This window comes from Castellaniella sp. (genome assembly GCF_034675905.1).
Classification (GTDB): domain Bacteria; phylum Pseudomonadota; class Gammaproteobacteria; order Burkholderiales; family Burkholderiaceae_B; genus Castellaniella.
The window spans coordinates 56387-112378 of sequence record NZ_JAUCCV010000001.1 but is presented as its reverse complement, the minus strand read 5'-3'; the positions used below and the strand labels follow the sequence as shown (position 1 = coordinate 112378).

General features: G+C 63.4%; 55 protein-coding genes (1 of these 55 running past the window's edge). 30 read left to right on the top strand and 25 right to left on the bottom strand.

Annotation, left to right across the window (positions count from 1 at the left end; translation table 11 throughout):
- Window positions 1-496, bottom strand: the beginning of a protein-coding gene (locus VDP79_RS00555; protein WP_323016286.1) for an electron transfer flavoprotein-ubiquinone oxidoreductase. Its footprint begins 1151 nt before the window's first position; only the first 496 of its 1647 coding nucleotides appear in the window; the start codon lies at window positions 494-496; its stop codon lies beyond the left edge, outside the window.
- Between the two features lie 108 nt (window positions 497-604).
- On the opposite strand from VDP79_RS00555, the gene VDP79_RS00550 reads away from it, so the two are divergent.
- From VDP79_RS00550 to VDP79_RS00535, 4 genes are read left to right on the top strand one after another with little or no spacing between them, the layout of a single operon-like run.
- Window positions 605-1042, top strand: coding sequence for a thioesterase family protein (locus VDP79_RS00550; RefSeq protein WP_323016285.1), 438 nt, complete (start codon window positions 605-607; stop codon window positions 1040-1042).
- A 36-nt stretch (window positions 1043-1078) separates the two neighbouring features.
- A complete protein-coding gene (locus VDP79_RS00545) occupies window positions 1079-1774 on the top strand; it encodes a CoA transferase subunit A (RefSeq protein ID WP_323016284.1) in 696 nt (231 codons plus the stop codon).
- 13 nt (window positions 1775-1787) lie between these two features.
- Entirely contained in the window at window positions 1788-2441 is a 654-nt protein-coding gene (locus tag VDP79_RS00540) for a CoA transferase subunit B (RefSeq protein ID WP_323016283.1), read from the top strand.
- A gap of 28 nt (window positions 2442-2469) precedes the next feature.
- Window positions 2470-4260, top strand: a complete 1791-nt coding sequence (locus VDP79_RS00535) for an aminopeptidase P family protein (RefSeq protein ID WP_323016340.1) — start codon at window positions 2470-2472, stop codon at window positions 4258-4260.
- A 49-nt stretch (window positions 4261-4309) separates the two neighbouring features.
- Here VDP79_RS00535 and VDP79_RS00530 read toward each other — a convergent pair whose 3' ends face one another.
- The gene (locus VDP79_RS00530) at window positions 4310-5746 is read right to left on the bottom strand and encodes a PLP-dependent aminotransferase family protein (RefSeq protein WP_323016282.1); all 1437 of its coding nucleotides are present in this window, start codon (window positions 5744-5746) and stop codon (window positions 4310-4312) included.
- A gap of 257 nt (window positions 5747-6003) precedes the next feature.
- On the opposite strand from VDP79_RS00530, the gene VDP79_RS00525 reads away from it, so the two are divergent.
- From VDP79_RS00525 to VDP79_RS00515, 3 genes are all read left to right on the top strand, one after another.
- Entirely contained in the window at window positions 6004-7290 is a 1287-nt protein-coding gene (locus VDP79_RS00525; RefSeq protein ID WP_323016339.1) for an aspartate aminotransferase family protein, read from the top strand.
- A gap of 173 nt (window positions 7291-7463) precedes the next feature.
- Window positions 7464-7961 (top strand): MarR family winged helix-turn-helix transcriptional regulator, encoded by a 498-nt coding sequence (locus VDP79_RS00520; protein WP_323016281.1) that lies wholly within the window; start codon window positions 7464-7466, stop codon window positions 7959-7961.
- Window positions 7958-8575, top strand: coding sequence for an MFS transporter (locus VDP79_RS00515; RefSeq protein WP_323016280.1), 618 nt, complete (start codon window positions 7958-7960; stop codon window positions 8573-8575). Before VDP79_RS00520 ends, VDP79_RS00515 begins: the two co-directional genes overlap by 4 nt.
- Before the next feature lie 10 nt (window positions 8576-8585).
- Here VDP79_RS00515 and VDP79_RS00510 read toward each other — a convergent pair whose 3' ends face one another.
- The 3 genes from VDP79_RS00510 to VDP79_RS00500 form a co-directional block, all read right to left on the bottom strand.
- Window positions 8586-8885 carry a type II toxin-antitoxin system RelE/ParE family toxin gene (locus VDP79_RS00510; protein ID WP_323016279.1) on the bottom strand — a complete coding sequence of 100 codons (300 nt, stop codon included), beginning with the start codon at window positions 8883-8885 and terminating at the stop codon, window positions 8586-8588.
- Window positions 8882-9106: an addiction module protein gene (locus VDP79_RS00505; protein ID WP_323016278.1), complete on the bottom strand. Its 225-nt coding sequence runs from the start codon at window positions 9104-9106 to the stop codon at window positions 8882-8884. The genes VDP79_RS00510 and VDP79_RS00505 overlap by 4 nt, the downstream gene beginning before the upstream one ends.
- A gap of 177 nt (window positions 9107-9283) precedes the next feature.
- Entirely contained in the window at window positions 9284-9886 is a 603-nt protein-coding gene (locus VDP79_RS00500; RefSeq protein ID WP_323016277.1) for a LysE/ArgO family amino acid transporter, read from the bottom strand.
- Between the two features lie 159 nt (window positions 9887-10045).
- Here VDP79_RS00500 and VDP79_RS00495 point away from each other — a divergent pair, with 159 nt between their 5' ends.
- The 4 genes from VDP79_RS00495 to ftsB all read left to right on the top strand — a co-directional run bounded on the left by VDP79_RS00495 (window position 10046) and on the right by ftsB (window position 14304).
- Window positions 10046-11707 carry a CTP synthase gene (locus VDP79_RS00495; RefSeq protein WP_323016276.1) on the top strand — a complete coding sequence of 554 codons (1662 nt, stop codon included), beginning with the start codon at window positions 10046-10048 and terminating at the stop codon, window positions 11705-11707.
- Window positions 11708-11711: 4 nt separating this feature from the next.
- Entirely contained in the window at window positions 11712-12563 is an 852-nt protein-coding gene (gene kdsA, locus VDP79_RS00490; RefSeq protein WP_323016275.1) for a 3-deoxy-8-phosphooctulonate synthase, read from the top strand.
- A 155-nt stretch (window positions 12564-12718) separates the two neighbouring features.
- The gene (gene eno, locus VDP79_RS00485) at window positions 12719-14005 is read left to right on the top strand and encodes a phosphopyruvate hydratase (RefSeq protein WP_323016274.1); all 1287 of its coding nucleotides are present in this window, start codon (window positions 12719-12721) and stop codon (window positions 14003-14005) included.
- An 11-nt stretch (window positions 14006-14016) separates the two neighbouring features.
- Entirely contained in the window at window positions 14017-14304 is a 288-nt protein-coding gene (gene ftsB, locus VDP79_RS00480; protein ID WP_323016273.1) for a cell division protein FtsB, read from the top strand.
- A gap of 4 nt (window positions 14305-14308) precedes the next feature.
- Here the strand turns inward: ftsB and VDP79_RS00475 are convergent, their stop codons facing one another.
- From VDP79_RS00475 to VDP79_RS00425, 11 genes are all read right to left on the bottom strand, one after another.
- The gene (locus tag VDP79_RS00475; RefSeq protein ID WP_323016272.1) at window positions 14309-15277 is read right to left on the bottom strand and encodes a hypothetical protein; all 969 of its coding nucleotides are present in this window, start codon (window positions 15275-15277) and stop codon (window positions 14309-14311) included.
- A 102-nt stretch (window positions 15278-15379) separates the two neighbouring features.
- Window positions 15380-16306 carry an Hsp33 family molecular chaperone HslO gene (locus VDP79_RS00470; RefSeq protein ID WP_323016271.1) on the bottom strand — a complete coding sequence of 309 codons (927 nt, stop codon included), beginning with the start codon at window positions 16304-16306 and terminating at the stop codon, window positions 15380-15382.
- A complete protein-coding gene (locus VDP79_RS00465) occupies window positions 16303-16824 on the bottom strand; it encodes an RDD family protein (protein ID WP_323016270.1) in 522 nt (173 codons plus the stop codon). The genes VDP79_RS00470 and VDP79_RS00465 overlap by 4 nt, the downstream gene beginning before the upstream one ends.
- 153 nt (window positions 16825-16977) lie before the next feature.
- Window positions 16978-17163, bottom strand: coding sequence for a hypothetical protein (locus tag VDP79_RS00460; protein ID WP_323016269.1), 186 nt, complete (start codon window positions 17161-17163; stop codon window positions 16978-16980).
- A gap of 117 nt (window positions 17164-17280) precedes the next feature.
- Entirely contained in the window at window positions 17281-18903 is a 1623-nt protein-coding gene (locus VDP79_RS00455) for a THUMP domain-containing protein (RefSeq protein WP_323016268.1), read from the bottom strand.
- A 5-nt stretch (window positions 18904-18908) separates the two neighbouring features.
- On the bottom strand, window positions 18909-19325 hold the full coding sequence (locus VDP79_RS00450; RefSeq protein ID WP_323016267.1) for a CopD family protein: 417 nt from the start codon (window positions 19323-19325) through the stop codon (window positions 18909-18911).
- Window position 19326: 1 nt separating this feature from the next.
- Window positions 19327-20595 carry a glutamate-5-semialdehyde dehydrogenase gene (locus tag VDP79_RS00445; protein WP_323016266.1) on the bottom strand — a complete coding sequence of 423 codons (1269 nt, stop codon included), beginning with the start codon at window positions 20593-20595 and terminating at the stop codon, window positions 19327-19329.
- Window positions 20596-20620: 25 nt separating this feature from the next.
- A complete protein-coding gene (holA, locus tag VDP79_RS00440; protein ID WP_323016265.1) occupies window positions 20621-21667 on the bottom strand; it encodes a DNA polymerase III subunit delta in 1047 nt (348 codons plus the stop codon).
- Between the two features lie 3 nt (window positions 21668-21670).
- Window positions 21671-22303, bottom strand: coding sequence for an LPS assembly lipoprotein LptE (gene lptE, locus VDP79_RS00435; protein ID WP_323016264.1), 633 nt, complete (start codon window positions 22301-22303; stop codon window positions 21671-21673).
- 5 nt (window positions 22304-22308) lie between these two features.
- Window positions 22309-24960, bottom strand: a complete 2652-nt coding sequence (gene leuS, locus VDP79_RS00430) for a leucine--tRNA ligase (RefSeq protein ID WP_323016263.1) — start codon at window positions 24958-24960, stop codon at window positions 22309-22311.
- A 43-nt stretch (window positions 24961-25003) separates the two neighbouring features.
- Complete coding sequence (locus tag VDP79_RS00425) at window positions 25004-25921, bottom strand: AraC family transcriptional regulator (RefSeq protein WP_323016262.1); 918 nt, start codon at window positions 25919-25921, stop codon at window positions 25004-25006.
- A gap of 153 nt (window positions 25922-26074) precedes the next feature.
- Here VDP79_RS00425 and VDP79_RS00420 point away from each other — a divergent pair, with 153 nt between their 5' ends.
- Window positions 26075-26830 carry an SDR family NAD(P)-dependent oxidoreductase gene (locus VDP79_RS00420; protein ID WP_323016261.1) on the top strand — a complete coding sequence of 252 codons (756 nt, stop codon included), beginning with the start codon at window positions 26075-26077 and terminating at the stop codon, window positions 26828-26830.
- A 75-nt stretch (window positions 26831-26905) separates the two neighbouring features.
- Here the strand turns inward: VDP79_RS00420 and rpmG are convergent, their stop codons facing one another.
- The 3 genes from rpmG to VDP79_RS00405 form a co-directional block, all read right to left on the bottom strand.
- A complete protein-coding gene (gene rpmG / locus VDP79_RS00415) occupies window positions 26906-27073 on the bottom strand; it encodes a 50S ribosomal protein L33 (protein ID WP_323016260.1) in 168 nt (55 codons plus the stop codon).
- A gap of 19 nt (window positions 27074-27092) precedes the next feature.
- On the bottom strand, window positions 27093-27329 hold the full coding sequence (gene rpmB, locus VDP79_RS00410; RefSeq protein ID WP_066453342.1) for a 50S ribosomal protein L28: 237 nt from the start codon (window positions 27327-27329) through the stop codon (window positions 27093-27095).
- Window positions 27330-27409: 80 nt separating this feature from the next.
- The gene (locus tag VDP79_RS00405; RefSeq protein ID WP_416233024.1) at window positions 27410-28591 is read right to left on the bottom strand and encodes a multidrug effflux MFS transporter; all 1182 of its coding nucleotides are present in this window, start codon (window positions 28589-28591) and stop codon (window positions 27410-27412) included.
- A 103-nt stretch (window positions 28592-28694) separates the two neighbouring features.
- Here VDP79_RS00405 and VDP79_RS00400 point away from each other — a divergent pair, with 103 nt between their 5' ends.
- The 4 genes from VDP79_RS00400 to VDP79_RS00385 all read left to right on the top strand — a co-directional run bounded on the left by VDP79_RS00400 (window position 28695) and on the right by VDP79_RS00385 (window position 33469).
- Window positions 28695-29954, top strand: coding sequence for a class I SAM-dependent methyltransferase (locus VDP79_RS00400; RefSeq protein ID WP_323016258.1), 1260 nt, complete (start codon window positions 28695-28697; stop codon window positions 29952-29954).
- Between the two features lie 319 nt (window positions 29955-30273).
- The gene (locus VDP79_RS00395; RefSeq protein ID WP_323016257.1) at window positions 30274-31329 is read left to right on the top strand and encodes an ABC transporter substrate-binding protein; all 1056 of its coding nucleotides are present in this window, start codon (window positions 30274-30276) and stop codon (window positions 31327-31329) included.
- Window positions 31330-31341: 12 nt separating this feature from the next.
- Window positions 31342-32196: a proline/glycine betaine ABC transporter permease gene (locus VDP79_RS00390; RefSeq protein WP_323016256.1), complete on the top strand. Its 855-nt coding sequence runs from the start codon at window positions 31342-31344 to the stop codon at window positions 32194-32196.
- Window position 32197: 1 nt separating this feature from the next.
- Window positions 32198-33469 carry a glycine betaine/L-proline ABC transporter ATP-binding protein gene (locus VDP79_RS00385; protein WP_323016255.1) on the top strand — a complete coding sequence of 424 codons (1272 nt, stop codon included), beginning with the start codon at window positions 32198-32200 and terminating at the stop codon, window positions 33467-33469.
- A gap of 22 nt (window positions 33470-33491) precedes the next feature.
- Here VDP79_RS00385 and VDP79_RS00380 read toward each other — a convergent pair whose 3' ends face one another.
- The 4 genes from VDP79_RS00380 to radC all read right to left on the bottom strand — a co-directional run bounded on the left by VDP79_RS00380 (window position 33492) and on the right by radC (window position 37844).
- The gene (locus tag VDP79_RS00380; protein ID WP_323016254.1) at window positions 33492-34877 is read right to left on the bottom strand and encodes an MATE family efflux transporter; all 1386 of its coding nucleotides are present in this window, start codon (window positions 34875-34877) and stop codon (window positions 33492-33494) included.
- 40 nt (window positions 34878-34917) lie between these two features.
- On the bottom strand, window positions 34918-36672 hold the full coding sequence (locus VDP79_RS00375) for a glycosyltransferase (protein ID WP_323016253.1): 1755 nt from the start codon (window positions 36670-36672) through the stop codon (window positions 34918-34920).
- Window positions 36673-36799: 127 nt separating this feature from the next.
- A complete protein-coding gene (locus VDP79_RS00370; RefSeq protein WP_323016252.1) occupies window positions 36800-37060 on the bottom strand; it encodes a type B 50S ribosomal protein L31 in 261 nt (86 codons plus the stop codon).
- A 106-nt stretch (window positions 37061-37166) separates the two neighbouring features.
- Window positions 37167-37844 (bottom strand): RadC family protein, encoded by a 678-nt coding sequence (radC, locus tag VDP79_RS00365; RefSeq protein ID WP_323016251.1) that lies wholly within the window; start codon window positions 37842-37844, stop codon window positions 37167-37169.
- 51 nt (window positions 37845-37895) lie between these two features.
- Between radC and VDP79_RS00360 the strand changes: the two genes are divergently transcribed.
- From VDP79_RS00360 to VDP79_RS00310, 11 genes are all read left to right on the top strand, one after another.
- Entirely contained in the window at window positions 37896-38366 is a 471-nt protein-coding gene (locus tag VDP79_RS00360) for an FKBP-type peptidyl-prolyl cis-trans isomerase (protein WP_416233021.1), read from the top strand.
- Entirely contained in the window at window positions 38366-39349 is a 984-nt protein-coding gene (ispH, locus tag VDP79_RS00355) for a 4-hydroxy-3-methylbut-2-enyl diphosphate reductase (protein WP_323016250.1), read from the top strand. Before VDP79_RS00360 ends, ispH begins: the two co-directional genes overlap by 1 nt.
- Before the next feature lie 54 nt (window positions 39350-39403).
- Entirely contained in the window at window positions 39404-40285 is an 882-nt protein-coding gene (locus VDP79_RS00350; RefSeq protein ID WP_323016249.1) for an NAD(P)-dependent oxidoreductase, read from the top strand.
- Entirely contained in the window at window positions 40282-41718 is a 1437-nt protein-coding gene (locus VDP79_RS00345) for a YdgA family protein (protein WP_323016248.1), read from the top strand. The genes VDP79_RS00350 and VDP79_RS00345 overlap by 4 nt, the downstream gene beginning before the upstream one ends.
- Before the next feature lie 11 nt (window positions 41719-41729).
- Entirely contained in the window at window positions 41730-42134 is a 405-nt protein-coding gene (locus VDP79_RS00340) for an HIT family protein (RefSeq protein WP_323016247.1), read from the top strand.
- Window positions 42135-42583: 449 nt separating this feature from the next.
- Window positions 42584-43945: a substrate-binding protein gene (locus VDP79_RS00335; protein WP_323016246.1), complete on the top strand. Its 1362-nt coding sequence runs from the start codon at window positions 42584-42586 to the stop codon at window positions 43943-43945.
- A 75-nt stretch (window positions 43946-44020) separates the two neighbouring features.
- Window positions 44021-44887, top strand: coding sequence for a branched-chain amino acid ABC transporter permease (locus VDP79_RS00330; protein ID WP_323016245.1), 867 nt, complete (start codon window positions 44021-44023; stop codon window positions 44885-44887).
- A 66-nt stretch (window positions 44888-44953) separates the two neighbouring features.
- Window positions 44954-46762 carry a branched-chain amino acid ABC transporter ATP-binding protein/permease gene (locus tag VDP79_RS00325; RefSeq protein WP_323016244.1) on the top strand — a complete coding sequence of 603 codons (1809 nt, stop codon included), beginning with the start codon at window positions 44954-44956 and terminating at the stop codon, window positions 46760-46762.
- Entirely contained in the window at window positions 46749-47453 is a 705-nt protein-coding gene (locus VDP79_RS00320; RefSeq protein WP_323016243.1) for an ABC transporter ATP-binding protein, read from the top strand. Before VDP79_RS00325 ends, VDP79_RS00320 begins: the two co-directional genes overlap by 14 nt.
- Window positions 47454-47566: 113 nt before the next feature.
- Entirely contained in the window at window positions 47567-48211 is a 645-nt protein-coding gene (ribA, locus tag VDP79_RS00315) for a GTP cyclohydrolase II (RefSeq protein WP_323016242.1), read from the top strand.
- A gap of 192 nt (window positions 48212-48403) precedes the next feature.
- On the top strand, window positions 48404-50503 hold the full coding sequence (locus VDP79_RS00310; protein ID WP_323016241.1) for a putative bifunctional diguanylate cyclase/phosphodiesterase: 2100 nt from the start codon (window positions 48404-48406) through the stop codon (window positions 50501-50503).
- On the opposite strand, the gene VDP79_RS00305 is transcribed toward VDP79_RS00310, so the two are convergent.
- Entirely contained in the window at window positions 50500-52080 is a 1581-nt protein-coding gene (locus VDP79_RS00305) for a glycosyltransferase family 39 protein (protein WP_323016240.1), read from the bottom strand. The genes VDP79_RS00310 and VDP79_RS00305 overlap by 4 nt on opposite strands.
- A 161-nt stretch (window positions 52081-52241) precedes the next feature.
- Between VDP79_RS00305 and lipA the strand changes: the two genes are divergently transcribed.
- On the top strand, window positions 52242-53228 hold the full coding sequence (gene lipA / locus VDP79_RS00300) for a lipoyl synthase (protein ID WP_323016239.1): 987 nt from the start codon (window positions 52242-52244) through the stop codon (window positions 53226-53228).
- A gap of 58 nt (window positions 53229-53286) precedes the next feature.
- Here the strand turns inward: lipA and VDP79_RS00295 are convergent, their stop codons facing one another.
- The gene (locus VDP79_RS00295) at window positions 53287-54201 is read right to left on the bottom strand and encodes a LysR family transcriptional regulator (RefSeq protein ID WP_323016238.1); all 915 of its coding nucleotides are present in this window, start codon (window positions 54199-54201) and stop codon (window positions 53287-53289) included.
- A 94-nt stretch (window positions 54202-54295) separates the two neighbouring features.
- Here VDP79_RS00295 and VDP79_RS00290 point away from each other — a divergent pair, with 94 nt between their 5' ends.
- The gene (locus VDP79_RS00290; RefSeq protein WP_416233020.1) at window positions 54296-55177 is read left to right on the top strand and encodes a pirin family protein; all 882 of its coding nucleotides are present in this window, start codon (window positions 54296-54298) and stop codon (window positions 55175-55177) included.
- Window positions 55178-55297: 120 nt separating this feature from the next.
- Window positions 55298-55879, top strand: a complete 582-nt coding sequence (locus tag VDP79_RS00285; protein WP_323016236.1) for an NAD(P)H-dependent oxidoreductase — start codon at window positions 55298-55300, stop codon at window positions 55877-55879.
- Window positions 55880-55992: the final 113 nt, after the last annotated feature.

The following is a 55992-nucleotide window of genomic DNA, read 5'->3' as shown; positions in this document are numbered from 1 at the left end:
CGTCACGGGCTACGCCCATGTCGCCGGTCAGCACGCCGCGCACGGCGCCCGCTTCGCTGTAGAGGATGTGGGCGGCGGCGAAGCCGGGGAACACGTCCACGCCCAGCGCTTCGGCCTGTTCGCCCAGCCAGCGGGTGACATGGCCCAGGCGTACGATGTGGTTGCCGTGGTTTTTGAAGCAGTCGGGCAGCAGCCAGGCGGGCGTGCTGCGGGAACCCGTTTCCGTCAGGAACAGGAAGCGGTCGTCCTGCACCTCGACGCCCATCGGGGCGCCTTTTTCCTTCCAGTCGGGGATCAGTTCGGTGATCGCCCTGGGGTCCATCACACAGCCTGACAGAATGTGGGCGCCGATTTCGGCCGCCTTTTCCAGGACACAGACGCTGACGTCCTGGCTGCGTTCGGCAGCCAGTTGCTTGAGCCGAATGGCGGCTGCCAAGCCTGCCGGCCCCCCCCCGACGATGACAACGTCGTATTCCATGGATTCACGTTCAGTCATATGGATGGCTCCCGTTTTCTGATGCTTTGATTGCCGGCCATTGTATTGCAGATCGGTATACTGCATTTTTGATTCCGGGGTGTTGCCGCTTCGGAAAAGGGAGGCGTGATGTCCACGGAAGTCATTGATATTCAAACTCCTTCAGGAACGTTTGAAATTCGGATCGAGGTTCGCTGGGGGGATATGGACGCCCTGCGCCACGTCAACAACGTTGCGTACTTCCGTTATTTTGAAGAGGCTCGCGTACGTTTGTTTTCGGCGCTGGAAATGGATGCCTCGCAAGGCCGTTATGGCGTGCTGGCTCACGCCTCGTGTGATTTTCTCAAACCGCTGCTGTATCCTGCCCATATCGTCGTCGGCATGGCATTGCGGCGGATCGGGCGCACCAGTGTCGAACTGGATTGCTGGATCGCCGCAGGGGATGATGCGCAGAACCTGTATGCCAAGGGCCGAAATGTGCTGGTCTGCACGGATGGCGCCACTGGCCGGCCGGTCCCCTGGACTGATGCCGACCGGCAGATGTTGAGCCGCTGCTTTTCAGCATGAGCCGTATTTTTCAGTTCGTCTCAAAGGAAACGTCGTATGGATAAAGTCTATGAAAGCGCTGCCGCCGCCTTGCGGGGGATCGTGGCTGACAATCAGATGATCGCCGTCGGCGGCTTCGGGCTGTGCGGGATTCCCGAAGCCCTGATCGCCGCGTTGCGGGACTCCGGAGTACACGGCCTGACCTGCGTCAGCAATAATGCCGGGGTCGATGATTTCGGCCTGGGGCAGTTGCTGGCCACGCGCCAGATCAAAAAAATGATCGCCTCGTATGTGGGCGAGAACAAGGAATTCGCCCGCCAGTTCATGGCGAACGAACTGGAACTGGAATTCACGCCGCAGGGTACCTTGGCTGAAAAGCTGCGGGCGGGCGGGGCCGGCATTCCGGCATTTTTCACACCCACCGGTGTCGGCACCGTGGTGGCCGATGGCAAGGAAACCCGCGAATTCAATGGCCGCACCTATCTGCTGGAACAGTCCCTGACACCGGACATCTCCTTGGTCAAGGCCTGGAAGGCTGATCGCAGCGGCAATCTGGTATTTCGCCGCACGGCGCGCAACTTCAATCCCAATGTCGCGATGGCGGGCAAGATCACCGTGGCCGAGGTCGAGGAAGTCGTTCCCACCGGGGCCTTTGATCCGGACGAAGTCCACCTGCCGGGCATCTATGTGCACCGCATCGTCCTCAATGCGCATCCTGAAAAGCGCATCGAACAACGCACCATCCGTCAATAAGGGGGCATCATCAATGGCTTGGGATCGTGAACAGATGGCGGCGCGCGCCGCCAAGGAATTACAAGACGGGTTCTATGTGAACCTGGGCATCGGCTTGCCGACCATGGTGGCCAATTACGTGCCGGCGGGCATGGAAGTCTGGCTGCAGTCGGAAAACGGCCTGCTGGGCATCGGCCCGTTTCCCACCGACGATCAGGTGGATGCGGACCTGATCAACGCGGGCAAGCAGACCGTCACCACGCTGCCGGGCTCGTCGATTTTCGCCTCGGCCGATTCGTTCGGCATGATCCGGGGCGGCAAGATCAATTTGGCCATTCTGGGCGCCATGCAGGTCTCCGAAAAGGGCGACCTGGCGAATTGGATGATTCCCGGCAAGATGATCAAAGGCATGGGCGGCGCCATGGATCTGGTGGCGGGCGTAGGCAAGGTCGTGGTCCTGATGGAACACGTCGCCAAAGCCAAGGACGGCGCCGAATCCCTGAAACTGCTGCCTGAATGCACCTTGCCGCTGACGGGCGTGGGCGTGGTCGGCCTGATCATCACCGATCTGGGCGTCATGGAAGTCACGGATGATGGGTTGCGCCTGACCGAATTGGCGCCGGGCGTCACGGTGGATGAGATCCGGGCCAAGACCACCGCCAAACTGGATACGTCCGCCGTCGCTTGAAGGAAACATCGTGACATTGCAGCATTCCCTGGCGACGCCCGCCGATCGCATCGCCGCCTTGCGCGGACAGTTGGCCCTGACAGGCCTGCAGGCCTGCCTGGCGCCCACGGCCGACCCGCACCTGTCGGAATATCTGCCGGCGCATTGGGCCGTCCGCGAATGGCTGTCAGGTTTTGACGGCTCAGCGGGCAGCCTGCTGGTGACGGCGGACTTCGCCGGGCTGTGGACCGACAGTCGCTATTGGGCGCAGGCGCAATCCCAGCTGCAAGGCTCGGGCATCACTTTGATGCGGGCGGGTGCGGCGGATGTGCCCGACATGCTGGATTGGGCCATCGGCCATCTGCATCAGGGGGATCGGCTGGCGGTGGATGGCCGGGTGCTGGATCGGGCCGCAGCCGGGCGCTGGCGCGCGGGGCTGGATGCTGCCGGCGTCAGCCTGGTGCTGGATCGGGATCCGATCGGCGCCGTCTGGGCGGATCGGCCTGCGCTGCCGTCGGCGGCAGTCTTTGAGCACCTGCCGCCGCATGCGTGCCGCAGCCGGGCCGACAATCTGGCGGCGGTGCGTCACGCCATGCAGGCGCACGGCGCCGACCATCATCTGCTGTCTTCGCTGGATGATATTGCCTGGCTGCTGAATCTGCGCGGCGCCGACGTCGATTACAACCCGGTCTTTTTGGCCCATGCGCTGCTGGATGCGCATCAGGTGCGCCTGTATGTGGCGCCGGGTAAAGTCCCGGCGGATCTGGCGGCCCGCCTGGCTGCCGATGGGATCGGATTGCGCGATTACACGGCCCTGGCTGACGACCTGGCGGCGCTGGCTCTCAATGCCACGCTATTGGTGGACCCGGTGAGGGTGACGGCGGGTACGCTGTCGCACGCCCCCCAAGTCCATGTGATCGAAGCCATCAATCCGTCGCAGCTGCTGAAATCCGTTAAGAACGCCGCCGAGGCTGACAATATCCGTCAGGCCATGGCCCAGGATGGCGCCGCCCTGTGCGAATTTTTCGCCTGGTTCGAATCCGCCCAATCCGCGGGCGATCGCGTCACCGAGATCGATGTGGACACCCGCCTGTCGGCGGCCCGCGCCCGGCGGCCGGGTTTCGTCAGCCTCAGCTTCTCGACCATTGCGGGTTTCAATGCCAACGGCGCCATGCCGCACTACCGGGCAACTGAATCGTCGCATGCCGAGATCCAGGGCGACGGTCTGCTGCTGATCGATTCCGGCGGCCAGTATCTGGGCGGCACCACCGATATCACGCGCGTCGTGCCAGTGGGTACGCCGTCTGCCGCCCAGCGGGCGGACTATACCGCCGTGCTGCAGGCGCATATCGCCTTGGCGCGGGCGCAGTTCCCGGTGGATACGGCATCTTCGGTGCTGGATGCCGTGGCCCGCATGCCCTTGTGGCGCCGGGGCCTGGATTACGGTCACGGCACGGGGCACGGGGTGGGGTATTTCCTGAACGTGCACGAAGGTCCGCAGTCGATCTCGGTGCGGGGACATATGCGAGCGCACCAGGGCATGCAGGCGGGCATGCTGACGTCCAATGAACCCGGCCTGTACCGTGACGGAAAATGGGGCATCCGCATCGAAAACCTGGTGCTGGCGGTACCTGCGGCCCAGACCGCCTTTGGTTCTTTCCTGGGCTTTGAAACCGTCACGATGTGTCCCATCGACACCCGCTGCGTGGTGCGTGAACTGCTGTCGGCCGATGAAATCAATTGGCTGGACGGCTATCACCGTCAGGTGCGCGAACGCCTGCTGCCCCTGGTGGACGGCGCGGCCCGCGATTGGCTGCTGGCGCGCACCGAGCCCCTGTGAGCCTTGGCGCCGCGCCGGTCTTTTGCTGATCGGCGTCGGCTCGGCCGCATTATTTTGATGCCGGATCAGGCTGCCCGCGGGCAGCGTCGCGGAAAAACTTCCAGAGCGCCGGGCTGGCGGAATAGGCTACATTGAACCGCAACCAGCCTTCGTCGCGCCGGTCAGGATAGAAATACGCCCCCGGCGCCAGCCAGATGCCGACTTTTAAGGCCTGGGCGGCCAGGCCGATGGTTCCTTCAGGGTGGTCGATCGCCGTGCGGGGCCGCGCCCACAGAAACAGGCCGGCGCCGGGTTCATGAGCGATGTCGAAATCGGCGTCGTGCATCTTCTGGCAGACCAGGTCGTGCGCTGCGCCCAGGCGTTCCCGTACGTTGCGCAGATAGACGCCCTGGCGACCGTCGCGCAGCACCTGGTAGGCCGTGCGTTCCATGATTTCCGCAGACGTCAGCCCCAGAGACATCTTGGTCCGGGCGCAGCGCTGCAGCAGGTCCGGCTCGCACAGCAGATAGCCGACCCGCAGGGACGGCATCACGCTTTTGGCGAAACCCGAGATATAGACGACACGCCGTGTGCTGGCCAAAGCGGTCAGCAGCGGCGCGGGCTCCTGCAGCAGTTCGCGTGAGACGTCGTCTTCCACGACCAGCAGGTTGTGGCGTTCCGCCTGCTGCAGCAGGCGGAAGGCGCCGGCCATGCTGAAACTGGCGCCGGTCGGATTTTGCAGGACGGTGGTGACGAATACGGCGCGCAGCGCGTGTGTTCGGGCCAGCGTGTCCAGGGTTTCCTCGTGCAGTCCATCCGGGGTGCGCGGCACTCCGTGCGTGACGATGCCGTTCATGGCCAGGAGTTGCAGCAGATTGGCATAGCAGGGGATTTCGACGGCGACGTGGTCCCCGGGTTTGAGCGCGGTGCGGATCACGATATCCAGCGCCTGTGTCGCGCCGTGGGTCAGCAGGACCTGCCCGGCGTCTGCTTCCAGGCCGTAGCCGTTCAAGTGGCGGGCGATGTGTTCACGCAAAGGGTGGTAGCCCAAGGGGTGGCCGTATGAGGCCATCTGGCCCACAGGTACCCGCGCCAACTGGCGCAGAGCGTGCTGCAGGCCGGTTTCGTTGTGCCAGTCGGGAGGCAACCAGCCGCAGCCCGCCTTGATCGAGATCGAGTGGTCGGCAAAGACATCGGACAGCAGCCAGGACGGGCCTACCGGCGGGATGGTCCAGGCGGCGGTCTGCGGGCGGGCAAGGAGCTGCCGGGCGATGCGGTAGTCGATGCCGGGCCGGGATTGCAGCCGTCCTTGCGCGGTCAGCCGGTTGTAGGCGGCCATGACGGTAAAGGTGGACAGACGATGGTCGCGCGCGAATTGCCGGATCGAGGGCAGCGCCATGCCGGGGCGCAGAATGCGATCCCGGATGGCCTGATCGATGGCGGCGACCGTCTGATCGACCAGGGTTTGGCCGTCGGGCGAACGGCGCCGGGGGGTGAACAGGATCATGGCCTGTGCCTGCAACGATAAGAGGTAGGGCAGCCATCTATCGGGCTGAACCAATACAGTAGTGTGGGTGCGGCCCGTGCAACCAATACAGTCGCGTGGATGCAGCCAATACAGTTATGAACTCATCCTAACACCGTGACTGTCTTTTGCGCTACTGCCAGCCCAGAATGGATTCCATCCTATCCGGTTTTCCGCTTTTGTGAGGTCACATCATGAGTGCTGATACTGCAGCTCCGCTGGATTTATCCCATCTGTGGATGCCTTTTACCGCGAATCGCCAATTCAAGGCCCATCCGCGCCTGCTGGCATCCGCCGAAGGGATGTACTACACCGCTACGGATGGCCATCGGATTCTGGATGGAACCGCCGGCCTGTGGTGCGTCAATGCCGGTCATGGCCGCAAGCCCATCGTCCAGGCCCTGCATCGCCAGGCGGAAAAGCTGGATTATGCGTCCAGCTTCAATATCGGGCACGAGGATTCCTTCCGGGCCGCCAGCGAAGTGTCGGCCATGATGCCCCAGGGCATGGACCGCATCTTTTTTACCAATTCAGGCTCGGAGTCGGTCGATACGGCGCTGAAGATGGCGCTGGCCTATCACCGAGCCCGAGGCGAAGGCCAGCGCACGCGGCTGATCGGGCGTGAGCGTGGCTACCACGGCGTTGGTTTCGGCGGTATTTCGGTCGGCGGCATTTCCCCCAATCGCAAGGCGTTTTCCGGCGTGCTGCTGCCAGGAGTGGATCACCTGCCGCATACGCATGATCTGGAACACAACGCCTTTTCGCGAGGCCAGCCGGCCTGGGGCGGCGAGCATTTCGCCGATGCCCTGGAAGGCATCATCGCCTTGCATGATGCATCTACCATTGCTGCAGTGATCGTGGAACCCCTGGCTGGATCCACTGGAGTGCTGTTGCCGCCCAAGGGCTACCTGGAAAGGCTGCGGGCGATCACCGAAAAGCATGGCATCCTGCTGATCTTCGATGAGGTCATCACCGGCTTTGGCCGCCTGGGCGCAGCGACCGCCAGCGATTTCTTCGGCGTCAAACCAGACCTGATCACATTCGCCAAGGGCGTGTGCAACGCCGCCGTACCTGCCGGCGGCGTGGCCGTGCGCCGTGAAATCTACGACACGGTCGTCGACGCCAGCCAGGGCGGTATTGAATTCTTTCATGGCTACACGTTTTCGGCTCACCCGATGGCGACCGCCGCGATCCTGTCCACGCTGGGGATCTATCGCGACGAAGACCTGTTCAATCGCGCCAAGGGCCTGTCCAAACCTTTTGAAGACGCCGCGCATGCGCTCAAGGGCAAGCGGCACGTGATCGACGTCCGCAACCTGGGGCTGGTCGCCGGCATCGAACTGACGCCGCGCCCCGGAAAACCCGGCGCACGCGCCTCTGAAGTCTTCAGCAAATGCTTCGACAAGGGGGTGCTGGTGCGCTATACGGGTGACATCATTGCCATTTCGCCGCCGCTCATCATCGAGGAAAAGCAGATCGCGCAGATCTTCGAGACGATCAGCCGCGTGTTGACGACGGTGGACTGATCGATCATCGACGCGTGTCGGGCAGGCGGGCCGGCACAGAGGAAGACTCGCGCAGCCGCTGCGGGCCGGTCGGTCGTCGAACCGCCGTTTCAGCAATCCGGAGGCCGGGGCATAGGACCCCGGCTTTTTTCTGTATAATTGCATAGCTATACTATATAGTTAGTCAAAAAGGCATGGACGAACACATCGCAGATGGCTCCCAGGTCGGGACGGAATTGCTGGACCGCATCGTGCGTTTGAATCGCTGGGTCACGCATCACACCAACTGGACGGTGCCGCTCGCGCAGGCGCGGGCGATGTCGCAGATCCGTGAGCTGGGGTCAGCACGTGTCAGCCAGCTGGCGCAGCTGGAACACTGCAGCCAACCGACCATGACTACGCTGGTGCAGCGCCTGCAGGAGCAGGGCCTAGTGGCCCGCACGGCCGACCCCGACGACGCCCGGGCCACCCGGATTTCCCTGACGCCGCAGGGCCTGCGGGTGCTGGCCGATCTGCGCCAGGAACGCGCCCGCGTCGTGGAATCCCTGGTGACCGATTTGCACCCGGCCCAGCGTCAGGGCCTGCAGCAGGCCCTGCAGGCCCTGACGGGTTTGCTCGACACGGCCTATCGTCAGTCTTCCCCTCTCTCCCACGACATCGAACCTCTCAGCAAGGGATCCTCCGCATCATGAACTTATTGCGACAACCCAAGGCCGTGCTGGCCGTCGCCTTCGCCTGCGTCATCGCCTTCATGGGTATCGGCCTGGTCGATCCCATCCTCAAGCCCATCGCCGATTCCCTGGGGGCTACGCCTTCGCAGACTTCGCTGCTGTTCACCAGCTATATGGCCATCATGGGCCTGGCCATGTTGATCACCAGCGTGGTGTCCAGCCGCCTGGGGGTCAAGCGCACCCTGTTGCTGGGCCTGGCGGTCATCATCGTCGGGGCTGGGCTGGCGGGGATGTCCGATTCGGTCATGGAAATCGTTGGCTACCGCGCCGTCTGGGGGCTGGGCAATGCACTGTTCGTCGCCACGGCGCTGGCGGCCATCGTCAGTGCATCCCGGGGTTCGGTGCGTGACGCCGTCATTTTTTACGAAGCCGCGCTGGGCGTGGGCATCGCCGCTGGCCCGCTGATCGGCGGCGTGCTGGGGTCGATTTCCTGGCGCGGGCCATTCTTTGGCGTGGCCGTGCTGCTGACCAGCCGCCGCCACCTGCGCCACGTCGACGAATCGCACGATCTGTCGGCCGTGTCGGCCGATGCCCAGACAGTTCCCGCAGTGGAGCCTGCACTGGCCAAGGCGTGAGGAGATATGCTCAGCTTTGCTGCATGCGTGAACGCCAATATGCGGGGCTGCGGTGGAGATGAGCTATCGCGACGACCACGATTTCTCGTGCTGCCGGTGCGTAAATAACCCCATAGGGGAAGCGGTGCAATTGGCATCGCCGGATATGCTCAGTCAGGGGAGACCAGGCCATGGGAAATGCCTGGATGCGCTCAATGGCTTGCCACGCCTCGTGCCTGAACGCGTCACCCAGACCGGGGCGCTCATGATTGTAATAACCGATTGCTTCGGCCAGTTCTTGCTGCGCTGGCTGCAGCAGCCAGATTTTCAAAGCGGCTGGCCCAGGTCCGAAAACGCCGTCTTGGCGTCAATGGCAGTCAGTTCACCGGAATGGTATGCCGCTATGCGGTCTTGTGCCTCCTGAACCCATAGCGCGTCCACGCTCGGGTCGGGTTGGTCGAGGCTGCCAATCAGGCTTTCGACCAATGCGGCACGGTCGTTGGGGGAAAGTCGCAGAGCGTCTTTCAGTATGGATTTCACCAGAGTCGTCATCGTTGTCCCCCGTAGTGCCTCATGGTCATTCTACCGTGTGTGGTCAGAGCGGGAACCTGTGTGATCTGTCTTCTTGTATTTCCCGCGATTTTGCTGCCCATTGACGATATGGCAAGCAGCATTACGCCAGCCAGCGCCTGAGCCAGGCGATACTGCGGCGCCGGCTGCTCGGGCTTCCTATCCTGAAGCCATCAGCTTCACCGCCAATAGCGTCATTATCAAGCCGACCAGCAGGTCCAGCACGCGCCACGCTACGGGACGGGCGAACAGCGGGCGCAGCAGTCGGGCGCCGAAACCCAGCGCAAAGAAGAACAAGAAGGATGCCGTGATCGCTCCCAAGCCGAACCGGTATCGGTCAGGGCCGTAATTTGTGGAGACCGAGCCCAGCAGCACGACGGTGTCCAGGTAGACATGCGGATTCAGCCAGGTAAATGCCAGGCAGGTGGTGACCGTAGCGGACAGGCTGCTGGTCCCGGTCTGTGCCGGGTTCAATGCCGAACGGTTGGTGATCGCCGCCCAGAAGCTCTTGATGGCATAGGCAGCCAGGAAAAGGGCGCCCGCCCGGCTCATGATGGTCTGGATGCCTGGGGCCGCGGCAATCAGTGCGCCGAACCCGGCGACTCCCGCCATGATCAAGAGGGTGTCGGACAGGGCGCAGGTCAGGCTGACGGCCAGCACGTGCCGCTTTTGCAAACCCTGCTTCAGGACGAAGGCATTCTGCGCGCCAATGGCGGCGATCAGGCCAAGCCCGAGGAAAAATCCGGAGATAAAGCCATTCATGTGCGTGCCGTGCTGATGTGCTGGGTGTGAAATGCTACACGTATCCGGGGTTTGGGGAAGCGCTGGCCGAGGCAGTCACAGGATGTCGCCCGGCGACCAGATCAGAGTGGTTATAATCTCAATTTCCCGCTGCGCCCGTCCACACCGGGCACCTATGAAATGACCAAATACGTATTCGTCACAGGGGGGGTCGTATCCTCTCTGGGCAAAGGCATTGCTGCGGCCTCCCTGGCCGCAATTTTGGAATCCCGCGGGCTGCGGGTCACGATGCTGAAACTGGATCCCTACATCAATGTGGATCCCGGCACCATGAGCCCCTTTCAACATGGCGAGGTCTTCGTCACCGAAGACGGCGCTGAAACCGACCTGGACCTGGGCCACTACGAACGTTTCGTATCCGCCCGGATGCACAAGGTCAACAACTTCACCACCGGCCAGATCTACGAATCCGTGCTGCGTAAAGAACGCCGGGGCGATTACCTGGGCAAGACCGTGCAGGTCATCCCCCACATCACCAATGAAATCCAGGATTTTGTCGCCCGGGGCGCGAAGGCCGCCTACAACGGCCAGGCCGACATTGCCATCGTGGAAATCGGCGGCACGGTAGGCGACATCGAATCGCTGCCTTTCCTGGAAGCCGTGCGCCAGATGAGCCTGCGCCTGGGCCGCAATCAGTGTGCTTTCGTGCACCTGACGCTGGTGCCGTTCATTGCCTCGGCAGGTGAACTGAAAACCAAACCCACCCAGCATTCCGTGCAAAAGCTGCGTGAAATCGGCATCTATCCCAATGCCCTGTTGTGCCGCGCCGACCGCCCCGTGCCGGATGACGAGCGCGCCAAGATTTCCCTGTTTTCCAACGTGCCCCTGGATGCGGTGATTTCCGTCTGGGATGCGGATTCGATCTATAAGATCCCGGCCATGCTGCATCGCCAGGGCTTGGATAGCCTGGTGTGCGACGCGCTGGCCATTACGCCGCCGCCCGCCGACCTGACGGTCTGGGACCGCCTGGTCCATGACCTGGAAAATCCCAAGGAATCCATCACCATCGGCATGGTGGGCAAATATGTCGATCTGACCGAATCCTACAAGTCCTTGTCCGAAGCCCTGGTGCATGCCGGCATCCACACGCATTCGCGGGTACACATCGAATATCTGGATTCCGAGGAAATCGAAACCCAGGGCACCGGCTGCCTGGCGGGTCTGGATGCCATCCTGGTGCCGGGCGGTTTCGGCAAGCGCGGCACGGAAGGCAAGATCAAAGCCATCCAGTATGCTCGTGAACACGGTATTCCCTATCTGGGCATCTGCCTGGGCATGCAGCTGGCCGTGGTGGAATTCGCCCGCCATGTCGCCGGTCTGGGCGGGGCCAACAGCACGGAATTCGATCCGTCCGCTGCGCACCCGGTGGTGGCGCTGATCACCGAATGGCAGGACCGCGAAGGCCGGATCGAAAAACGCGACGCCGCGTCCGATCTGGGCGGCACCATGCGCAAGGGCGCGCAGCGCTGCCCGGTGAAACCCGGCACGCGGGCTTTCGATATCTACGGGGCCGAAGTCAACGAACGCCATCGCCACCGCTACGAGGTCAACAACGTCTACGTGAACCGTCTGGAAGAAGCCGGCATGGTCATCAGCGCCCGCACGCCGACGGAAAATCTGCCGGAAATCATGGAAATCCCCAGCCATCCCTGGTTTGTAGGGGTGCAGTTCCATCCGGAATTCACGTCTACGCCGCGTGACGGCCATCCGTTGTTCAGCAGCTATATCCAGGCGGCGCTGGCCTATCAGAAAAGCCAAAGCAGTCTGAAAACCAAGGGGTAGCACCATGCAACTGTGTCATTTCCAGGCGGGTCAGGATCAGCCGCTGTTTCTGATCGCGGGTCCTTGCGTGATCGAGTCGCGCGAACTGGCCTTTGAAACCGCGGGTATCCTGCAGGAAATGACGCGGGCGCTGGGCATTCCCTTTATCTACAAAAGCTCCTTCGACAAGGCCAACCGCAGTTCGGGTTCGTCTTTTCGGGGGCCAGGCATGGACGAAGGCCTGAAGATCCTGGAAGACGTGCGCAAGCAATTGGGCGTGCCGGTGCTGACCGACGTGCACGAAACCGGCCAGGCGCGCGAGGTCGCCGCGGTCGTGGACGTGCTGCAGACGCCCGCCTTCCTGTGCCGCCAGACCGATTTCATCCAGGCCTGCGCCGCCACCCTGAAGCCTGTCAATATCAAAAAGGGCCAGTTTCTGGCTCCGGAAGACATGAAGCAGGTGGTGTCCAAGGCCCGCGACGCCGCTATCCAGGCGGGTGGCGACGGCCAGAACATCATGGTCTGTGAACGCGGTGCGTCTTTCGGTTATCACAATCTGGTGTCCGACATGCGCTCGCTGGCCATCATGCGCGATACGCATTGCCCGGTCGTGTTCGACGCCACGCATTCGGTGCAGCTGCCCGGCGGTCAGGGCACGCATTCGGGCGGACAGCGCGAATTCGTGCCGGTGCTGGCGCGCGCCGCCGTGGCAGTGGGCGTGGCCGGGGTCTTTATGGAAACCCATCCGAACCCGGAAAAAGCCCTGTCCGACGGCCCCAACGCCGTGCCGCTGGGCAAGATGCGGGTCTTGCTGGAAACCCTGGTGGCCCTGGATCGTTGCGTCAAGCAGGGCGGGGCGCTGAATCTGGTGTTGTAGGCGACGCCCGATCTGTTCAGTGCGTACTTTCTGTATAGAGCGCACAGCCCACGGGGCCGTCATTCCGAAGTAGACTGACCCCAGGGAAACCCCGCTACAATAGCGGGGTTTCATTTTTCACCCACCCACCCCCAAACAGGCAGGACGGTCATAGCATGAGTGCAATCGTAGACATCATCGGACGCGAAATTCTGGATTCGCGCGGCAACCCCACCGTAGAATGCGACGTCTTGCTGGAATCCGGCGCCATGGGCCGCGCGGCGGTGCCTTCAGGGGCGTCGACCGGTTCGCGCGAAGCCATCGAATTGCGCGACGGCGACAAATCCCGCTACCTGGGCAAAGGTGTGCTGCGGGCAGTGGAACACATCAATACCGAAATCTCTGAAGCCTTGATGGGCCTGGATGCGCAGGAACAGACCTTTATCGATCGCACCCTGATCGATCTGGACGGCACCGAGGATAAAAGCCGCCTGGGCGCCAACGCCATTCTGGCCGCCAGCATGGCGGTCGCCAAGGCCGCCGCCGACGATGCCGGCCTATCCCTGTACCGTTATTTCGGCGGCAGCGGCCCCATGCAGATGCCGGTGCCCATGATGAACGTCATCAATGGCGGGGCGCATGCCAACAACACCCTGGATCTGCAGGAATTCATGATTCTGCCGGTGGGGGCGTCCAGCTTCCGCGAGGCCCTGCGCATGGGGGCTGAAATCTTCCATGCCCTGAAAAAGATCATCGGCGACCAAGGCATGTCCACGGCTGTGGGCGACGAGGGCGGTTTCGCCCCCAATGTCGCCAATCACGAAGCCGCCATCGAACTGATCTTGCAGGCCATCAGCGCCGCCGGCTACGAGGCCGGTTCCCAGGTCGTGCTGGGTCTGGACTGCGCCAGCTCCGAATTCTATCGGGACGGCAAATATCATTTGGCGGGTGAAGGCGGCATCGCCCTGAATTCCCAGGACTTCGCCAATCTGCTGGCGTCCTGGTGCGACAAATATCCGATCGTCTCCATCGAGGACGGCATGGCCGAAGACGACTGGGAAGGCTGGCGCATCCTGACCGAGCAGTTGGGCCGCAAAGTCCAGCTGGTGGGCGACGACCTGTTCGTCACCAATACCAAGATCCTGAAAAAAGGCATCGACCAGGGCATCGCCAATTCGATCCTGATCAAGATCAACCAGATCGGCACGCTGACGGAAACCTTCGCCGCCATCGAGATGGCCAAACGCGCCGGCTACACAGCGGTGATTTCACACCGCTCGGGTGAAACCGAAGACTCCACCATTGCCGACATCGCCGTGGCCACCAACGCCATGCAGATCAAGACCGGTTCTTTGTCGCGATCCGACCGCATGGCGAAATACAACCAGTTGCTGCGCATCGAGGAAGAACTGGCCGAAGTCGCTGCTTATCCGGGCGCATCGGCCTTCTACAACCTGCGCTGATTCCCTAGGCCATGCGCCTGCTCAGCCTGGTCTTGCTGGCCCTGATGCTGGCTACCCAGTACCCTCTGTGGTGGGGGAAAGGCGGCTGGCTGAAGGTCCGCGACCTGCAGGCGCAGGTGCAGCAGGAAACCGATAACAATCAGGCGCTGATGGCCCGCAACAATGCTTTGCAGGCCGAAGTCCAGGATCTGAAGACCGGGATATCGGCGCTCGAAGAGCGCGCCCGCAACGAATTGAACATGATTCGCGACGGCGAGTATTTCGTCCAGATCCTGCCGCGGCCTTCGGGGAAAAAGTAAATCGTCAGGGCGTGCAGATGCCGGGGGCTTCGCCGCCGGCTTTCTGGTCGCCGCTTCCTGGTGCATCCGGCGGATCGGCCTGGGGCGGGTAGGCGGGCGTTTCCGGCGCGGCGCCGGGGCTCGTCTGCTCGGGCGGCTGGCTTGGAAGTTCCCTATGGGGATCGATGGGCGTGATGCCTGGTGGTGATCCCGCCTGAAGATCGCCGGATGCATCTGCGGGCGCCGCGTGCCGCACCCGCCCATCGGGCAGATCCGGCCACGCTGCCGGATGGGATTGCATGACCATGCGGATGCGCCGCCGAAAAGGCAGATAGCCGCTTTGCATCATCTGCCGGCCGATAGGGTCGCCGTGTATCGGCGCCAGAGCGCGGACGATCGCGGCCACGCCGGGCAGCATCGGTGCTTGCGGCCACCATAGATCCATCAGCAGTGTATTGGCCTGAAAGATCGTTGCGTCCGATTGCGGCCCGCGCCCCTGGGGCCAGCCCTGGCGGATGCGGCGCGCCTGTTGCTGCGCCTGGTAATCATTGCGGATCAAGGCTTGTCCCGGGTGCTGACGCGGGCCGTTCAGGGATGCGTCGGCATGATCTCGGAAGGCGGCGGGTGCAGGCTGCAGGATGTGAATCCGCCAGGGCGCGCCCAATCGCTGCCGTCGGGTTTGCAGTGCATGCGTCAGGGCGGCAGGCTGGATGTAGAGCTGGCGCAGCCCTTGTTCAAAGGCATCTGCGATGGCCTGGGGACGCGCCTGGCGGGTGGCGCCCGCGCGGGCGGCATCCATCAGGGCCAGGCTGAGCGTTTGGCGCAGGCTCATCCAGTGCGCCAGTTCGACGCCCCCCATGCCCAGGCTCAGGATGGGGATCAGCACCGCCAGAAAACCGGCCATGCCAGCGCCGCATTGGGATGGCTTGGCGGCGGGTAGCCGTGTCAGGCGGGTGCTGGAATGTGCGGTCGGAGTTGCCGGATAGCGCGCCATGAGGGCCTGCCTCGTGCCTGTGAAGGGATGAGGGGCAGTATGGCCCGGATCGGCTGCACAGGGCAGCCTGGAAACCCCGCTATGACAAAGCAGGCGCGGGCTTCAGTGGATGGAATCCGAACCCGGCGCCTGCAGTTGATCGGCAGGTTTCAGGAACAGACTGGTGCAGTCCACGGCGTCGAACTCGTAGGGTTTGCCGCAGAAATTGCAGGCAATATGGATGTGTCCTTGTTCCGCCAGGATGGAATCGATTTCTGCCTGTCCCAGGCTGCGCAGCATGTCGGCGACGCGTTCGCGCGTACAGGGGCAATGCCAGCGTACCGCCTGGTCAGGAAAAGCCAGCAGATCGTTTTCCCAGAACAGCTTGTGGATCAGGGTGTCGGGGGTGTCCGCCAGCAGTTCGGCAGGCTGGATCGTATCGGCCAGGGTTTGGCAGTGCGCCCAGGTGGCGTCGGCCGTGTCGGCGGCGGAGGTATCGGCGGCGGTCTTGCCCGGCATGCGCTGCAGCAGCAATCCGGCGCAGCGGGTTCCGTCGGCGGCCAGCCAGAGCCGGGTATCCAGCTGCTCGGAATGCTTCATGTAGTATTCCAGCGCGGCGGCGACGGTATCGCCTTCCAGGGGGACGATGCCCTGGTAGGCGGCAGCGCCTTCCTGGCGTCCGGCAGGGTCCAGCAGCACGGTGAAGCGGCCCTGGCCATCAGGGTTCAGCAGCGACTGCAAGGACGTCGTATCAGGGATCTCGGCAGATTCCTGCACATGGGCGGTGGCCCGCAGCGCCAGGTCTGCGGTGCATTCCACCATGATCAAGCGTACAGGGCCGTTGCCTTGCAATTGCAGCACGACCGAGCCGTCGAACTTGATGTTGCTGGCCAGCAGCACGGCGGCGGCGGCCAATTCGCCCAGCAGTCCGGCGACCCGGGGCGGCAGGTCCTGGTGCGCCAGGCCGGTTTGCCAGGCCTGATCCAGGCGCAAAGCCTGGATGCGGGTGCTGTGGTCGGTGGTCAGGTATTTCTTCAGGAGATCGCTCATGGTGTGGGCAGTCGTAGATCGTGCAGTTCGGTTCCCAGCAGCCGGTCATGCAGGAATTGCCTTTGGGGATCGAACCAGGTCCAGATGAAAATCGAAAAGGGCGCTGCAACGATCAGCAGGTCCAGCGAAGGCCAGCCGATGGCCCGGGACAGGCCGCCGATCAGCAGTGCGGTCAGTAGCGGCAGCGGCCATAGCAGCACATAGCGCAGCGCCATGCGTGTGCCGCGCAGCGGCTGGCCGCCGCGGTCGGTCAGGCGGATGTTCCAGGTCTTCATCGGCAGCGTCTGGCCGCCGCGCCGCCAGCAGGCCAGGAAATACACGCCCATGGCCAGAAACAGGAACCCCTGCCGGGCATGACGCAGCATCATGCCATTGCGGCTTTGCGTCAGGGTATCGAATAGATAGCCGGCCAGGAAGATGACGCCAAACAGCAGTACGCCTTCGTACATCATGCAGGCAAAACGGCGCAGGCGGGACGGGGCGATGGGAACGGAAGGTTGAGTGCAGGTGTCTGACATGGCAGTGGGCAGGCGAAAAAGCGCTCCATTATCCCACGCCGTGGGCCGCCGCATGGAGTGAAGGTCGCGTTGCCGCATCGGCTGCTTGCAGACAAGAGAAAGGCCGCCTGATTCAGGCGGCCTTGCGGCAAAACCCTGAGAGGGTCAGCGCGATCAGTGGGCGGTGCTCACTGTCGTGTGCACGCGAGCCTTGGGGGCTTTGAAAAAGCTGGCGACCTTTTGAAACAGCCGCTTGAAGGCGCGATCCAGATCGTATGCTTGCTGCGCTTCAATGGCTTGCGCCAGCAGTTGGCGTTCCAGGGCGTCGGTCAGGCGGATGTCGGAGTTCAGGTTTTTCATAGCAAGCCTCTTTGCGTGAAAAGAGCGTTTCGCTCGGGTTAACCCTATTATAGGGTTTTCCCTAGTCAAAAAGCAAGCTATCCCATCAGGCAAGCAGCAGGCTGTTGTAAAAAGGCTTTAGCGATCCCGGTAGCCTGCCGATACCAGGTCAAACTGGAACAGGCGGCAATCCAGTGCGCCGTTATGCAAAGGGTGGCGGCGCTTGGCCTTCAACCGCAGCTGTCCCGGCAGATCCAGATCGCTGGTGATGACATTCAGCTGCCAGCCCCCGTAGCGCTGTTTCAGCTGAGTGGCCCATTGCGGCCATAGGTCGGCTTCGTGATCACCCAGTCGTTCGCCGTAGGGCGGATTGGTGACGATCCAGCCGGATTCCGCCGGGGGCGGCAGGTGACGGGCGTCGCAGATCTCGAACCGGATGCTATCCGGACTGAGGTGCGCCCGGTCGATGTTGGCGCGGGCTGCCTCGATGGCTGCCGGATCCAGGTCGCTGCCGACCAGAGGCTGATCCAGCCGGGGCGCAATATGGGCGCGGGCGTCGTCCTTCAGGTCGCGCCAGCGCCGCGCATCGTGGGGGCGCAGCCGCTCGAAGCCGAAAGGCCGCCAGATGCCGGGTGGCACGCCCAGGGCGATCCAGGCGGCTTCGATCAGGATGGTGCCGCTGCCGCAGAAAGGATCCAGCAAGGGCGCTTCCGGCATCCAGCCCGACAGCGCCAGCAAGCCGGCTGCCAGGTTTTCGCGCAAAGGGGCTTCGCCCTTGTCCAGACGCCAGCCGCGTTTGAACAGCGATTCACCGGACACGTCCAGGTACAGCGTCGCCTGCCGTTCGTTCAGAAACAGGTGGACGCGGGCGTCGGGCCGCACGGTGTCGATGTCGGGCCGGGCGCCTTCGCGTTCGCGCAAGCGGTCGCAGATGCCGTCCTTGGCCCGCAGATTGCAGTACTGCAGGCTGCGCATGGGGCTGTGAATGGCGGAGGTATCCACGCGCAGAGAATGTTCCGGGCCGAACCAGCGTTCCCATTCGGTCTGGCGGGCCAGCATCAGGATGTCGTCTTCGGTATGGACGTCGGCCTGGGCGACCTGCACCAGGATACGGGTTGCCAGCCGGGAATACAGATTCGCCCGCAGCACGCCGGTCCAGTCGGCCTGGAAATGGCAGCCGGCGCGTCCGGCAGCGACGCCCTCATAGCCCAGGGCCTGCAATTCCAGTGACAGGGCTTCTTCCAAGCCATGCGGGCAGGGGGCGAAGACCTGAAAAGTTTCGGCGATGCGGGGCGCGCGCGGTGTGCGGGGGATGCGCTGAATGTGCGGCTGATCGGTGGCGTCCGCGTGACGGGCAGGCCTGTCGCTTCTGGGAGCCTCGGTCCGCTCGTGGCGCCTGTCGGTATCCCGCGCCCGGAAGGGGCGGTCTGCGCGGGGCCGATCATCAGCAGGCCGGCCCCTGGCAGGTCGATCACCGGCAGGTCGATCGCTAGCCGCTCGATCCCCGGCGGGGCGGGGACGGCGGGGGCGTTCCGTATCCGCGCCTGGCCGGTATTCGTCGCGCCTCGGGCGGCGCACGGCAGGCGTTTCCTGAGCGGGCGCCGGGGCTTCCCCCCGCGCCTGCTGGGCGCGTTCCTGTATGGCGGCTTGGCGGGCGCGGGCGCCGGACCGCTTGCGGGGTTCCTCGTCGGCGGGTGCGGACTTGGCCGCACCGGCCTTGGGTTTCAGGCTGAGGGTCTTGCGAGAGGTGGAATCGTTCATGGCGTTTAAAAAGGTTTGACGACCACCAGAATCAGGGTCAGCAGCAGCAGCAGCACCGGGATCTCGTTGAACCAGCGGAAGTATCGGTGACCGTGCCGGTTGGTCCCGGCGATGAAGGTCCGCAGGTGCTGGCGGCAGGCCAGATGAAAGACGATCAGCCCCAGCACGGCCAGCAGCTTGGCGTGCAGCCAGCCCTGGCCCTGGCCGATGCCGTAATGCAGCCACAGGACGCTGCCCAGGATCAGCGCCAGCACGCCCAGCGGCGTCATGAAGCGGTACAGGCGGGCGGCCATGCCCAGCAGGGAGGCGCGCACAGCCGGGTCATCGGCCTGCGCCAGATTGACATAGATGCGCGGCAGGTAGAACAGGCCGGCAAACCAGGACACCACGAACAGGATATGAAAGGTCTTGACCCACAGCATGTCAGCCTCGCAACTGGCCTTCGCCGGCCAGCACCCATTTCTGGATCGTCAGGCCTTCCAGGCCGACGGGGCCCCGGGCGTGCAGGCGGTTGGTGGAAATGCCGATTTCCGCCCCCAGGCCGTATTCGAAGCCGTCGGAAAAACAGGTGGGCAGATTGACGTAGACGGAACTGGAGTCGACTTCGCGCTGGAACCGCTGGGCGGCGGCCAGGTCTTCGGTCACGATGGATTCCGTGTGTTCGGAACTGTAACGGGCGATGTGGTCCATGGCCTCGTCCAGCGAATCGACGACGCGCACGGCCAGGATGGGCGCCAGGAATTCCGTGGCCCAGTCCTCGTCCGTGGCCGGGATGGCCCCAGGCATCAAGGCGGCGGCGCGGGGGCAGCCTCGTAGTTCCACCCCCAGTTCGGTGAAGCGGGCGGCGGCCCGGGGCAGCCATGACGCGGCGACGTCGGCATGCACCAGCAAGGTTTCCATGGCGCCGCAGATGCCATAGCGGTAGGTCTTGGCGTTGATGGCGATGGCCAGGGCGCGATCCGGGTCGGCGGCGCGATCGATGTAAACGTGGCAGTTGCCTTCCAGGTGCTTGATCAGCGGTACGCGGGATTCAGCCGCCAGCCGGGCGATCAGGCTTTTGCCGCCGCGCGGGATGATGACGTCGATGTAGTCGGTCAGCGTCACCATTTCGCCCACGGCGGCGCGGTCGGTGGTGCCCACCATCTGCACGGCCTGGGGTGGCAGCCCGGCGGCCTGCAGGCCCGCCTGGATGATGCCGCCCAGCGCCTGGTTGGAGTGAAAGGCTTCGCTGCCGCCGCGCAGAATGGTGGCATTGCCCGATTTCAGGCACAGCGCCGCCGCATCGATGGTGACGTTGGGACGGGATTCATAGATGATGCCGATCACCCCCAGCGGCACCCGCATGCGGGCGACCCGCATGCCGTTGGGGCGGATCACGGTTTCGCTCAGGCCGCCGATGGGGTCGGGCATGGCGGCGATCTGCGCCAGCCCTGCGGCCATGGTGTCCAGCGCCTTGTCGGACAGGCGCAGGCGGTCCATCAGCGGGGCCTCCAGGCCGCGCTGGGCGGCGGCTTCCAGGTCGCGTTCGTTTTCGGCTTGCAGCCAGGACCGGCGGCTTTGCAATTGATCGGCCATGGACAGCAGGGCGGCGGACTTGGCCGCGCCGGATGCGGTGCGCATGTGGCGCGCGGCCTGACGGGCCTGGCGGCCCAGGGTTTCTAGCGAAGAGAAAGCGGAATCGGGTGCGTTCATGGCGGTTCAGTCAAAAGAAGGCGCTTTACGGGCGACGGGCGCCGGCGCTGGCGATGCGCAGGACCAGCCGGGCCAATTCATCCCAAGGGTCATGCAGCAGACCAGCCACCGGGATGCCCTTGATCAGCCGGTCGACTTCGTGGGCGTGTCGCAGCGCGGGAGGCCAGGCCCGGGCCGGGACACGCTGCAACGCCTGGCGCACCAGCCGTTCGCGCGGCCCGAAAATACGGTAGGTGCGCAGGGCGCTATCGGGATTGGCGTCGGCGCTGATGCGCGTCAGGATGCGGATTTCCTCGCCCACGGCCCACAAGACCAGCGGCAGGGCTTCGCCTTCGGCGCGCAAGCCGCTCAGGACCGTCAGGGCGCGGTCGGCTTGGCCGGCCAGCATCGCGTCGCGCAGATCATAGAGATTGTAGCGGGCCACGTTCAGCACGGCAGCCTGGACCTGATCCAGTGTCAGTGGACCGGCCGGGTGCAGCAGGGCCAGTTTCTGGATTTCCTGGTGGGCAGCCAGCAGATTGCCTTCGACCTTGTCGCTCAGCCAGGCCAGCGTGTCGGGGTCCGCCGTATGGTTCTGGCGCGCCAGGCGCCCGGCGATCCAGCGGGGCAGGGCCGCACGCGCGATGGTCGGCACGTCGATCCACACCGTCTGTTTTTTCAGGGCCTGGACCCATTTGGCTTTTTGCGTGGCCCAGTCCAGTGCGGGCAAGCGGATCAGGATACGGACGTCGGGCAGCTGCCCTTGGGCCGCCATGTCGGTCAAGGACTGCAGGGCGTCGGCGCCCGTTTTGCCGGGCTTGCCGGTGGGCAGGCTGATTTCGACCATGCGCAGGTCGCCGAACAAGGACGTGTTGCGCGCCGCCATCAGCGCTTCGCTCCAGTTGCTGCGGGCGTCCATCACCAGATGGGTGCGTTCGCTGCAGCCCAGGCGCGTGGCGGCGGCGCGGTAGGCGTCGGCGGCTTCGGTCAGCAGCAGGATTTCGTCGCCTGACAGTACGGTGCACGGCGGCAGTTCATGACCGGACGCGAACTGTTCGATGATCTGATCGGCGTCGGGCGTGCGGCTGGACATCGCTCAGTAGGGCATGCTGCCGGAGCCGGTCAGGCCGCCGGTCTGGCTGCCCTGGCTGCTGCGTTGGATGCTGCTGTCGGGGATCGGGACGACGGGCCGCTCGCCCGAATTGCGATAGGCGGCCTGGACCTCGGGAGAACTGAGACGACGCAGGATCTGATCGATCTGCTTGTCGCGCATATCTTTGAAGGTGCGGGTGATCTCGCTTTCCTTGGCCTGGACGATGCGGTCGTTGTAGGGCAGTTCACGCGTGCTGTGCAGCGTGGTCGGGGCCAGCAGCACATGGCCGGCCTTGTCCAGCAGCTGGAAAGTGAAATCCAGGTTCAACTCGTATTCCTCGACCCGGCCCTCGGCGTCGATCGACAGTTGGCGCAGGCGCTCGTTTTCCGATATCTGGTGCAGATAGACGTCCGCCTGTGCGCGATCACGGATAAAGCGCGTGTCCGGCGAATTGGCCTGGATCGTGCGCTGCAGGCGCACGCCGAAAGCGGAATCCGGATCAATGTTGGTGTAGATGCTGTGGAAGGGCAGCGGGGTGGCCCCTTTCAAGTGAAAGCCGCAGGCGCCCAGCGCCAGTAGGCATGCCAGCCCCAGAGTCAGGCGCAAATGGCGGGCAAGAGCAGGAAAGAGGGCCATGGCGCTTATCCGACGACGTTGACCAGGCGGCCGGGGACGACGACCACGCGTTTCGGGTCACGGCCTTCCAGGAAGCGGCCTACGGCTTCGTGAGTGCGCGCCAGGGCTTCGATGGCGGCTTTGTCGGCGTCCTGGGGTACGCTGAGCTGCCCGCGGACTTTGCCGTTGACCTGCAGCACCAGTTCCACTGTGTCGGCGCGCAAGGCGGCCTCGTTCACGACGGGCCAGGGAGCATCCAGCAGGTCGCCCAGCGCGTCGGCGAAGCCCAGGTCGCGCCATAGCTGCCAGGTGACGTGAGGCACCACCGGGTACAGCACCCGCAGCAGGATGGATGTGGTTTCCGCCAGCGCCGGGCCGCTTACTCCCGCCTGGGCGGCGGATTCCAGGGTATTGAGCATCTTCATGGCCGTGGACACCACGGTGTTGTACTGGATGCGCTGGTAGTCGTAGTCCGCCTGTTTCAGCAGCCCGTGGATGGCGCGGCGCAAAGCGGCAGCGGTCTCGTCCAGGCTGGTCCAATCGGCGGCCGGGTTCAGGTGACCGCGTAGCGCATTCTGCTGCGTCTGGCAGAACGACCAGATCCGGCGCAGAAACCGGTGGGCGCCGTCCACGCCGGATTCCGACCATTCCAGGGTCTGTTCCGGCGGGCTGGCGAACATGACAAACAGGCGCGCGGTATCGGCGCCCATGCCGTCGATCAGGGATTGCGGATCTACCCCATTGTTCTTGGACTTGGACATGGTGCCGATGCCGCCGTAGTCCACCGGGGACTGGTCGGACTTCAGGCGGGCGCCGGTGATGGCGCCTTTGTCGTCGGTGATGTTGTCGACCTGATCGGGCCAGAAATATTCGATGCCGCCGCGTGCGTTCTTACGTGAATAGATGTGGTTGAGCACCATGCCCTGGCACAACAGTTTCGTGAAGGGCTCGGAAAATTTCAGCATGCCCATGTCGCGCATGACACGCGTCCAGAAACGCGCATACAGCAGGTGCAGCACAGCGTGTTCGATACCGCCGATGTACTGGTCCATCGGCATCCAGTAATCGTTGCGGGCATCCACCATGGCCTGGTCGTTGCCGGGCGAGGTGTAGCGCATGAAGTACCAGGACGAATCGATGAAGGTGTCCATGGTGTCGGTTTCGCGCCGCGCCGGTTTGCCGCAGGACGGGCAGTGGCAGGACAGGAAGCCTTCGTGTTTGGCCAGCGGATTGCCGCTGCCGTCGGGCACCAGATCGTCGGGCAGGACGACGGGCAGGTCTTTTTCGGGGACCGGCACAGGACCGCAGTCGGCGCAGTGGATGATGGGGATGGGGGTGCCCCAATAGCGCTGGCGGGAAATGCCCCAGTCGCGCAGGCGCCAGGTGGTGCGCAGTTCGCCCAGGCCCAGGGCGGTCAGGTCGGCAGCGACGGCTTGGATGGCTTGCGCCGTGGTCAGGCCGTCGAATTTGCCGGAATTGACCGTGTGGCCGATCTGTTTGTCGCCGTACCAGTCCTGCCAGGCGGCGTCGGACCAGGTCTGCCCCTGGGCGCCGATCACCTGATGGATGGGCAGGCCATATTTGCGGGCGAAGGCGAAATCGCGTTCGTCGTGAGCAGGCACGCCCATGACAGCGCCGTCGCCATAGCTCATCAGCACGTAGTTGCCGACCCAGACAGGGACAGGCTCGCCAGTCAGCGGGTGGGTGACGAACAGGCCTGTCGGCAGGCCTTCTTTTTCGCGGGTGGCGAGCTCGGCTTCGGTGGTCCCCCCCTGCTTGCAGGACTCGATGAAGGCGGCCAGCTCGGGCTTGCCCTGTGCCGCGCGGGTCGCCAGCGGGTGTTCCGGGGCCACAGCGCAGAACGTGACGCCCATGATGGTGTCGGCGCGGGTGGTGAACACATGCAGCAAGCCGTTCTGGATCAGTTGGCCGTCCGCGTCGCGGATGTCGTGGCGGAAGGCGAAGCGCACGCCGTCGCTGCGGCCGATCCAGTTTTCCTGCATCAGACGCACACGCTCGGGCCAGCCGGGCAGGCCGTCATCCAGCGTGTCCAGCAGTTCTTCCGCATAGTCGGTGATGCGCAGGTAATAGCCGGGGATCTCGCGCTTTTCGACCGGGGCGCCGGAGCGCCAGCCGCGGCCGTCGATGACCTGTTCGTTGGCCAGCACGGTCTGATCGACCGGGTCCCAGTTGACGACCTGCGTTTTACGGTAGGCGATGCCCTTTTCCAGCATCTTCAGGAACAGCCATTGGTTCCATTTGTAGTACGACGGGTCGCAGGCGCACATTTCGCGCGACCAGTCGATGGCCAGTCCCATCGCCTGCATCTGCTTTTTCATGGTGGCGATGTTGTCGTAGGTCCACTTGGCCGGCGGTACGCCGGACTTCATGGCGGCGTTTTCGGCCGGCATGCCGAAGGCGTCCCAACCCATGGGCATCAGCACGTTGTATCCGCGCATGCGCAACTGGCGGGTCATCATGTCATTGATGGTGTAGTTGCGCACGTGGCCCATGTGCAGCTTGCCGCTGGGGTAGGGCAGCATCGAGCAGGCGTAGAACTTGGGTTTTGGAGATCCGTCGGGATTGGCGGCGTGTTCGGTGACGCGATAGACGTCGCCTTCGCGCCAATGGGCCTGGGCGGCGGATTCAACCTGGTTCGGGATGTAGCGTTCCTGCATGGATCTGTCTGGATAATGGATGTTGGAAAGGGCCAGCCAGACATTATAGGGTGCAAACAGCGCCGCCTCTATTGGGCTGTGTGGGGCTGTGTACTGGCCGCCGTGAGTCCTGCGCGGGCGGCAGGCCGAACAGGCGTCCGTATTCGCGTGTGAATTGCGAGACGCTTTCGTAGCCGACGGCATAGGCGGCGCTGCTGGCATTGAACCCTTCGGAACGCATCAGCCGCCGGGCCTCGATCAAGCGCAGGTGCTTCTGGAACTGCAGGGGCGACAGGGATGTCGTCTGGCGGAAATGATGGTGGAAGGAAGACGGGCTCATGCCGGCCGTGGCCGCCAGATGGTCAATCGGCAGCGGCCGGGCGTATTCGGTGCGCAACAGAGCGACGGTGCGGGCGATGCGGTGCGCGTGACTGCCTGGCCTGCCGAGTCTCTGGATGGCTGCGCCGTGTCTGCCGGTCAGCAACCAGTAGTGTATTTCGCGGATGATCGGGGGGGATAGGATCGGCAGGGCTTCTGGACGATCAAGCAAGCGCATCAGCCGCAAGGCGGCATCGGCGGTTTCAGCCTCTGTCGGATCGGACTGGATGGGCATCAGGCGGAAGGACGACGGCTGCGTCGGCATCTGCCGGACCAGTTGGTCGATGATGTCCAGATCAAGTTCCAGCGCCAGCGCCAGGTAGGGCGCACCGGGACTGGCCTGCGTAATCCGGCTGAGCGTAGGCAGGTCCGCCGTGATCAGCAGGGAATTCCCCGCTGACAGGGAAAAGATTTCCGTCCCCAGAGCGACCTCTTTGCGTCCTTGAAGCACCAGACAGACCAACGGCCGGTAAATGTCGTAGTTCAGTGTGCTGGGCGTCGTGGCGCGGATGGCCTGCAGGCCGGGAATCGGCGTGCGGGCGATGCCGTGACAGTCGGCGTGTCGACGCGTATAGCGGCTGACGAGATCCAGAAGTGCAGGCATCGGGGCGGATAAGGTCCTGGGGGAAGCTTTGCTGAGACATCCTTATTTTGTAGGATCAGGCAAATATTGTCCAGAATCCGGCCATGATAGGCAGCGGGGAGTGCGGACAATGAATGTCTTGTTTTCATTGTCTGTTCCAGGAGTATTGCCACCATGATTCCCATCACTCTCATTACCGGCGCCAGCCGCGGACTGGGCCATAACACAGCGTTGCATATCGCCCGCAAGGGCGGGGATGTGATCCTGACCTATCGTCATCGCGCAGACGAAGCGCATGCCGTCGCCGCTCAGATTGAAGCCCTGGGCCGCAAGGCCGTCGCCTTGCCGCTGGATCTGGGAGACCTTTCCGCTTTCCCCGCGTTTGCGGATACCGTGCGCACAGCCTTGCGCGAAGGCTGGCAGCGGGATACGTTTGATCATCTGGTCCACAATGCCGGCCACGGTGAGATGGCGCCTCTTGCGCAAACCACCGAGGCGCAGTTCGATGGCTTGTTCAATGTGCACGTCAAAGGTGTGTTTTTCCTGACGCAGGCGCTGTTGCCGGTTATCGCTGATGGCGGCCGTATCGTGACGCTGTCTTCCGGCCTGACGCGGATTGCGGTGCCGGGGTTTTCCGCCTACGCGGCAGCCAAAGGCGCAGTGGAGATCCTGACCCTGTATCTGGCAAAAGAATTGGGCAGCCGGGGGATTGCGGTCAATGCCGTCGCCCCCGGCGCGATCGAAACGGATTTCCTGGGCGGCGCAGTCCGCGATATGCCCGATCTGAACCATCAGTTTGCCGCGGTCACCGCCTTGGGGCGTGTCGGCGTGCCCGATGATATCGGGCCGATGATCGCCAATCTGCTGGACCCCGCCAATCGCTGGTTGACGGCCCAGCGTATCGAGGTCTCGGGCGGGCAGAGCATCTGACGCCCATAAAAAATCCCCGCTCGAAGGCGGGGATCTGGTGAAACCAGTGAGACAGTCCGGGAGAGGCGCCCCGGATTATTTCAGTTTGATTTCTTTGTATTCGACGTGCTTGCGCGCGACCGGATCAAATTTCTTGATCAGCATTTTTTCCGGCATGTTGCGCTTGTTTTTGGTGGTCGTGTAGAAATGACCAGTGCCAGCTGTGGATTCCAGCTTGATTTTTTCGCGGGTACCTTTTGCCATGATGTGCTCCTAGGGCCGATCAGGCCAGTTCGCCGCGGGCACGCAGGTCGGCCAGAACGGAATCGATGCCGTTCTTGTCGATGGTGCGCAGGGCCTTGGTGGATACGCGCAGGCGCACCCAGCGGTTTTCGGATTCAACCCAGAACCGGCGCGATTGCAGGTTGGGCAGGAAACGACGCTTGGTCTTGTTGTTCGCGTGCGAAACGTTGTTGCCCACCATCGGGCCTTTGCCGGTTACTTGGCATACGCGTGCCATGGTCTCACCTCTGTAATCTATATCAGGAAAGCCTAGCATTCTATACTGAAAACAGCTTTGTAATCAAGCGGTCTGGATGCCTAGGATGCGCAGCGTGTGGTGTGCCCCATGGCCATGCGGCCAGACAACCATGACAGGGCGGCGCAGGCGGCCAGTACCGCTGTCAGGGACAGGGGGTTGTCAGTATGCCACAGACTGACGACAAAACCCGCCAGGGCGCCGCAGAACATCTGCAAGGAACCCATCAGCGCCGAGGCTGTGCCCAGGCGCGGCCCCTGTTCAGCCAGGGCCAGTGCGGCGGCATTCGGGCCGACAAAGCCCTGGCTGGCCATGAAGCCCATCAGGCACAGCATCAGCAAGGGCAGGTTGATCCAGCCGGCCAAGGTCAGGATCAAGGCGGCGGCGGTCATCAGCACCAGGGTGGCCTGGGATCGGGCCAGCAGTTCCAGCGGGCGGTAGCGGTTCAGCAGGCGGGCGCTCAGTTGCGCCGCCAGGATCAGCGACGCTGCATTCAGGCCGAACAGCAGGCCGAACCAACGCGGATCGATGCCGTAGATATGGATGAAGACCAGCGGCGAGCCTGAAATGTAGGCGAACATGCCGGCTGATCCCAGGCCGCCCGCCAGGGTGTAGCCCATGAATCCCCGATGAGCCAGCAACAGGCGGAAATTGGCCGCGATCGTGCTGATGGCCAGGGGTGTGCGGTTTCCGGCGGGCAGGGATTCGTGCATGTTGCGCAGCACGGTCAGCCACAGGCCGGCGCCCGCCAGCGCCATCAGGTAGAACACGGTGCGCCAGGACCCCAGCGTGACGGCCTGTCCGCCCAGCAGCGGGGCCAGGATGGGCATGACCCCCATGACCAGCATCAATAAAGACAAGGCCTGAGCGGCTTCGCGGGTGTCCAGGTGGTCGCGGATCACGGCGCGCGGCACCACCATACCGGCGGCGCCGCCGAAGGCCTGCATGATGCGCCACGACAACAGGTGGTCGATGTCGTTGCTGAGCGCGCAGGCCAGCGAGGCGATCGTGAACAGGGCCAGACCGGCCAGCAGCGGCAGTTTGCGTCCGTAACGATCAGCCAGGGGGCCGTAGATCAGCTGCGCGGCGGCCAGGCCCAGCAGGTAGCTGGCCAGCGTGCGCTCTACCATGCCCTGCGATGTGTGCAGGTCGTGGGCGATCGCGCCGAAGGCGGGCAGATACATATCGATCGCCACCGGCCCCAGGGCGGCCAGGGCGCCCATCAGGACCAGCCAGCCGGGCATCAGGGCGGGAGTTTTAAGAGGCATGAAGCGCGAGAATGGGGCTTGAAGAGGACATGATTGGCGCTACTATAACAATGTCCATTGTGAACTCAGGGAGGCTCTGTTGACTGCCATCGCATCCATCATCGAGAACAAGCTTGGATCCTTGTCCATTCCGGTGTCCATGGAATTACCGGATGGTGAACAGGTAGGGCCTGTTGACGCGCAACTGCACTTTATCATCCGGGATGCCGCTGTCCTGAAGTACTTTGCGGCGGGCGAGATCGGCGCCCTGGGCGAGGCCTACGTCGACGGCAAATTGGAATTCAATGGTTCCATGCGCGACCTGATGCGCCTGGCCGCCGGTATTTTGCCGGGCTCGCCGGTGGATGCCGCGCAACTGGGCTGGTTGAGCAGTCTGGCGCAGCGCCTGATGTCGGTCTGGCGTCATTCGGCGGACCGGGATGCGCGTCAGATCGAGTTCCACTACGACCTGTCCGACGATTTCTATGCCCTGTGGCTGGACCCGCGCCGCGTCTATTCCTGCGCCTATTACCGTGAACCCGGCATGACCGTGGCTCAGGCCCAAGAGGCCAAGCTCGATCACATCTGTCGCAAACTGGCCTTGAAGCCGGGCGAACGGTTCCTGGACGTGGGCGGCGGCTGGGGCGGGCTGATGCTGTGGGCGGCAGAACATTACGAGGTCGATGTGACGGGTATTACCTTGTCGCACAACCAGCACGCCTATGTGAACCGTCTGATCCAGGAAAAAGGCCTGGCTGGCCGGGTGCGCATGGAACTGCTGGATTACCGCAAGCTCGATGAATCCCGGCCCTACGACAAGATCGCCTCGGTCGGTATGTTCGAGCACGTGGGCCGGGCGCAGCTGCAAGGCTATTTCAGCAAGCTGCGCCGCTTGGTGCGCCCCGGCGGCCTGATCATGAATCACGGCATCACGGCCGGCGGCATCCGGAATACCGAATTGGGCGCCGGCATGGGGGATTTCATCGAGAAATTCATTTTCCCGGGTGGCGAACTATCTCATATCCATTATGTCTTGCAGGCCATGACCGAAGCCGGGCTGGAAGACCTGGATGTGGAAAATATCCGTCCGCACTACGCCCGCACCTTGTGGGCCTGGAGCGATGCCCTGGAAGCCCGGCTGGACGAGGCCCGCACCATCCTGAATACCCTGCAGGGCGAACGGTCGCTGCGGGCCTATCGTATGTATCTGGCGGGGTGCGCTATGGGGTTTGAACACGGCTGGATCGCCCTGCATCAGATCATTGCCCAAGCGCAGCCCGCGGGGCGCGCGGATGAGCTGGATTACCCCCCGGATCAGGCCTATCCCTGGCGTCGGGATTACATTTACACGCCACGCTGAAACCTCCTGAAAACAGGGTGATTTTGACCCTTCCGGGGCAGGCTCCCGGAAGGGTCAATTGCACTAGTCGGCAATAAACATCTTTATTTTCAGTCATCTTGCGTGTAAAATGGCAGTTCTGCTGTTTTATAGATTTTCAATTCTGTTCGCGGCGGCTCCCGGTTTCGGGTGATCCGCCTTCGACTGTCTACGGTGCTACGCACCTGCAGTGTCGGTATGTATTGGCGGTTCTCACCGTCTTCCGCACACCCTCCCCTAAGCTATGGCGTCCGGCGCGTGGTCTTGCGTCTGGCGTCTCCGTAACCCAAAGGAGGCATCTATGTCTATCTCTCTTTTTGCGTCGCGCAATGCGACTGTATCCCCCCGTTGGTCGAAATCCGTCCTGGGGTTGGCGCTGGTCGCCGCCGCGTCGGGCCTGTCTCTGGCGCCTGCCGCCGCTCAGGCGGCCGATGCGCTGCAGTGCGAACTGGACCGCCCCATGCGCTTTGGCGGCATGAACTGGGAATCCAATCTGGTGCTGGTCGAAGTCGAACGCTTCATCATCAAGCATGGCTATGGTTGCGATTCCGAAGTCCTGCCGACCGAAACCCTGCCGGCGCTGGCCGCCCTGCAGCGCGGCGATCTGGACATCAACAGCGAGATCTGGCTGAACAGCACGCTGGAACCTTGGAACAAGGCCGAGGCCTCAGGCAAGGTCAAGCGCATCGGCGACATCTACATGGGCGGCGAGGCCTGGTTCATTCCGAAATACACGGCTGAACGCCTGCCGGACCTGAAAAAGGCCGCAGACCTGCCGAAACACTGGGAAGCCTTCAAGGACCCGGAAGAACCCACCAAGGGCCGTTTTTACGGTTGCCCGGCGGGCTGGGGCTGCGAGGTGGTCAGCACCAATCTGTTCAAGGCTCTGGGCTTGGAAAAGACCTTTACCCTGTTTTCCCCCGGCACCGGCGCGACGCAAAAGGCTGCTCTGACGGCCGCCTATCAGCGCAAGGAAAACGTGGCTTTCTACTACTGGTATCCGACGCCGCTGGTGGGCTCCATGGATCTGGTCAAGCTGGAACTGCCCCCCTACGACGCGGCCAAGCAGAAATGCCTGACCGATCCCAATTGCGAAAACCCGCAGGCGACGGATTACCCGGAAAATCCCGTTTTCACGGCGGTGACGACCCAATTCACCGAAAAGGCCCCGCAGCTGACGGCTTTCCTGTCCAAGGTCAAGGTGCCGCTGGACGTCATGAACCAGACCATGGCCTACATGGAAGAAAACGAAGCCGAGCCCCAGCCGACTGCGCTGTGGTTCCTGAAGGACAAGCAGGATGTGTGGTCCCAGTGGCTGCCTGCCGACGTGACAGAACGGGTCAAGGCCGCCTTGTAAGGGGGCCCGACCATGTTTCCTGAACTGATTTCAGCCCGGGAACTGCAACGGCCCATTGACGCTTTCGTCAATGGGCTGGTGATGCAGTATTCCGATGTGCTGCGCGCCATCACACAGCCTTTGCTGGATCTGCTGATCTGGTCCGACCATGTGCTGCGCCAGTCGCCCTGGTGGGCCATCGTCGCCGTCGTCATGGGGATCGCCTGGCTGAGCAGCCGCAAATGGCGGTTCACAGCGGCCATGGGGGGACTGTTGTGCCTGCTGGGAGCCATCGGTCTGTGGGAAGCCTCCATGCAGACCTTGTCCCTGATGCTGGTAGCCGTCATTTTTTCGGTCGTGATCGGCATCCCGGTCGGCATCGCCATGGCCAGCTTCCGTTGGGTGCGCACCGTCATGCTGCCGGTGCTGGACGTCATGCAGACCATGCCCAGTTTCGTCTACCTGATTCCGGTGGTGATGCTGTTCAATCTGGGCAAGCTGGCGGCGCTGTTCGCCACCGTGATTTATGCCGTGCCGCCCGTCATCCGCCTGACGGACCTGGGCATCCGCCTGGTCGATGCGGAAGTGCTCGAGGCGTCCCGTTCCTTTGGCGCCAGCCGCACCCGCCAGTTGTTCGGCGTGCAGCTGCCGCTGGCCCTGCCCAACATCATGGCGGGCATCAACCAGACCACCATGATGGCGCTGGCCATGGTCGTGATCGCGTCCATGATCGGGGTGCGCGGCTTGGGCTACGAAGTCCTGCAGGGCATCAACCGTCTGCAAGTCGGGCGCGGCCTGCTGGCGGGTCTGGGCATCGTGGTGCTGGCGATCATCTTTGACCGGATCACACAGCAGTTCGGTCAGCGGCAGCAAGCCCGGAGGGCCTGATATGAACAAAATCGAAGTCCGCAACATCTACAAGATCTTCGGGCCGCATCCGGACCGCTGGTTGTCGGCCGCCCGCGACGGCCTGTCCAAAGAGGATCTACTGCAGCGCAGCGGCCATACGCTGGGGCTGCGCGACATCAGCCTGTCCATCAAAGAAGGCGACATCCACGTCATCATGGGCTTGTCCGGTTCGGGCAAGTCCACCCTGATCCGCCATTTCAATCGCCTGATCGAGCCCAGCGCGGGCCAGATCCTGGTGGACGGCGTGGATGTGGTGGGTTTGAAGCCCAGGGAACTGGAACGTTTCCGCCAGCAGAAAATGAGCATGGTGTTCCAGCGCTTCGGCCTGCTGCCGCACCGCACCGTGTTGGACAACGCCGCCTATGGTCTGGCGGTGCAGGGCGTGCGCCGCGCAGCACGCAATGAACGCGCACTGCACTGGCTGGAGCAGGTCGGATTGTCCGGCTTCGAGTCCCAGTATCCGCATCAGCTGTCGGGCGGCATGCAGCAGCGCGTCGGCCTGGCGCGGGCGCTGGCCACCGATGCCGAAATCCTGTTGATGGACGAGGCCTTTTCCGCGTTGGATCCCTTGATCCGCCACGAAATGCAGGATCAGTTGCTGGCCCTGCAGGCCAAGCTGAACAAGACCATTGTGTTCATCACCCACGATCTGGACGAGGCTCTGCGCCTGGGCAACCGCATCGCCATCCTGAAGGACGGCGAACTGATCCAGGAAGGCACGCCCGAAGACATTCTGCTGTCGCCGGCCAATGACTACATCGAATCTTTCCTGCAAGACGTCAATCGGGGCAAGGTCCTGAACGCCTCGCATGCCTGCAATGAGCGTCCGCTGACGTTGACCATGCGCAGCAAGCCGGTCCATGCCCTGGAACGGCTGGCCGCGCGGGACTATGACTATGCTGCCGTGCTGGACGGCAAGCGCCTGGCGGGCGTGCTGATCCGGGCCGACGCCCAGCGGGCCGTGCAGGACGGCGCCCGCGATATCGCCCGCTACCTGAGCGATATGGCGTCGGTGCCGGCATCCGCAGGCCTGGACGAGGTCCTGGCCCGCCTGCTGCGCACCCCGGAACCTGTGGCGGTGACGGGGTCGCAGGGTGAGTTCATCGGGGTGCTGTCGCGCAGCAAGGTGGTCGAGCTGGTCACACCGGGGACGGCGGCGGATCCTGAGGCGGCCGAATCAGAGGCCGAGCCTGCCGGAGCATTGCAGGCGACGCCGGCAGCTAAGGTCGAGTCCAACAGCTGGGCGGCGTAGCCGCCGGGGCCGGGTCAGAGGCTCAGGCCCCGGCCCGGTGTTGGCGGTGCAGCACGTGGCCATACCAGGCAAACAGCAGCAGCGAGGTCAGCGCCAGCCCCGCCATGGCCATGATCCACATGGTGGCGACCCCTACGGGGGCCCCCGGCATGAACCATTCCGTCACCGGGGCCAGGGCGCCGGCCCGGGGGCCGTAGCCCAGCCACCAGCCGCCCACCAGGCCCAGTCCCGTCAGCGCCGTGATCTGCAGGATCAGCGGCACCATGGCGATCTTGTAGGCTCGCAGGATATAGGCGCTGATGCAGTGCATGGCATCACAGAAATGGAACCAGGGGGCGATCTGCAGCAGCGTCAGGGCGATCAGCGCGACCTGGGCTTCATCCGTATAGGCGGCAACGATGGGGCCTTGGGCGACGATCAGGATCAGATTTGTCAGCAGGGCGCCGATGGCGACCAGGGCGATGCCGTGCAGTCCGGTGCGCCGGGCGGCGGCCATCTGATGCCCCCCGACCGCTTGGGCGGTCAGTGAGGCCGTCGACAGGCTGAGCGACATGGGCAGCATGTAGCACAGGGCCACCAGGTTGGCCAGGATCTGCTGGGCGCCGCTGGCGTAGAGTCCATCGCGCGCGACCAGCAAGGCCATGAAGCTGAAGGCGCAGACTTCGATCAGATAGGATCCGCCCATGGGCAGGCCCAGACGCAGCAGTTCCTTTTGGTCCTGCCAGCGCGGGCGGCCGATGCGAGGCCGCAGCGCCAGGAACGCGGGGTGGCGCCGGATCATCCAGACGCCCGCCGCCAGCATCATCCAGTCGACCACCAGGGTCGCCACGCCGGCGCCGACCGCGCCCATCGGGTCCAGGCCCAGCCCGCCGAAAATGAACCAGGTGTTGAACAGCAGCTTGAAGGCCACACTGCCCAGATTGATCAGCATCACCCCGCGTGTCTGGGAGATGGCGGTCGCCATGGCGTAGATGGTGCGAAACAGCAGGACTGAAGGCAGCGCCAGCGCCAGCGCCAGCAGGTAGCCGGCGATGCGTTCACGGACGGCGAGGTCGATATTGCCGGATAGCCCCAGCCAGACATCCGGGAACAGCATGCTGAGGCTGCCCAGGACGGAGAGCGCCAGCGCCAGCCAGACGCCCTGGCCCCAGGCGTGGCCCCCTTGCTCCAGCTGCCCGGCGCCGAAATGCTGGGCGATGATGGGAATGAGCGCGTGGATGACGCCCATCAGCCCGACAAAGACCGTGATGTAGATGGACGCCCCCAAGGCCATCGCTTGTAAGTCGATGGCATCGGTGTGGCCCACCATGGCCGTGTCCAGGACAGCGAAAATGATGCTCGCCCAGGCGCTGACCATAATGGGCCAGGACTGTTGCAGAATGGTGCGCCACGGGGCGACGGTTGCCATAGAGGAGAGGGGCATGGCTTCGGTGGCGAAAAATCAGGGGTCAGGAGGCCGGCAGGGCGCGCATGAGGCGGAACATTTCGTGCCGTTCCGGATCGCGCCGGCCTTCCCAGAGGATCACGTAGCCGGGGGGAACGGCCCGGTTGATGGTCAGGTCGCGCCGGTCCAGTTGCTGCAACAGCAGCGGGCATGCGGCGTCAAAGGAAAACTGGATGTGGTTGAACACCAGGAAAGAGGCCCGCTGCCCGCTGCCCAGCCCCTGGGTGCGGATGCATTCCCCCGGCTGCTGTGCGCGGACCAGCGCCTGCGCCAGAGAAGCCGACACGTCGCGGTAGCTGCGCACGTAATCCAGGGCGGGCATCCACAGCGTCGCCAGCAGCAGCCAGGTGGTCAGCAGGCCGCCTGCCGACAGAGCGGTGCCGCGCCACAGCCCCGCCGGGTGGCTGCGCAGGCGCCAGCGCACCAGGGCGATCCAGGCGGCCGTCCCCAGCAGGGCGATGAGCGTGGCCGGCCAGGCGATGTGGATGTTGAATCCCATGGTCTGGCGGGCGATGTTGGCTGATATCTGCGCCGGCCAGCCGGTCTGCAGGGCGATCCAGCCCAGCCAGACGGTGGCTGCCGTTAGGGAAAAGCACATGACGGCGAACCAGTCCAGGGTGTTGACCACGCCGCGCCGCAATGTGGGCAGGGCGAAGGCCGCCAAGATGGCGCAAGGAACCGCCAGGGTGCTGTATTCGGGCTCGAAGGGATCGGAACTGGCCAGCAGCAATAATGCCGCGCCCAGAGCGAAGCCCAGTGGAATGAGAATATGGGGCGCGGCGAACCAGCCGCGCCAGCGCCACAGCGCCAGTAGGGCCAGCGGCCAGGTCGGCCACAGGAACCAGGGCAGGTCGCGGACGATGTTCAGCCAGGCGCGCGTGCTGGGCCAGTCAAACGCATGGCTGTTCCAGCTCAACCAGCTGGCGGTCCAGTAGGGGCCGAAGGCGCGGGCCGGAATCCACCAGAGTAGTATCAGGCTGGCCGCGATCAGCAGGCTGATCACCAGCCATTTGCGCGTATCCGCCAGCGGCCCTCGAGGAACAAAGACAATCAGGGTGGCGAATATCAAAGGCAAGCAGCCCAGCCAGCCTCGGGCCAGAAAGGCTGCGCCGATCGCTACACCCAGGGTGATCGCGCCCGAGACCGGGTGATCGAGCATCCGGGCGACGGCATAGAAGGCCAGCGCCTGGCAGGCGATCACCGCCGGCACTTCCGATGTTTCGTGCATGCGCCAGATGATGCCGACGGTCGCGACGATGAGCAGCAGCGCGGCGTCGGCCAGCATGCGGCCGTATTCGCGTTCGCCGGGCTCGCCCCCGAAAGGCAGGGCCAGGGGCTGGGCTTCTTTGAGCCGTCCCAGCAGGTAGGTGCCGTACCAGATGGAACTGGTCAGGATGGCGAACCACAGGATGTTGGGCAGGCGCGACGCGATGATGGCTGAGTTCAGCGGGCTGAAAAAGATTTCCAGCACGGGGCGCAGCGCCCAGATGAACAGAGCGCCGACCCAGGTGACCAGCGGGCCGTCCTGGGCCTGGGCCAGTTGCCCCACCTGGGGCAGCAGCCAGGCGTGTTCCTGGCCGGACAGGGCGGTCAGCATGGTGGCCAGGCCGGCGACGTCGTCGGTTTTCCAGGGGTCGCGGTAGAACAGGCCGGCCAGGATGTAGACCAGGCCGACCGTCACCAGAAACAGGCGGGGCAGTTTGGCCGCCGCCGTGGCGGTCAGCCGGGCGGGAGTGGATCGCAGATCTTCAGTGCGCACTGGCTCGGTCACAGGGAAGGGGTAGGGCCCATGTTAAATGAAAAAGGCAGCCTGACGGCTGCCTTTCCGGGTGGGTGCATCTTTGGGGTGCAGCAAGCAGCCCGAAGGGCTGCGCAGCGTGGGGGCCTTATTTCTTGACGGTGCCGGCGGTGCGGGCAAAGCGGGCGCGGAATTTTTCCACGCGGCCCGTTTCGACGATGCGGGTCTGGGCGCCAGTATAGAACGGATGCGATTCCGAGGTCACGTCGCACTTGAACAGAGGGTAGCTCTTGCCGTCGATTTCGGTGGTTTCCCGAGCCGACAACGACGAGCGCGAAACGAATTTGTTGCCGGTCTGCAGGTCCAGGAACACGACCTCGCGGTATTCGGGGTGGATGCCTTCTTTCATGATGAAGTCCGTAAGTGGTAATAGGGGTCGCCAGCCGGACGGATGCAGCATTCAGCAAACCGCATCAAAATCCTGGCAACGTATCCAAGGTTAGCCGTAAATTCTATCACACCTGGCCTCGCTCAGCCAGCGATGTCACCTCGGTCGCGCCCACGATCAGATGATCCAGCAAGCGCACGTCCACCAGGGCCAGCGCCTGTTTCAGATGCCGGGTCAGGGCTAGGTCCGCCGGGCTGGGTTCAGCCAGGCCGGATGGGTGATTATGGGCCAGGATCAGGGCGGCGGCGTGGTGCTTGAGCGCCGCCCGGGCGACTTCGCGCGGATAGATGGAGGCATGCGACAGCGTGCCGCGGGCGATTTCCGCGCAATCGATCAATTGCAGCTGGGTGTCCAGGAACAGTGCGATGCAGTGTTCCACCCGCAGGTGGGCCAGGCGCATGGCGCAGAATTGCTTGACCCGTTCCGGCTGGCTCAGCGCCCTGCCGTTGCGCAAGGGTTCTTCCAGCGCCCGGCGCCCCAGTTCCTGTACGGCCAGCAGTTCGCAGGTCTTGGCTGCGCCCAATCCAGGAAAGGCCAGCAAGGCGCTGGATTCGGCGGACAGCAGGCGTCGCAGTCCGCCGAAATGGGTGATCAGATCGCGGCCCATGTCCACGGCATTGCGCCCGCGCGTGCCGGTGCGCAGCAGCACGGCCAGCAGCTCGGCCGACGTCAGCGCCTGCACGCCATGCCGCAGCAGGCGTTCGCGGGGACGTTCGCTGCAGGGGGATCGGCTGTCTTGTGGCATGATAGGCCCTAAAATAAGAGAGTTTGTCTGATCTTTCACGGGTGATCCATTTTGACCTCTTCCCCTGATGTCGCGCACGTCCGTGCGGACTCTTATGTCACGCTGCACTACCGAATCGAACCTTTGTCAGGGCCTGCCGCCGGGACCGCGTTCGTCGATACGTTCCTGGATCGGCCTGCGACCCTGCAGATGGGGATCGGCCAGTGGGCTCCCGGCCTGGAATCGCTGCTGATGGACCAGCCCGAGGGCGCGCATTTCACCCGGGACCTGCCAGCCGCCCAAGCCTATGGCGACCGCAATCCCGAACTGCTGCGCTGGATTTCGCACGATGAAATGGTGCGCAATGCACCGCCGGATACCGAATTCGAGGCAGGCGACATGGTGGAATTCGTCGCGCCCAACGGCGGGCGTTATTCCGGCGTGCTCAAGACCCTGAAGGATGATGCAGCCCTGTTCGATTTCAACCATCCGCTGGCCGGTATCGATCTGCAGGTGGAAGTCCGCATTCTGGGGGTGCTGTAATGACCGCCCGCCCGGATGATGAGGCGCCCGGTGCAGACGGCGCCCCTGATGTTGTGCTGGCGCAGCCGCGCGGGTTTTGCGCCGGGGTCGATCGCGCGATCGATATCGTCGAACGCGCTCTGGAAATTCATGGTGCGCCGATCTATGTGCGCCACGAGATCGTCCATAACCGCTATGTGGTCGAGGATCTGCGTGCCAAAGGCGCCATTTTCATCGACCAGCTCGAAGACGCTCCCGCCGGCGCCATCGTCATTTTTTCGGCGCACGGGGTTTCGCGCGCCGTGCGGACTGAAGCCGATCAGCGCAGTCAGCGCATCTTCGACGCCACGTGTCCCCTGGTGACCAAGGTCCACGTCGAAGTCGCCCGCATGCGCAAGGAAGGCCGCGAGGTCATCATGATCGGGCACCGGGGTCACCCCGAAGTCGAAGGCACACTGGGGCAGGCCGATGACGGCATGTATCTGGTGGAAACCGTACAGGACGTGCAGACCCTGCAGGTGCGCGATCCGCATCATCTGGCCTTTGTCACGCAGACGACCCTGTCCATCGACGATGCCGCCCAGGTGGCCGATGCCTTGCGGACCCGTTTTCCCGACATCTCCGAACCTAAAAAAAGCGATATCTGCTATGCCACCCAGAACCGCCAGGACGCGGTGCGCATCATGGCGCCGCAGTGCGATTTGGTGCTGGTGGTCGGCAGCCCCAATAGTTCGAACTCCAACCGGCTGCGCGAGGTCGCCGAACGCAAGGGCGTGACGGCCTACCTGCTGGACCATCCCGACATGGTCCGGCCCGAATGGCTGCACAAGGTCCGCCGCGTGGGCGTGACGGCTGGCGCATCCGCTCCCGAAGCCCTGGTGCAGCAGGTGATTGCGCGGCTGAAAGAATTGGGCGTCGGCAACGTCCGCCCGCTGGACGGCGTGCGCGAACAGGTGTCCTTCCCCCTGCCGCGCGAACTGTCGCGCAAGAAACAGGACGCCTGAGAGCCGCGCGCCATCAGCCATCCATTTGCCCGGCGCCGGGCGGGAGAACCGGATATGCATATCGGATTTTGCGGCCTGGGCCGCATGGGGGCGCCGATGGTGCGGCGTTTGTTGCAGGCGGGCCATCAGGTCAGTGTCTGGAATCGTTCCCCAGGGCCGGCGCAGCTATTGGCTGCGGATGGCGCCCAGGTCTGCGCCACTCCCCGGGAACTGGGCGACCGGTGCGCCTGGGTGGCCCTGTGCCTGTTTGATGCCGATGCTGTCGAAGCCGTTGTATTCGGTCCCGATGGCTTGGCCCGATCAGACTCGCTGGCGGTGCTGATCGATCACTCGTCCATTGCGCCCGACCGGACGCGAGATTTTGCCGCCCGGTTGTCCCAGACCAACGGCGCGGTCTGGCTGGATGCCCCGGTCTCCGGCGGGACGGGCGGGGCGGCTGCCGGCACTCTGGCCATCATGGCTGGCGGCCCAGCCGATCTCTGCGACCAGGTAAGGCCCCTGCTGCTGCAGGCCTATGCCCAGCGGGTGACGCACATGGGGCCGGTCGGAGCGGGGCAGGTCGCGAAATTATGCAACCAGACCATCGTCGCCACGACCATCGCAGCCATTGCCGAAGCCGTGGCCCTGGCCCAGGATGCCGGGGTGGATGCCGAACGCCTGCCGCAAGCCCTGGCTGGCGGTTGGGCGGATTCCACCTTGCTGCAGATGTTTGTGCCGCGCATGACGCAGGCGGCAGCCCCCCCGCCGCAGGCCAGCCTGGGAACGATGCTGAAAGACCTGGATACCGTCGCCGACCTGGCGCGGCGTCAGGGTACGCCCGTTCCGGTGGCGGCGGCCGTCGGCCAAACCTACCGCCTGGCTGAACGCCGGGGGCTGGGGGCGGCCGATACCTCTCAATTGATTCGTTTATATGACCCTGCCGGAGACCTTGCATGAGTCGACGTTTGAAAATAGCCGCTGGTGCGGCGGCTGTTCTGGTGCTGGCCTATGGCGCCGCATCCTGGTATGCGGGCCGGACGGCCCAGCAGACCATCGAATCCTGGGTGGCGCAAGCCAATCAGGAAATCAAGACGCAGTGGGCCTCTGACGAAGCCCCGCCGACCCTGCGATTGGACGGCTACCAGCGCGGGATTTTCTCCTCGCAGGTCCGGTATGTGTTCGAATTTCGTGACGAGCAGGGAACAGCCCAGGCCTTGACGTTGCAGGACGATCTGCAGCATGGCCCCTGGCCTCTGGCGGCGGTGGGCAACGGCCATTGGCAAGCACTGGCCGCCTATAGCCGGATGCAGCCCTTGCCTGACGGGCTGTGGCAGCCCTGGTTTGACGCGATGGGCGATGGCGCGGCTGCGCCCTGGCAGGCGGATTCTTTGGTTGGTTTCGACGGCGGCGTGGCATCGACCGTGACGCTGGCGCCGGTGCGCACCCCCGATCAAGGGTTGGATTTCAGCGGCGGTGAGATCCAGCTGACGTATCAGCCTCAGACGCGGCAATTGACCGTGGCGGCTCAGGCGCAGTCTCTGCTGGTCCGGGATACCGATCTGCCGGCCACCGTCCGGCTTGAAGGCCTGCAATACGATAACCTGACCACGCGCAGCGGCGACGTCGATTTGCAGTCGCATCAGCAGTTGCAGCTGACACAGTTCCAGATCGTCAGCGAGGGGGCGCCCGACGTCCGCTTCAAGCAGCCATCCATGCAGGTGGATACCGCGCGTACCGGCAGCCTGATGGATAGCCGGATCCGCTACGATCTGGGCCAGCTGCAGGCCGGGGAACAGGATATGGGCGCCATCCAGCTCGAGGCCTCGATCGAGCAGCTGGATGTTCCGTCTTTTCAGGCGATGGTGATGGCCCTGGATCGGATGCAGGCCAATCAGGATGATGATGCCTCGCCGCTGTCCGCCCAGGACGAGCAGCAGTTGCGTGCACTGGCGATCCCGTTGCTGGCCTCGTCTCCCCGCCTGTCGTTGGATACCCTGAGCTGGACGACGCCCAGCGGCAAGACCGATCTGCAGGCCCAGGTGCAGTTTCGGCCGGCGCCGGATGATGCGCCCCAGGATCTGGGCGCTTTGCTCGAGCGGGGAATCGCCAAGGTCGCCGTCCACGCCGGGGTGTCCAAGCCGATGTTGCTCGATGTCCTGCGTCGCAGCCAGGCGGGCGGCGACGCGGACATGATGACGGCCCTGGTCAGCATGCTGTTCGATCAGTATGCCGGACGCTTGACGCGGGCGGAACTGGTGCGTGAACAGGATGGCCGACTGCAGGCGGACATGTCCTACGCCGATGGGCAGGTGACGGTCAATGACCGGTCCATGACGCCGGCCGCGTTCATGCAGCAGCTGGATGCCGCCCTGGGGTCGGGCAATTTCTGACGGGGATATCGATGGAAACCGTGTTTACGCGCATCCTGGCAGGCGACATTCCGGCTGCCATCGTGTATCGGGATGAGCAGGCCTTTGCCTTCATGGACGCTGGCCAGCTCAATCCGGGACACGTGCTGGTGGCGCCCTGCCACCCTTATCCCACACTGCTCGATATGGACCAGGACCTGGCCGCCGATCTGATGCGTCTGGCGTGGCGTGTGGCGCAGGCCGTGCAGGACGCTTTTCATCCCGAAGGGCTGACCCTGTTGCAGGCCAATCGCCCGGCTGGCTGGCAGACCGTGCCGCATGCCCATATCCATGTGCTGCCCCGTTATGAAAACGATGGCGTGGGCCTGGTCTGGCCGCGCAAGGATCCCGGCATCGAGGTGCTGCGTGATTATGCGAAGAAAATCGTTTTGCGCTGATTATTCCGGCTGTCCGGCAGATAGTTTCAGCTTGAATCACAGAGGCCCGATGGGCCTCTTTTCATTGGTGCAGCGCAATATTAAGGGAAAATGCGGACCTGATGATTTCCCTTAGGCATTAACCCTTATTTTTTGCATTGCATCAATTTTAAATATCAAAAAAATCCTATTTTCTTCAATGGTTTAAGTCTCTTGCTGATGGCTTGTGGCAGGCAGGTAAAACACACCTGATTCATGGTGTTCCTGTCTGTAAAAATCTGCGTAAGCTCTGCGTAAGTTTCAAATTTCTTAATAGCGTCACGCAGAAATCTGGCTGTCCATTTCTCTGCTCAGCCACAAAAACAAAGCTGGACCATTCATAAAAATAAATCGCGGGTAATTGTGACACGCAGTACCTTCGCCGGGTGTTTTTGACGCTCGGGGGCCACTCAAAATCAGGAGACAAAGCAATGAAGGATAAAAAAACGTTGGGCCAAGCCATGCAGACTCAGGTCAAGCGCCGTTCCGTACTGAAAGCGGGTGCGGCAGGGATTGCTGGCGGCATGCTGCTGCCCGGCACTGCCAGTGTGGCATTTGCGCAAGACAAGAAACCCCTGGGGGCCTGGCCGGCCGGCGCCGAGGGCGACACTATCTTTCTGGGTGCGACCGTTGACCTGACGGGTCCGTATTCGGCCCAGGGCGCTGCCCAGCAGCGCGGCTATGAACTGGCCGTCGAACACATCAACAACGGCGATCCGGTTCTCAAGGAAATTTCTGCCGATCTGAAAAAAGGGGTGCTGGGCAAGAAACTGAAACTGGGTTCCGCCGATGCGGAAACCAAGCCCAACACGGGGGTTCAGGCCGCCACGCGTTTCATCCACGACGAAAAGGCGATGATGATCTCCGGCAGCACCAGCAGCTCGGTGGCCATTGCGCTGGAAAAGGTCTGCAACCGCGAACACACGCCGTACTTCACTGCCATTTCCGGTTCCAACGAAACCACGGGCGTCGACTGCCAGCGCTATGGTTTCCGTCCTTGCTACTTTGCCTACATGGCCTGCAAGGCGATCGCACCGGTGGCCGCCAAGGAATTCGGCAAGACCCGCAAGGCGGCTTACCTGACGCCTGACTACACCTACGGCCACACCACCACCCAGTCGATGAAGGAGTTCACCGAAAAAGAAGGCTGGACGACCGTCACCAACCAGGTCCACCCGCTGGGCGCCAAGGACTACAGCTCGTATCTGATCAACATCGCCAATACCGATGCCGACGTGCTGGTCTGCGTGGCGTATGGTGCGGACGCGGCCAATGCCATCAAGCAGGCCAAACAGTTCGGCCTGCTCGACAAGATGAAGGTCGTCGTGCCTTACAGCTCGGCCTACATCGAAGAAGAAGTCGGTCCCGATCTGATGGCCGGCGTTCTGGTGGCGCAGGGCTTCTGGTGGACCATGCAGGACACCTATCCCGAAGCCAAGCACTTCGTCGAGGCCTACCAGAAGAAATTCAACGGCATGCCGCGCGATTCGTCCTTTTACGCCTATCTGGCCGTCATGGTCTGGGCGGCTGCCGTCGAGCGTGCAGGGGGCCTGTATCCGCCTGACGTCATCAAGGCGCTGGAATCGGGCGCTGTCCTGAATCTCGCCACCGGGCCGTTCTCGATTCGCGCAGAGGATCACCAGGGCGTCGTGAACTTCCCGATCATGCGCGGCAAGAAAAAGGCCGACATGAAGAACCCCAACGACTACTACGAGGTCGTTCAGGTTGTCCAGGGCAAGGATGTGGTGCCGGATCTGGGCGTACTGGGTTGCAAGCTGGGCGGTTACGTCTAAGTAAAGGGCAATGTCTGGGGCGCTGTCATTGCCCCAGACATGCCGTTGTCCGGGACTTTAAGGAGGCACCCGAGCATGTCATTGTTTCTATCGCAATTATTCAATGGGCTGGCAACCGGCTTGTTGTTGGCGCTGATCAGCACCGGTCTGACCATTATCTACGGCACGCTCGGTGTCATTAACTTCGCGCACGGCGCCTTGTTCGTCGTGGGGGGCTATGCGGGCTACACCGTCTATGGCCTGACGGATTCTTTCGTGCTGGCCATCGCAGGCGGTTCAGCGGTGGCGCTGGCCTGTGGCCTGGTCATCGAACGCGGTCTGATGCGCAAGTTCTACAGCCGTCCGCCCGAAGACCAGATTCTCGTCACCTTCGGTCTGAGCATCATCCTGGTTGAAATCGTGCGCGGCATCTATGGCGGCGTCAGCCTGTCGGTCACCCCGCCGGAATGGGGGATGGGGATTGCCAAAATCGGCTCGCTCATCTATCCGATGTACCGCTTGGAAACCCTGGCCATTTCGGCTGGTACCTTGCTGGTGCTGTATTTCATCCTGTATCGCACCAGCCTGGGGCTAGTCGTGCGCGCAGGCATCGAGGATTCGCAAATGGTTGATGCCCTGGGCATCAACGTCAAACGGGCCTTTCTCGTGGTGTTCGGCCTGGGGACCATGGCTGCCGGTTTTGCCGGGGTCGTCAATTCGCCCATCGTGGCGCTGACGCCGGATATGGGCTTTCGCTATCTGGTTGAATCTTTCGTGGTGGTGGTGATCGGCGGGGTAGGTTCTTTCCCGGGCGCCATCGTAGGCGGCATCATTGCCGGTGAAATTCTCAGCCTCACGGCCATGGTGAATCCCCAGTATTCCGATGTGATGCTGTTTGTCGCCATGGCGCTGGTGCTGGTGTTCCGCCCGCAAGGTCTCATGGGTCAGGAGGGTCGGGAATGAGCACGGCACAATCAACAACGGCCGGCGCTGCTGGAGCGGCGCGGCCTGTCAACCAAGGAGGTGGCCATGATGCGCAGACGGCTACCTGAAATGTGGGTAGGACTGGGCCTGATCGTGGCGCCGTTCGTCCTGCCGGCCCTGGGCATGAGCCCCGACCTGCTGACCCGCATTCTGATCTTCGGCCTGTTCGGCCTGGGGTTCGATCTGCTGTTCGGCTATACCGGCCTGCTGTCTTTCGGCCAAGCGGCTTTTTACGGCACAGGCGGTTTTGTCACGGCCTACCTGATGACGGATGGCATAGTGCCCAATATGTTGCTGGCGTTGGTCATCGGCACCATAGCGGCGGCGGCCATGGGGCTGCTCATCGGCTACCTGACCCTGCGGCGCACCGGCATCTATTTCGCCATGAGCACGCTGGCCTTCGGCGAGATGTTTTTCTTCATGGAAAACTCGGTCTTCAAGGACTATACCGGGGGTGAAAACGGGATCGCCGGGGTGCCTTCGCCTGAAATCGCCTTGGGGTTCATCAACATCGAGATCGGCAGCGGCTGGCCGATGTACTGGTTCGTGGCATTCATTTTCTTTGTGGGCTACGTGATCGCCCGGCGCATCGTGCGTTCGCCGTTCGGCACCGTCCTCAAGGCCATCCAGGGCAATCCCAAGCGGGCTACTGCGCTGGGCCACTCGATCCAGTCCTACAAGCTCATGGTCTTTGTCGTGGCGGCAGCCTACGGCGGTCTGGCCGGCGGCCTGCTGGGCCTGTTCCAGTCGTACATGCCGCCGGATGCCTTTGCACTGGGCACCTCGGCCGAGATCGTCATCCAGACTGTGATGGGCGGTGCGGGCACGTTGCTGGGCCCCCTGCTGGGCGCGACCATCTGGCTGTATCTCTACGAAGGCCTGCAACAGGTCGGTGGCCTTGGCCCCTACTGGAAACTCATTCTGGGTATTGTGTTTGTCGTGCTGGTGACGGTTTTCCGTCATGGCGTGGCCGGCGCCATCATCCAGGTCTGGAATCGTACGCGTAAACTGCCTGCCGGCATCGATTCCGACGCCAGCACCAAGGTGGCGGGCTCTCTGGATATCGTCGCGCCGCTGGCGACCACCCGCGAAGGCGCACCGGTGCTGGAAGCGCGCGGCATCAGCAAGCACTATGGCGGCCTGAAAGCCAACTCCGACATCGACTTCACCCTGCGTGACGGCGAGCTGCACGGGGTGATCGGACCCAACGGCGCGGGCAAGTCCACGTTCTTCGCCATGCTGGCGGGCGAGCTGCCCACCACCTCGGGCAAGGTCTTCTTCCGCGGCCAGGAAATCACCGGCATCGGGGTGACGGCGGTCTGCCAACTGGGCATGAGCAAGTCCTACCAGATCAATCAGCTCTTCGAACAGCTGACGGTGCGCCAGAACATGATGATCCCGGTGTTGGCACGCCTGCGTGGCCGGTATCGCAGCGATCTGCTGTCCAGACTGCACTCGGAACAGCTCGACAGCCAGGTCAATGCCGCGATCGCCATGGTTGATCTCGCTGCGCATGCCGATACGCTGGTGTCGGACATGTCCTACGGTGAAAAACGCCGCCTGGAAATCGGGCTGGCGCTGGCCACCGGAGCGAACGTGCTGCTGTTCGACGAGCCGCTGGCGGGTCTGGGACCCGAGGAACGCGTGCTGGTCGTGTCGCTCTTGAAGTCGATCCGCAAGGGTCGCAGCATGGTCATCGTCGAACACGACATGGATGCCATGTTCGAACTGGCCGAACGTATCACGGTGCTCTACGAAGGCCGCAAGCTGGCCGAAGGAACGCCGGACGAAATCCGCTATGACGCCTCGGTTCAGGCGGCTTATCTCGGGGGAATGGACGATGAGTCTGCTTGAAGTCGACAAAATCAATAGCTACTACGGGGATTCCCATATCCTGTTCGATGTCTCGATGCGCATCGAGGAACACGAAGTCGTCGCCCTGTTGGGACGCAATGGGGCCGGCAAGAGCACCACGCTGAAATCCCTGATGGGGATGGTCGAGGTCAAATCCGGCGCCATCCGTCATCGCGGGGTGGAAATCCAGCAGCTGCCGCCTTACGGGCGGGCGGCGCTGGGTATCCAGCTGGTGCCCGAAGAGCGCCGCGTGTTCGGTTCGATCACGGTTCAGGAAAACCTGCAGCTGGCGGCGATGACGGCCGAAAATCCCCGGACGCTGGACGAGATCTATACGACCTTTCCCCGGCTGGCCGAGCGCAAGCGCAACCGCGGCAAACAGCTGTCGGGCGGCGAACAGCAGATGCTGGCGATCGCCCGGGCGATGATCCGCAATGCGGACATCATCTTGCTGGATGAGCCTTTCGAAGGCTTGGCGCCGCTGATCGTGAAAGATCTCATGCGGGTCTGCCGTCAGCTGGCCGACGCAGGGCAGACGATCGTCATCGTCGAACAGAACGTGCGGGCGGCGCTGTCGCTGGCCGACCGCGCCTATATCGTCAACAACGGACATGTGGTGTACGAGGGCACGCCCAAGGACCTGCATGAAAACGGCGAGATCATCGAGCGTTATCTCGGGGTCAAAGCCTGATTCATGCCGGCCCGGACGGGCGCTTTATGGGGTCTCGCCTTTGCGAGGCCCTTTTTTTTCTGGGCGCTCGGGGTGTTAATCTATAGTCCGTTTCATTTTCTTGCCTGTTGTCCATGTCCACCCCTTCCGGTGTCGACGCTGCAGACAGTGATCTGCTGCAGTATGTCGCGTCCAGCCAGCTGCCCATGCCTTGGGCCGTCTTTCAGATCCATGCCTTTGTCGAGCCCGCCACGGGCAAGGAACACGTGGCCCTGACGCTGGGCGATGTCGGGTCGGGTGCGCCGGTGTTGGCCCGTATCCATTCCGAATGCCTGACGGGCGATGCGCTGTTCAGCCAGCGTTGCGACTGCGGGGCGCAGCTGGAAGCCGCCTTGCAGCGCATTGCCGAGGAAGGACGGGGCATCGTGATGTATCTGCGCCAGGAAGGGCGGGGTATCGGCCTGTTGAACAAGATCCGCGCGTATCAGTTGCAGGATCAGGGCGCCGACACGGTCGAGGCCAATGAACGTCTGGGGTTCCCGGCGGATATGCGGCGCTATGATCTGTGCCGCCCCATGCTGGCGCATTTTGGCATTCACAGCGTGCGCCTGATGACCAACAATCCGCGCAAGGAACGTGTGCTGGCGGATCTGGGCATCACGATCGCCGAGCATATCCCCTTGCAGGTGAACCGCAATCCCTATAACGAGCAGTATCTGCGGACCAAAGCCCGCAAGCTGGGCCATCAGTTCAAGGAATATTTTGGCGAAGCCCCTTGAGGCCGGCCCGCCGGTCCGGGTGCGACAGGCGCATCCCTATGGATATTACTGATGGTGACGATCCTGACGGCATGTTAAAAGACCGAGTGTTGCAAGTTCCCTCGGTAGCCCCGTCATGGTCTTAGCACTGCGTTCGCCCCACCACCCGTGATGGCCCTTTTGCCCACCTCCTTTCATTCCCCTGTGGATCAGATGTCTGGCCCTCAGGCAGAAACGCTATTGCCTATTGAATCCTCGGACCGATCCCATATCCTGGCTTTGCTGCGCCTGGGAGACTTTTCTCAGGACGCCTTCCTGGCCACGGATACACGGGGCGCGATCGTCTATATGAACCGTAGCGCCGAACGGCTGTTCGGCTATCGGCGGGGGACGGCGTTGGGGCTGTCGGTGGCCGCGCTATTGCCCGATATCGGCGATATCAATGCCCGGCTGGATCAGGAAGGCGCCCGCGATACGCTGTTGTGGCGTGGGCGCGGCGAACATCGGCAGTCTCAGCCCCTGCATTTGGCCGGTGCGGCAACGCATATTCCTTCGTCGTCGGGGCGCAGTCACCTGTACGTGGTGCGCCAGCGTCGCACGGACCTGAACGACACCGACCGCCAGGCGGAACTGGCATCGCTGGTGTATCGCAACACCAGTGAAGGCATGCTGGTGCTGGACCCGAAAGGTTTCATCCTGGATGTGAATCCGGCCTTTGTCAGTTTGCGCGGGCGCGCGGAGGCCGACGTCATCGGCCGCCATGTCCGCTGCCTGAATTCCCCGTGCCACGACCGCGAGTTCTACCGCAGCATGTGGCGTACCGTGATCGAAACCGGCAGCTGGCAGGGCGAACACTGGGGCCAGCATGTCAACGGCGAGCTGTATCCGGAATGGCTCAGCATCAATACTTCATTCGGCGATGATGGCGAAGTCCACCGCCGGGTGATGATTTTTTCCAATATCGCCGAGATCAAGCAGGCGGAAGCCATCATCTGGAAACAGGCCAATTTCGACCGCCTGACCGATCTGCCCAACCGCCAGATGTTCCACGACCGCCTGGAACAAAGCATCCGCAAGGCTCAGCGCAGCAATGGGCGACTGGGCCTGCTGTTCCTGGATCTGGACCGCTTCAAGGAAATCAACGACACCCTGGGTCACGCCATGGGTGACGATCTGCTCAAAGAAGCCGCCCGGCGCCTGAGCGCCTGCGTGCGCCAGAGCGATACCGTGGCGCGTCTGGGGGGTGATGAATTTACGGTGCTGCTCGACGATGTCCGCGAACCGCGCGATGTCGAGCGCCTGACCCGTTCCATCCTGCGCACCCTGGCCGAGCCCTTCCGCCTGGGGGTGGAAACCGTCTTTATTTCGACCAGCATCGGGGTGACATTTTTTCCGGAAGACGCCTCGGATGCCGAGTCGCTGCTGAATAATGCCGACCAGGCCATGTATTCGGCCAAGGCCGATGGCCGCAACCGCAGCCGCTACTTCACCGCGTCCATGCAGGAACGCGCCCAGACGCGCATGCGCTTGGTCAACGATTTGCACCAGGCGCTGGACCAAAATCAGTTTTCCCTGCATTTCCAGCCTATCGTGGACTTGCGGGATGGCCGGGTGGCCAAGGCCGAAACCCTGTTGCGCTGGCACCACCCGGTGCGGGGGTTGGTGTCGCCGACGGAATTCATCCCGCTGGCCGAAGAAACCGGCATCATCCGGGCGCTGGGGGACTGGGTCTTTTGCGAAGCCACCCGCCAGGCCGCCGAATGGCGGCAGCGCTTCAGCCAGGACATCCAGGTCAGCGTCAATATTTCCCCGGCCCAGTTGCGTCACGAAGGCCTGGATTTGGCCTTCTGGGCGGCGCACCTGAACACCCTGGGTCTGCATTCGCGCCATGTCATCGTGGAAATCACCGAAGGCTTGCTGATGGATTCCGACGACGATCGCATCCGCCAGCAGCTGGAAGCCTTCCGGAATGCGGGCGTGCAGGTGGCGCTGGATGACTTCGGCACGGGGTATTCCTCACTGTCCTACCTGCGCAAATTCAATATCGATTTTCTGAAGATCGATCAGTCCTTCGTCGCCAATCTGTGTCCGGGCGGCGCGGACCACGCCCTGTGCGAGGCCATCATCCTGTTGGCCCACAAACTGGGGCTGCAGGTCGTGGCTGAAGGCATTGAGACTTCCCAGCAATACGAACTGCTGGCAGCGGCAGGCTGCGATTACGGGCAGGGGTATCTGTTCGCCCGTCCCATGCCGGCGCACGCCTTCGAGGATTTGCTGCAGGCGGGTACCGACATCCGCCCAGGGCGCGCTTAAGGGCGCGACTCGGCGGGCAGGGCGTCCGGGCGCTGACTGCGCAGGCAGTCGGGAGTGGCCGGCAGCACCGCCCAATGCAGATCGATCACGCGGCCCTTGGAGCCGGACCAGCGCACTTCATCGATGCCTTTCCAGGGGGCGGCGTCATAGAGCGCCTGAACCTTGGGTGATGGAGCCGCCCGCCCCTGCGCGCTGTAGGCGATCATCGCGCCGCATTGCAGCGCCGTGCCGGGGGCGAACCACGGGGATTGTTCGTCGCTGGCATCGATATAGACCTGGGTCTGGGGGCCGATATGCACAGCGATATTGCCGCCCAGCCAGGTGTTGGACACGATGACGCGCAGTGGCCGGCCCGGCTGATGCTGCTGCCAGTGCTGCACGGCCAGCGCGGCCAGCGCCGGTCCCGGATAGGTGGAACGGGATGCCTTGCCCAGGGATAGAGCCAGCGGTCCGCGCGCGGCGGCGTAACCCAGGGCCATGATCAGGTGCAGGCCCGCCACCAGGATCAGGATGCGCCGCAGTTGCACGGATTCCGGTCCGCGCAGCCACCACAGGCCGTAGAAGCCGAACAGCACGAAAAATGTGCTGGCCCAGGACGCTTCCAGCCGCGAGCCCAGCAGGACCGAGATCACCACTGTGGACAGGAAAGGCGCCAGACCGACCCACAGCAGGAACTGACGGTCGCTGGCCGTGAAATCCCGGATATAGCGCGGCGCGGCGTCCGGTCCGGCAAAGGATGCATCATTGGCGGCATGGCCGGGCGCCCGGTCCGCGCAGCGGCGGCGCCATAGCGTCCAGGCGCCCAGCACCGCAATCATGGGGGCCAGGCGTCCGGCCTGATCCAGTGAAAAGGACAGCAGATCGCTCAGCGCCGCCAGACGCCCGCCCGCTTGCAGGGAATCATCGGCGTACAGCAGCGGTTCGAAATCGTGCTGGTCCAGCCACCACAGATGCGGGCTGATCACCAGCGCAAAGGCCAACGCAGCCCAGCCGATGCCGATCCAGACGCGCCGCTGGCGCCATGCGCCGCTACGCAGCAGATACAGGAAAAAGGCGGTGAACTGGATCAGGGCGCTGTATTTGGTCAGCATGGCCAGCCCGCCGACGATGCCCAGCAGGACCCAGTCGCGGGTCCGCTGATCGCGTAGCGCCCGGTAGAACCAGTAGATCGACGCGGTGATGGACCATAGTTGCGCCGTGTTGTGGTTGTAGATCGTGCCGCGCAGCGCGAAATAGGCCGTGACCGATACCAGCAGGGTGGCCATCAGCGCCCGATGGGGGGTGGTCAGTTCGCGCCCCAGTTTCCAGACGAACCACAGGCCCAGTGCGGAAAACAGCTGCCCCATCAGGAATGGCAGCCAGACCGGACGCCCCAGCAGTTCCGTGGCGAAGTGCATGATCCACGAGGGCAGAGGCGGGTGCTTGGTGTAGCCCAGTTCCAGGCTGGCGGCCCAGACCAGTTCTTCCATACCGTCCAGATCGGGTGCCGAGTGGCTGATCCCGCACAGGACTGTCCAGAGAGTCACCATGCCCAACAGGCAAAGCAGCACCAGCGCGGCCCCTGGGGGGCGCGCCAAAAGGGGAATCCTGGGGCGTAGGGCCTGCTGCATGGCCGCCAGTATACGATCCTGATCTGCGTAGGGGAATCCGTGGCGGGCGGCGGGCTGCGTGGTACTATCGCCGCAGGCGTGCGCCGGGGCTGACGTTCGCCCGAATTCCATTATGTACAGGTTTCCCCATGACGACTGAAGTCCCCATCATCCGCGCCCGTTCGGGGTCCAAATTCATCAGCCCGCAGGGTACCAAGGCCGTCAAAGACGGCATGCGGCCCAGCGATCTGACAGAGATCCCCGATTCGGCGCCCAAGCCCGCCTGGCTGCGGGTGCGCGTGCCGTCCGGCGCCGGCTACCAGGAAGTCCGCCAGATCGTCGAGACGCACAAGCTCAATACGGTCTGCGCCGAATCCAAATGCCCGAACATCGCCGAATGCTGGGGGCGCGGCACCGCGACCCTGATGCTGATGGGCTCGGTCTGCACGCGGGCCTGCAAATTCTGCGCCGTCAGCACGGGCAATCCCCATGGCTGGCTGGATCACAACGAGCCTGCCAGCGTGGCGGATGCCGTCGCCCTGATGCGGCTGAAATACGTGGTGCTGACGTCGGTGGACCGCGACGATCTGATCGATGGCGGCGCGGGGCACTATGCCGCCTGTATCCGGGCTATCCACGAACGATCCCCGCAGACGGCGGTCGAGGCGCTGACGCCCGACTTCCAGGGGAATCGGTCCTGCATCGAAACCATTCTGGATGCCGGCCTGGTGACGTTTGCGCAGAACGTCGAAACAGTCGAACGCCTGACCCACGATGTGCGCGACGTGCGAGCCGGCTACCGGCAGACGCTGGACGTGCTGGCGCATGCCAAGGCCTATGCGCCGCATACCCTGACCAAGACCAGCATGATGCTGGGCCTGGGGGAAACCGATCAGGAAATCGAACAGGCCATGGACGACATCCGCGCAGCCAACGTCGACATCCTGACGTTCGGCCAGTACATGCGACCCACCGCCAATCACCTGCCGGTGCGCCGCTTCGTCACACCGGATGAGTTCCGCGCCTACCGCGACCTGGGCCTGTCCAAGGGCTTTCGCGAAGTCGTGTCCGGCGCCCTGGTGCGTTCCAGCTACCGCGCCGAACAGGTTCTGCAGCAGGAAAACGTCGGGCTTTGAGCACCCGTGCTGCCAGTCGCTCCGGGGGGCGCTGGCTGCTTGCAACCCCGATGCGTGCTCACGCCGGGGATGGCGGGTCCACAGACAGCCCGGATGCCTGCACCAATTGCGCCAGCACGTCGGCCAGTTCCTGGCAGGCCGGGCCGGGAAAATCCGGTCGCGCAAAGATCCGGTACAGCATGGCATAGCGGTGCCGGCCTTCGATCAAGGGCAGGGGCAGCAGGCGTCCGTCGGCCAATTCGCCGCGGATGCGCAATTCGGGATACCAGGCGAAGCCCAGGCCGGCGCAGGCTGCCTGGATCGAACTGGACAGGTGGCTGAAGGTCCACCGCTGTTCGGCGTCCAGCCAGCCGGCGTTCTGGCGCCGCGACCCTGAATCCCGTGTGACCAGCTGCCGGTGTTGACGCAGGTCCGCCCATGCCAAGGGACGGCCCAGCGCATGCAGCGCATGTGACGGCGCTGCCACGGCGACAAAGCGGATCTGCAGCAGCGGTTCGCCGCTGAACCCCTGCGGGATGCGCGGGGTGATCACCAGATCGGCTTCGCGCCGCAGCAAGGCATCGTCGGTGCCGCTGAGTACCGTTTCCAGCACTTCGATACGAGTAGCGGCGCAGTCGGGGCTGAATTTGGCCAAGGCCTGCAGCAGCAACCAATCGGGGAACAGGGCGTCCGCCGCAATGCGCAGCAAGGCTTCCCGGCCCAATGCCATCTGGCGTGCCGAGGATTCCAGGCTCTGGGCGTGTTCCACCAGCAACCGTGCTCGCTGCAGCAGGATCTGGCCGGCCGGCGTTGGCACGGCGCGGCGGCCTTCCTGGCGAAAGACGCGCAGGCCCAGCTGGTCTTCCAGGCGTTGGATGGCATAGCTGATCGAGGACTGGCTTTTACCCAGGGCTTCAGCGGCCTGTGCGTAGCCGCCGTGATCCACCACGGCGATCAGCGCTTGCCAGTGCATGATGGGAATGATCTCGCTCATATCTAATTTATAGATCAAATAGTGCGGTTTTTTGCGGTTGTTTATCGGATTATATGATTCATAATGACAGGCATCAGAGTTCAAGACGGAGTAGATGATGTCTACACGAGCAATCACACGTATTTTGCCGGCTCAGGCGACCCAGGACGGGGCAGGTGTCCGCCTGCTGCGCGCCCTGGGCTATCAGCATCAGGTCCGCATGGACCCCTTCCTGATGCTGGATGCCTTTTCGTCCGACGATCCCGATGATTACATTGCCGGCTTTCCGCCGCATCCGCATCGCGGTTTTGAAACCGTCACCTATATCGTCGACGGCCATATGCGGCACCGCGATCATATGGGCAACGAAGGCGATCTGCGCGCCGGCGGCGTGCAGTGGATGACGGCTGGGCGCGGCATCATCCACGAGGAAATGCCGCAGCAGGAAAACGGCCTGCTACGCGGTTTTCAGATCTGGCTGAATCTGCCGGCGGCGGAAAAAATGCAGCCTGCCCACTACCGGGATATCCCGGCGGCCGAGATCACGACTGCGGATCTGCCCGAAGGCGGTTTCATCAAGCTGATCGCCGGCGCCATTCCCTGGGCCACCTGCCCCTTGAAAGGGCCGGGGCATGGCGCGACGCCATCGGCGACGCAGCCTCTGATTGCGGATATCTGCGTCATGACGGGCCAGTCGGTGGATATCCCCATCCCTGCCACACATCAGGTCCTGCTGTACGTGTTCGAGGGACAGTACGCTGCGGGGGACCAGACAGCCGCCTCCGGGCATAGCGTCTGGTTCGGCGAACAGGGCGAGACCGTGCGTATCGCACCGGCCGCCGGGTCCGCCGATGGCGTGCGGGTCTTGCTGCTGGCCGGCAAGCCCCTGAACGAACCCATCGCGCAGTATGGGCCGTTCGTCATGAATACCCAGCAGGAAATCGAGCAGGCCCTGCGTGATTACCGGGATGGGGTGCTGGCGCAGACCGCCGCCTGAATCCTTTGTCGTGATGTTTTTTTTTGCCGCCGGGCCGCCGCAAGGCTGCGCCGCCAGGAGGCGTGTTTCGATTGGCTGTGCAGGATATGCGCAGCATGTTGACCATTTCCAGGAGTCATTATGTCTATTCGTGTTCTTGCCATCGGCGGCAGCCTGCGCCGGGGTTCCTACAATCACCTGCTGCTGGAGCAGGCGCAGCGCCAAGCGCCCCAAGGCATGAGCATCGAGATCGCCGATCTGTCCGATATCCCCTTGTACAACGGGGACGTGCAGGCCCAGGGCTTTCCGGCATCCGTGCAGCGGGTCGCCGAACAGGCCGCCCAGGCGGGTGCGTTTCTGATTGCCACCCCGGAATACAACTACTCGATTCCGGGCGTGCTGAAAAACGCCATCGACTGGTTGTCGCGCGTGCCCGGCGCTCCGTTCCAGGGCAAGCCGGTGGCGATTGCCAGCGCCTCCATGGGCGGGATGGGGGGCGCCCGCGCGCAGTACCATCTGCGCCAGGTGCTGATCTATCTGGACGTGCATCCGCTGAACAAGCCGGAACTGTTCATCTCGGCTGCCCACGAGAAATTTGCAGCCGACGGTGAACTGACGGATGCGCTGTCGCGCGAAGGCCTGGATGCCTTGTTGGCTGCTCTGGCTGCTCACACGCATCGTCTGCAGGGGCGCGAAGCTGTGGCCGTCGCCGTCGCCGCGTGATTTGCGCCTTTGCTCGGAGCCCTGTCGGCCCGGGGTCTTGCAGATGAAAAAAGCGGATGAGTGTTCTCATCCGCTTTTTACTTAGTCGTCCCAGTCGCGACCCCGGTGGCCGC

Excerpts from the sequence above, each read along its gene's own strand:
- VDP79_RS00340 (WP_323016247.1), top strand. The coding sequence starts at position 41,730 with ATGGAAACCGTGTTTACGCGCATCCTGGCAGGCGACATTCCGGCTGCC.
- VDP79_RS00545 (WP_323016284.1), top strand. The coding sequence starts at position 1,079 with ATGGATAAAGTCTATGAAAGCGCTGCCGCCGCCTTGCGGGGGATCGTG.
- ftsB (WP_323016273.1), top strand. The coding sequence starts at position 14,017 with ATGCGCCTGCTCAGCCTGGTCTTGCTGGCCCTGATGCTGGCTACCCAG.
- VDP79_RS00285 (WP_323016236.1), top strand. The coding sequence starts at position 55,298 with ATGTCTATTCGTGTTCTTGCCATCGGCGGCAGCCTGCGCCGGGGTTCC.
- ribA (WP_323016242.1), top strand. The coding sequence starts at position 47,567 with ATGTCCACCCCTTCCGGTGTCGACGCTGCAGACAGTGATCTGCTGCAG.
- VDP79_RS00390 (WP_323016256.1), top strand. The coding sequence starts at position 31,342 with ATGTTTCCTGAACTGATTTCAGCCCGGGAACTGCAACGGCCCATTGAC.
- VDP79_RS00515 (WP_323016280.1), top strand. The coding sequence starts at position 7,958 with ATGAACTTATTGCGACAACCCAAGGCCGTGCTGGCCGTCGCCTTCGCC.
- VDP79_RS00505 (WP_323016278.1), bottom strand. The coding sequence starts at position 9,106 with ATGACGACTCTGGTGAAATCCATACTGAAAGACGCTCTGCGACTTTCC.
- VDP79_RS00420 (WP_323016261.1), top strand. The coding sequence starts at position 26,075 with ATGATTCCCATCACTCTCATTACCGGCGCCAGCCGCGGACTGGGCCAT.
- VDP79_RS00520 (WP_323016281.1), top strand. The coding sequence starts at position 7,464 with ATGGACGAACACATCGCAGATGGCTCCCAGGTCGGGACGGAATTGCTG.
- holA (WP_323016265.1), bottom strand. The coding sequence starts at position 21,667 with ATGTCCAGCCGCACGCCCGACGCCGATCAGATCATCGAACAGTTCGCG.
- VDP79_RS00500 (WP_323016277.1), bottom strand. The coding sequence starts at position 9,886 with ATGAATGGCTTTATCTCCGGATTTTTCCTCGGGCTTGGCCTGATCGCC.
- VDP79_RS00310 (WP_323016241.1), top strand. The coding sequence starts at position 48,404 with ATGTCTGGCCCTCAGGCAGAAACGCTATTGCCTATTGAATCCTCGGAC.
- ispH (WP_323016250.1), top strand. The coding sequence starts at position 38,366 with ATGACCGCCCGCCCGGATGATGAGGCGCCCGGTGCAGACGGCGCCCCT.
- VDP79_RS00330 (WP_323016245.1), top strand. The coding sequence starts at position 44,021 with ATGTCATTGTTTCTATCGCAATTATTCAATGGGCTGGCAACCGGCTTG.
- kdsA (WP_323016275.1), top strand. The coding sequence starts at position 11,712 with ATGCAACTGTGTCATTTCCAGGCGGGTCAGGATCAGCCGCTGTTTCTG.
- VDP79_RS00295 (WP_323016238.1), bottom strand. The coding sequence starts at position 54,201 with ATGAGCGAGATCATTCCCATCATGCACTGGCAAGCGCTGATCGCCGTG.
- leuS (WP_323016263.1), bottom strand. The coding sequence starts at position 24,960 with ATGCAGGAACGCTACATCCCGAACCAGGTTGAATCCGCCGCCCAGGCC.
- VDP79_RS00405 (WP_416233024.1), bottom strand. The coding sequence starts at position 28,591 with ATGCCCGGCTGGCTGGTCCTGATGGGCGCCCTGGCCGCCCTGGGGCCG.
- VDP79_RS00495 (WP_323016276.1), top strand. The coding sequence starts at position 10,046 with ATGACCAAATACGTATTCGTCACAGGGGGGGTCGTATCCTCTCTGGGC.
- VDP79_RS00525 (WP_323016339.1), top strand. The coding sequence starts at position 6,004 with ATGCCTTTTACCGCGAATCGCCAATTCAAGGCCCATCCGCGCCTGCTG.
- lptE (WP_323016264.1), bottom strand. The coding sequence starts at position 22,303 with ATGGCCCTCTTTCCTGCTCTTGCCCGCCATTTGCGCCTGACTCTGGGG.
- lipA (WP_323016239.1), top strand. The coding sequence starts at position 52,242 with ATGACGACTGAAGTCCCCATCATCCGCGCCCGTTCGGGGTCCAAATTC.
- VDP79_RS00470 (WP_323016271.1), bottom strand. The coding sequence starts at position 16,306 with ATGAGCGATCTCCTGAAGAAATACCTGACCACCGACCACAGCACCCGC.
- VDP79_RS00475 (WP_323016272.1), bottom strand. The coding sequence starts at position 15,277 with ATGGCGCGCTATCCGGCAACTCCGACCGCACATTCCAGCACCCGCCTG.
- VDP79_RS00395 (WP_323016257.1), top strand. The coding sequence starts at position 30,274 with ATGTCTATCTCTCTTTTTGCGTCGCGCAATGCGACTGTATCCCCCCGT.
- rpmB (WP_066453342.1), bottom strand. The coding sequence starts at position 27,329 with ATGGCACGCGTATGCCAAGTAACCGGCAAAGGCCCGATGGTGGGCAAC.
- VDP79_RS00380 (WP_323016254.1), bottom strand. The coding sequence starts at position 34,877 with ATGGCAACCGTCGCCCCGTGGCGCACCATTCTGCAACAGTCCTGGCCC.
- VDP79_RS00455 (WP_323016268.1), bottom strand. The coding sequence starts at position 18,903 with ATGAACGATTCCACCTCTCGCAAGACCCTCAGCCTGAAACCCAAGGCC.
- VDP79_RS00385 (WP_323016255.1), top strand. The coding sequence starts at position 32,198 with ATGAACAAAATCGAAGTCCGCAACATCTACAAGATCTTCGGGCCGCAT.
- VDP79_RS00370 (WP_323016252.1), bottom strand. The coding sequence starts at position 37,060 with ATGAAAGAAGGCATCCACCCCGAATACCGCGAGGTCGTGTTCCTGGAC.
- VDP79_RS00530 (WP_323016282.1), bottom strand. The coding sequence starts at position 5,746 with ATGATCCTGTTCACCCCCCGGCGCCGTTCGCCCGACGGCCAAACCCTG.
- VDP79_RS00465 (WP_323016270.1), bottom strand. The coding sequence starts at position 16,824 with ATGTCAGACACCTGCACTCAACCTTCCGTTCCCATCGCCCCGTCCCGC.
- radC (WP_323016251.1), bottom strand. The coding sequence starts at position 37,844 with ATGCCACAAGACAGCCGATCCCCCTGCAGCGAACGTCCCCGCGAACGC.
- VDP79_RS00320 (WP_323016243.1), top strand. The coding sequence starts at position 46,749 with ATGAGTCTGCTTGAAGTCGACAAAATCAATAGCTACTACGGGGATTCC.
- VDP79_RS00445 (WP_323016266.1), bottom strand. The coding sequence starts at position 20,595 with ATGAACGCACCCGATTCCGCTTTCTCTTCGCTAGAAACCCTGGGCCGC.
- VDP79_RS00290 (WP_416233020.1), top strand. The coding sequence starts at position 54,296 with ATGATGTCTACACGAGCAATCACACGTATTTTGCCGGCTCAGGCGACC.
- VDP79_RS00345 (WP_323016248.1), top strand. The coding sequence starts at position 40,282 with ATGAGTCGACGTTTGAAAATAGCCGCTGGTGCGGCGGCTGTTCTGGTG.
- VDP79_RS00450 (WP_323016267.1), bottom strand. The coding sequence starts at position 19,325 with ATGCTGTGGGTCAAGACCTTTCATATCCTGTTCGTGGTGTCCTGGTTT.
- VDP79_RS00425 (WP_323016262.1), bottom strand. The coding sequence starts at position 25,921 with ATGCCTGCACTTCTGGATCTCGTCAGCCGCTATACGCGTCGACACGCC.
- VDP79_RS00550 (WP_323016285.1), top strand. The coding sequence starts at position 605 with ATGTCCACGGAAGTCATTGATATTCAAACTCCTTCAGGAACGTTTGAA.
- rpmG (WP_323016260.1), bottom strand. The coding sequence starts at position 27,073 with ATGGCAAAAGGTACCCGCGAAAAAATCAAGCTGGAATCCACAGCTGGC.
- VDP79_RS00350 (WP_323016249.1), top strand. The coding sequence starts at position 39,404 with ATGCATATCGGATTTTGCGGCCTGGGCCGCATGGGGGCGCCGATGGTG.
- VDP79_RS00325 (WP_323016244.1), top strand. The coding sequence starts at position 44,954 with ATGATGCGCAGACGGCTACCTGAAATGTGGGTAGGACTGGGCCTGATC.
- VDP79_RS00540 (WP_323016283.1), top strand. The coding sequence starts at position 1,788 with ATGGCTTGGGATCGTGAACAGATGGCGGCGCGCGCCGCCAAGGAATTA.
- eno (WP_323016274.1), top strand. The coding sequence starts at position 12,719 with ATGAGTGCAATCGTAGACATCATCGGACGCGAAATTCTGGATTCGCGC.
- VDP79_RS00460 (WP_323016269.1), bottom strand. The coding sequence starts at position 17,163 with ATGAAAAACCTGAACTCCGACATCCGCCTGACCGACGCCCTGGAACGC.
- VDP79_RS00335 (WP_323016246.1), top strand. The coding sequence starts at position 42,584 with ATGAAGGATAAAAAAACGTTGGGCCAAGCCATGCAGACTCAGGTCAAG.